Source organism: Pseudomonas petrae (genome assembly GCF_021728295.1).
GTDB classification, from domain to species: Bacteria; Pseudomonadota; Gammaproteobacteria; order Pseudomonadales; family Pseudomonadaceae; genus Aquipseudomonas; species Aquipseudomonas petrae.
Map to the genome: position 1 here is coordinate 57672 of NZ_JAKJXE010000013.1, position 56751 is coordinate 114422.

Sequence of the window (56751 nt, forward strand, 5' to 3'; positions counted from 1 at the left end):
TGGTGTCGGTCAGGATATCGAGGGGCATGCCTGCCAAGCGCTTGCCGGCGTTGAGGGTGGCGCCGGTGTAGCTCGCGTCCTTAATGCCCTGGTATGCCGCCAGCCAGTCGGTTTCTTCATCGAGCGGTTTCGTGTCAGTGTCTTTGCGCCCGAAGACGAACGCACCGCCGCGCTGGTGATCGCGGTTTTCGGTAGTGTGCATGCGGTTGCCGAACACGCCATTGGCGACCAGCCCCCCCGCTGAGGAAATGATGGTGTCGGTCAGGGCCTGGGCTTTGGGGCTGCCGGCCAGCGTGGTGGCGACCCCGGCGCGCAGCAGATTACGCGCGCTGTAACCCTGAATGCCGATCCCCATGTCAACGCTTTGCTTGGTCAGGCCGGGCGCATTGCGCTTGGCGGACTCGGCGAGGGCGTCGTGCAACTTTGACGCAGGTGCCTTGAGGTAATGGGCGTCACCGGTGACGCGGTTCATGACCCCGGTGCCGACCTGATCCATAACCCCCGACACGGCGCCGGCGATGAACGGCGTGAGGGGCTTGAGTGGCGCCGGCAGCCAGGCGCCCTGGGTGATTTCCGGCTTGGCGTACTGCAGCACGGTGGCACTGGCAAAGGGAATCGCGCGAAATGCGCTAGAGCTGCGTGTTGCAAGGCGATCAAGTTTCTCCGCCTTGGCCAGCGTGTCGGCAATGGTGGCGGGTGTTTCGTTGAGTCCGTGGAGGACCCGCGCGCGGCTGTCGGCAATGGCGTCGAGCTGCGCATTGCTCCGCGCGACGCCGGCATTGTGCTCGTTGATCTCCGCCAGCTTGGCGACGCTGACGTTACGAGGTGCCTGCATAGGCGTCTGTCGATGGCCGGCGAACACCTGAGTCTTGAGGTATTCCGAGATCGCCCGGATTTCCGTCTCGGCGGTGGCCGCGCTGACCTGATTGACCGCGCCCGTGCCCTGCGCGCCGTCAGCGCCTTCGGCACCGTGCGTGGCGGTGGCCGACGCGGTGTGCAGTGGCAGATGGGTCGATAATGATCTGTTGATTCCGTCCACGTTGTTACCCCCTATGGGTCAGTGCCCTCGAGGGGCACTTCACGCTTTGAGAGGAGAGCGACACCTGCTCGCCCCGCCCTCCCAATGGATTGACGACGAAGGTCAGGCCGGCAATTGCCCCTGACCGCTTTCGATGATTTTTGCGAAGTTCATGACGTTGTCGACGTACTTCGGATCGCCCACACCGCCGACATCCCCGAGGTTGCCCTTGTTGACCTTGTCCGGGCCCGAGTTGTAGGCGCGCAGTGCTGAGCCCCAATCACCAAAGGTCTTCTGCTGATCGCGCATGTAAAGCGCGCCGGCCATAATGTTGTCGTGGGCGTTGTTCACGTCAGCGTTGCCGAGCTCTTTGGGGTTGTCTTGCTTGAGGGCCGCGAACGTGTCGGCGTTGACCTGCATCACGCCCGCATCAGTCTTGCCGTTGACGTTGGTGGTGTCCTGGCCCAACTGACCGCGCGACTCGGCCCAGATCTGCCCGGCCAGAATGCTCGGCGGCACGCCGGTGGCCTTGGACGCGTCCATGATGTCGTTGCGGTATGGCTCAAGCTGTTGCGGCAGATGCAAGTCGCCCGAGCCACTGAGGGAGGTATCGCTAGACACCGCACCAGCATTGGCCGCAGGTGCAGCAGCCGCTTGTGTACCTCCAGCACCTTCCGCAGCGCCACCGCCACCGCCCGCACCTTCGGCACCTTCCGCAGCGCCGCCACCGCCCGCACCCTCGGCACCTTCCGCAGCGCCGCCACCACCGCCCCCGCCGCCGGTTACCGCATTGTTCTGTGCAGCAGGATTGCCGGTTTGATTGGGATTGTTCTGCATCAGCATTTGCATCAACTGCATGATCAACGCCATGAGCTGCTGCGCGATGCCGTTCTGGTCGGCGCCACCGGCGAGGGGGTTGGCGGCGTTGGTTTTCGAGTCCTGGTTTTCAGGCGATCCGAAGTTGACCTGGGACTGCCCGGCATGGGCAAACAGAATCGAGCTCGCGTCGAGCGCCTGACCGGCGCCGCCGCCACCGCCCAGTGAGTTGCTCTGGCCGGGCTTGCCGCTCAGGGATGAAAAATCCGGATGGGCGGCGGGATCGCTCAACGGCCGAATCTGGGAAATACCGATACTCATGATCACTTACCTCTTTAGGGTTAGGAAACATCAATGGGCTTTGGGGATGCCGAACTGATCGAGGACCGGATCGACGTTGTGATCGAAGGCCTTCTGGGCCTTGTGCTTCTTGACGGCTTCGATGATGGCGGAGATGCCGAAACCCAGGCTCATGGCCGCGTCGGCGATCCAGCCAATCACGGGAATCGAGGCACCAATGGCAGCGCCGGCGGCCAGCCCCGCTGCTTCTCCCACGACCATGCCGGCGACACGGCCGCCGACTTTCGCCGCCACCTCGCCCAGCCCCGCGCGCCCGGCGGATTTCGCCACGGCGTCATAACCGTGCTTGGCCGCGGAGAGTCCGGATTTGGTGCTGTCGTAAATCGTCCTGGCGGCATCGGTTTTGTCGCCGCGGGCGAGCATGTCTGACACCGAGGCAAAGCCTGCCACCGAGCGCAGCGCTGAAGGGCCCATATTCGAGGCGACTTGGGCGGCCATCGACGGCGCGTGGTCTTTGTCGCCCTGGGCATTTTCCAGCACCTTGCGACCGCTCTTGGTGTTTTCCAGGTGGTTGAAGGTGGACTCGACGTAGCGCGACTGCTGGCTCTGCACGAAGGTGTCGGGCAGCACGCTGTCATACGCTGCCTTTTGCGCATCGGCTGTTTGCAACGCCTCTTCGCCATCGGCTTTCTTCTGATCGAGCAACTGCCTGACGGCGCCGCCTTCACTGAAGTTGCGCACGTACGAATCCTGAATCTTGCCCTGCAGATCAGGCCGCTGACCGAGTACCTGTTGCGCGGTCGGCACATTGGCGTTGTCGCCGAGCAGGTCTTTCTGCATCTGCAACTGCGCCGACAACCCACCAAGGGCGCTGCTGTAATCGGCGTTCGGCTTGTCTTTTTTGGTGGCCTTGTCGGCAGTGTTCAGGTCCGCTTGCAGGGCCTCGCCGCTGTTGACCTTCTGCATCTGCTCGTTGACGGCCTTCTGCAGCGACGGCGTACTGCCGACCAGCGCCCGCGACTGCTGCGGTATCTGTTTGTCGAGGAATGCCTGGACGTCAGGATCGGCCTGCAACTGGCCGATCTTTTCATTCAGCGCATCTTCGGTCTTGCCGGTTTTGCGCAGGTCCTGGCCGGCGACGACGCTCTGTTGGGTCTGCTGCAACTTGATCATGACGGCGGCTTTCTGCTCGCCGCTGTAGGCCGAAGGGTTGTCGAAGACGTCTTTGCCCAGCTTGGAGATATCGACGTTCGCGACTGAATTGAGGGTGGCCGCATCGCTGAGCACGCTGGCAAATTCACCGCCGTTGGTGGGCGCCTGCTTGCTGATCCAGTCGCTGATGTTCTTGGCGTTGAACAGCTTGTCCGGGCTGTGGGCCGCCAGCGAACGACCGCTCAGGCCACCCTGATCGATCTGGGTGAGAAACCCGGGCTGCGACCAGGTTTTCGCCGCCTGCTTCAACGGCCCGGCCAGTCCCGGATTGTCGTTCTGAATCGCCTTGAGGCCGTCGGCGCTGGTCAGGCCATCGACCTTGGTTTTGCCGTCGGCGCCCAACGCATGCTTGGGGTCGGCGGCCTTGGTCAGCGGATCGTTGGCGCGCATCAATGCAGCGCTGCGGACCATTTCCAGAGATTGAGGGTCGGCATCGGGATGGTCTTTCTGGTAGTTGGAAATGTCCTTGTCCGCGCTGTCGGCGGCTTTTTGCATATTCTTGGCGAAGGCCTTGAGGTCGCCGTCGGTGATCTTGCCGTCCGCTTTACCGCCGTGCTTGCCAGTGTCCACAGCGGTTTTCAGCGATGGGTTGGCGTTGATGAAGTCCATGGCCTTGGCCGCATCCGGACCTTTTTCAGCGGCCATGCGCGCAGCGGCGATGGGGCGATTCAGCTCTTTGGCCGCCTGCTCGCGTTGATCCGCTGGCAGGTTGGCGACCATTGGCGCCCAGCGCTCAAGCTCCTTGGGCGATGAATATTTCGAGTCGTCGAGAAACGCTGCTTCGGTGGCTTTGGGTTCCTCGGCCGGTTTTGCAGCCTCGACCGGCGCTGCGGGGGCTGCGGGGGCTGCGGCGTCGGCTTGGGCGACAGGCTGCGGATTGCCCGTGGGGACGGCACCGGACGTGGGCGTGTTTTGCGTAGCGGTGTCGGGAGATGATGTGGCGGTCCCGGGCGCCGACTGAGCTTGCCCCTTGAACAGCTGCATGAGCTGAGTCAGCAATGAAAGCAACTGCTGTTCAGTGCTTTGGGTTTTACCGGAAAGAGGGCCAGCAGTGCCTGTGCTGCCAGGCGCATTGCCGGCAAATGCACTGTTCGCCGGTAACTGCTGGGTCGAGGCGCCGAAGCGGATATTCGGGTCTACCCCACCCTTCTGCAACGGCGCCGATTTAGGGTCAGTCAGCGGCGATCCCTGGGCGGCATCGGCGCCGGCAGATTGGGGGGCAACGCCGTTGTACGGAGTGCTTGAGATACGCATGAGTCGTCATCCGGGTATGGGGAATGGCAACTGTGTGGCTGCTGCGCCGCGTCGGTTCCGATAAATGTTGCAATTTGTTTCCCAACTACCGAGCGGGCCGTCCGCACACTTCGGAGGGGGTATGAGGATGGAGGCTTCCTGGCTAAAGCCGGTCCCACAACGTTCGCGTTCAGCCAGTCCCACTGGATGCACGCGATGCTTTTTAGTGGGACCTGCTTCAGCCGGAAAGAGGCCTGTGTGAACACGATCAATCTTGCGGTGTGACGCCCGACACCTTCCCGGCTAAAGCCGGTCCCACAAAGATCGCCCTCAGCCAGTGCCACTGGATGCACGCCATGCTTTTTAGTGGGACCGGCTTCAGCCGGGAAGAGGCCTGTGCGAACACGATCAATCTTGCGGTGTGACGCCCGACACCTTCCCGGCTAAAGCCGGTCCCACAAAGATCGCCTTCAGCCAGTGCCACTGGATGCACGCCATGCTTTTTAGTGGGACCTGCTTCAGCCGGGAAGAGGCCTGTGTGAACACCACCAATCCTGCGGCGTGACGCCCGACGCCTTCCCGGCTAAAGCCGGTCCCACAAAGATCGCGTTCAGCCAGTGCCACTGGATGCACGCCATGCTTTTTAGTGGGACCGGCTTCAGCCGGGAAGAGGCCTGTGTGAACACCACCAATCCTGCGGCGTGACGCCCGACGCCTTCCCGGCTAAAGCCGGTCCTACAAGGGCATTGTCCAGTTCCATCATGTGTGCACGCCGCGTTCCCGTAGGACCGGCTTCAGCCGGGAAGAGGCCTGTGTGAACACTATCAATCCTGCGGCGTGACACTCGACGTCTTCCCGGCTAAAGCCGGTCCCACACAGTTCGCGTTCCGTCAGTCCCACCAGGGTCAACCGCCAATAACCAAGATGTCGGCGCAGGCGCAGGCTGATCAACACACTCGCGCTCGGCGGGCACTCAGGCAAACGGGTCCATCTGCCGCTTGAGTTGCTCCCGGGCCCGGGACAGGCGTGAGCGCACGGTGCCGATCGGCACGCCAAGGGACGACGCGGTTTCCTGATAATTGCCGTCCATTTCCAGCGATACCTCGATGACTCGCTGCATGTTCGACGGCAGCGTGCCAATCGCCCTGACGACTCGCACCAACTGACGATGGCCGTCAACCTGATGGCCGATGTCGCCATGGCTGTCGGGTTCGGAATGGGTGTGGTCTTCCCAGCTTTCCTGGTACGGCTGGCGGTACATCTTGCGAAAGTGGTTGCGGATCAGGTTGAGCGCGATGCCACACAGCCAGGTCTGGGGTTTGCTCGCGTGTTGAAACTTGTGCTCGCTGCGCAGCGCTTCCAGAAAGGTGCTTTGCAGAATGTCGTCGACATCTTCCGGGTTCATGACCCGCTTCTGAATGAAGCCGCGAATCATCTTGATCTGATCACTGGTCAGGTGACGTATCCCTTGAGCGGGACGGCGCACTGGGGAGTCAATGTCGAGAATCGCAAGGTTGGAAAACATCAGGGCTCTTCCTTGTTTTGAGTGTATTAGCCCTATAGCGATATGCGTGCCATCCATTAATATCATTTAAATCATTGATTTTTATCATTTAAAACAATCTGAAAGTACAATGCTGTGCAAATCTTTGCGCGAACACGCTGTTTCTCCGACGAGATTTGGCACAGATGCCCCTGCGCGCAAATAGATGGAACCGCTTTGCCGCCGCGCTCCACTCAGAGCCCATGACCAGGCCCCGAACCGAGCTATCCAGAGCCGACTTATGAAGATCGCCGCCCCCTCTGCCCCACAGGCATTGCAAACCCCTGCGATCGCGCCGGCAAAAATGCAGGCGCCTGCGCCCGCGCCGCTGCATGCCAATCCGCCGAACGTCAACGGCACCTCGCCGCAACAGGTCGCGCGGTTCGCTTCGGCATTGGTGCAGCAGAGCCGCAGCCTCAGCCAGCGGGAGCTGCTCGCCAGCGGCAACGCCCTGCAATCGCGGGCGGTGAAACTGGGCGAGCTGTATCAGCTGTTGATGGGCAGCCAGGACAAAGGCCTCGACGATGCCGCGCGTAACTTGCGCAAACAGTTGCAAAACCAGAACGCTTCGAGCCTGGCGCAGATTCTGAGCTACACCGACGGCGACCCGGCCAAGGCCCATGTGATGCTGCAAGCAGCAAGAAAGCAGGCCCAGGCCGACGGTGAAATGGGCGAGCACGTGGTCCTGAGCCAGCAGCTCAAGCAATTGCGTCGCCAATACGGCAAACGCACCCGCGCCGGTATCAATAGCGCCAAGGCGTTTTCCCGGCCGAAGTTGGACACCAAGCGGCGCAGCGCCCTGCGCAATCTTTACAGCGTGGCGGTGGCCGGGCAGCAGAACATCACCGGGCTGATCGACGCGCTGATCAACGAGCAGGACGAACCCGGCGAGTTCGAACTGAACCTGCGGGACATGCGCAGCGCCCTCGCCGACGACCTCTCATCGCTCACCCCATCCACCTCGCCGCAGCAACTGCGCACGTTGATGCACGGCCTGAACACCGCGCGGCACGTCACCACCCTGCTGCGCAGTTGCGAGCATCTGCTGGGTCGCATGCGCAACAAGAACCCCGGGCTGCAAGTGGATTCGTCGGCCTTCCTCAAACACCTGCTGGCGCTGTCGGGTAAGGGCATGAGCCTGGGCGAAACCCTGCAACTGACCCAACACATCGGCGGCACTCAGCTCAAGCATCAACTGGCGTTTCTCAACGGGCTGCGGCCCATGCTGCAACAGCTGCCGATTCTGCTCTGGCGCGACATGAAAAGCCGCCAGAACGCCTTGGGCAACCTGCTCATTCTCATGGCCGAACTGACTCGGCAGGAACAGAACCAGCTCCAGGGGGGCCTCGCCTGATGGATCGTGTCATTAACCTGCTCAACTCGATCGCGCACGCCGCCATGCGCCGCTCGGAAATCGTCGGTGCGTTCGTGGTCATCGCCATCGTGTTCATGATGATCACCCCGCTGCCCACCGGGCTGGTGGACGTGCTGATCGCCATTAACATCTGCATCTCGTGCCTGTTGATCATGCTGGCGATGCACCTGCCCCGCCCGTTGGCGTTCTCGACCTTCCCGGCGGTGCTGCTGCTGACGACGATGTTTCGTCTGGCGCTGTCGATTTCCACCACCCGCCTGATCCTGCTCAATCAGGACGCCGGGCACATCGTCGAAGCGTTCGGCCAGTTTGTCGTTGGCGGCAACCTGGCGGTGGGCCTGGTGATCTTCCTGATCCTCACCGTGGTCAACTTCCTGGTCATCACCAAGGGCTCGGAGCGGGTGGCGGAAGTCGGCGCGCGTTTCACCCTCGACGCGATGCCGGGCAAGCAGATGTCCATCGACAGCGACCTGCGCGCCAACCTGATCAGCGTCCACGAAGCGCGCAAACGGCGTGCCGAGCTGGGCAAGGAAAGTCAGCTGTTCGGCGCCATGGACGGGGCCATGAAGTTCGTCAACGGTGACGCCATCGCCAGCTTGATCATCGTTGCCATCAACATGATCGGCGGCATCGCCATCGGCGTGGTGCAGCACAACATGACCGCTGGCGATGCCTTGCAGGTGTACACCGTGCTGACCATCGGCGACGGCCTGATCGCACAGATCCCGGCGCTGCTGATTTCGGTCACCTGCGGCATGATCATCACCCGCGTGCCCAGCGGCGAAAACGGCGTCGAAGCCAACATCGGCCGGGAGATCGCCGAGCAGATCACCAGCCAGCCCAAGGCGTGGATCATCGCGGCGGTGGCGATGCTTGGATTCGCCGCGTTGCCGGGCATGCCGACGGCGGTGTTCGTGGTCATCTCGATCATCTGCGGCGTCGGCGGCCTGCTCCAGCTGCACCGCGCCAAGCCCAAGGCCGAGCAAGCCCAGGCCGTGGCCGTCGCGCCGGAAATGAACGGCCGCGAAGACCTGCGCACCTTCTCCCCCAGCCGCCAGTTCGTGCTGCATTTTCACCCCAGCCAGAACCCGGCGCAGATCGACGCACTGGTCAGCGAAATCCGTCAGCGGCGCAATCGGCTGGTCGTGCAATACGGCCTGACCCTGCCCTCGTTCATCATCGAAACCAGCGAGCTGTTGCCACCGGACGAGTTTCGTTTTTCGGTCTACGAAGTGCCGCTGCTCCGGGCTACGCTCAGCCAGACCCACGTCGCGGTGGACGCGCGTTCGGTGGAAGGCTCGCCTGATTCGGGGGTGTACGGCAGCCTCGAGCGCGAGGAAGGTCAGTGGTTGTGGCTGCCGACCGACGCGCCGCAACTGCAGGAAGCCCACCTGGAACGCATCGACGCGACGACGCTGATCATCGAGCGCATGGAGCGCGCGCTGCAGTCGTGCGGGCCGCAGTTCATCGGCCTGCAGGAAACCAAGGCGATCCTCGGCTGGCTCGAATCGGAGCAGCCGGAGCTCGCCCAGGAAATGCAGCGCGTGCTGCCGCTGGCGCGCTTCTCGGCGGTGCTGCAACGCCTGGCCTCGGAGTGCGTGCCGCTGCGGGCGATTCGGGTGATTGCCGAAACCCTCATCGAGCACGGCCAGCATGAGCGCGAAGTCACGGTGCTCGCCGACTACGTGCGCATCGCCCTGAAATCTCAGATCTACCACCAGTATTGCGGCCCCGAAGGCCTGTTGGTCTGGGTGCTGACGCCGGAGAGCGAAGGCATTCTGCGCGACGGCTTGCGCCAGACCCAGACCGAAACCTTCTTTGCGCTGGACAACGAAACCAGCCAGTTGCTGGTGCAGCAGCTGCACATCGCCTTCCCGCTGCGCAGCGCCCAGCGCGCCGTGTTGCTGGTCGCGCAGGATTTGCGCAGCCCGCTGCGCACCCTGTTGCAGGAAGAGTTCTATCACGTGCCGGTGCTGTCGTTTGCCGAAATCAGCAACGCGGCGCAGGTCAAGGTGCTGGGGCGCTTCGATCTGGAAGATGACTTCGAGAGCGATCACGAAGACGATCCGCACGCGCTGGATAACGAGTACGCCGCTTGAGTGCCTGGAGAGCGTCACATGTTTGAATTACGCGTATTGACCGGCCTGCACCAGGGCGCCGCGCTGCCGCTGGTGGGTGAGCAATGGGGCATTGGCGCCGATGCCGACCAGGATCTGGCGCTGCATGATCCCGGTGTCGAACAGCTGCACTGCCGTCTGCAACGTCAGGGCGACGGTTGGCTGCTCAACGCCGCCGACGGCCCTATTGCCGATGAAGAGGGACACCTTCACGCCAGCACCTTGCTCACCCCTAACACCGCGTTTGTGCTGGGTTCGGTGTGGCTGTGCGTGTCACCGGCGCAAGACCCCTGGCCATCGCTGCCTGCCGTGATTCCTCAAGCGCGGTCCGAGCAGACGGCGCAGACCGAGGCACCGGCCAGCGCGCCGCTGGAGAAGGTCGAGTCGCGCTCGCGCTTCTTCAATCGCACCACCGGCGTGGTCATCGGCGTGTTGCTCGGCATTGCCGGCAGCGCCTGGAGCCTGAGCCGCAGCGCGACGCCCGCTTCAGAGCAACTGGCGATCAGTTCGCCGGCGCAGCAGCTCGCTAAACAAGAGGAGCGGCCCGTCAGGCCTTCAACGGCAAAGAGCAAAACAGCCGAGCAGCCCGCCAGCAAGCGCATCCGGCTGACCAGCGTCGATGACGTCAAGCGCCAGCTCAACACCATGCTCAGCGAGCGTCTGCTCAGCGATGTCAGCGTGGAGCAAACGCCCGACGGTCTGGCGTTGAGCGGCAATCTCAAGCCTGAATCGCAGCTGGTGTATCAGCGCATGCTTCAGCGCTTCAAAGACCGCTATGACACGCCGGTCGCGTTAATCGACAACGTCGCCGCCGGGACCAGTGGCCTGCCGTTCACCATCGTGCAGATCATGTCCGGGCCCAATGCGCATCTGGTCACAGCGGACGGTCGCCGGCTGTACGTCGGCGACGAACTGGCCGGGCTGCGCCTGACGCGCATCGATGACAACCGCATTCAATTCGACGGCGATCGCCACTACGAGGTCAGCTGGTGAACGCGGCGCTGGATCAATGGAAATCTGCTCACCGTCAGCGCCTGAAGGGCTTTTCTGCGGTGAAGGTTAGCGGCCGAGTCAGTGCCGTCAGCGGCATCTTGCTGGAGTGCCAGATCCCCGCAGCCAAGGTCGGTGACCTGTGTGAAGTCAGCAAGTCCGACGGCAGCACCATGCTCGCTGAAATCGTCGGTTTCACCCGCGACTGCACGTTGCTCAGTGCCCTCGGCACCCCGGACGGCATTCAGGTCGGCGCGCACATTCGGCCGCTGGGCATGGCCCATCGGATCGGCGTCGACGACAGCTTGCTGGGCAGCGTGCTCGACGGTTTCGGCCGTCCGCTGCTGGGCGATTCAGAAGGCGCCTTCGCCGGGCCCGGTGATCGGCGGGTGACCCTGCCGGTGATCGCCGACGCCCTGCCGCCGACCCAGCGGCCACGCATCAGCAGAGCATTGCCCACAGGCGTGCGCGCCATCGACAGCGCGATTCTGCTCGGCGAAGGCCAGCGCGTTGGCTTGTTCGCCGGCGCCGGTTGCGGCAAGACCACGTTGATGGCAGAGCTGGCGCGCAACATGGACTGCGACGTGATCGTCTTCGGCCTGATCGGCGAACGGGGGCGCGAGCTGCGCGAATTTCTCGACCACGAACTGGACGCCACATTGCGCGCGCGATCGGTGCTGGTCTGCGCGACCTCGGACCGTTCCAGCATGGAACGCGCCCGCGCAGCCTTCACCGCCACGGCCATCGCCGAAGCCTTTCGCGAGCGCGGCCTGAAGGTGTTGTTGCTGCTGGATTCCCTGACCCGTTTCGCCCGGGCCCAGCGCGAGATCGGCATTGCCGCCGGCGAACCCCTCGGGCGCGGCGGCCTGCCGCCTTCGGTCTACACCCTGCTGCCCCGCCTGGTCGAACGGGCCGGCATGAGCGAAAACGGCTCGATCACCGCGCTCTACACCGTGCTGATCGAACAGGATTCGATGAACGACCCGGTCGCCGACGAGGTGCGTTCGCTGCTCGACGGCCACATTGTGCTGTCACGTAAATTGGCCGAGCGCGGGCATTACCCGGCCATCGACCTGCAGGCCAGCATCAGCCGGATCATCAGCAACGTCACCGGCCGCGAGCACCAGCAGGCGAACAATCGGTTGCGTCGCTTGATGGCGGCGTACAAGCAAGTGGAAATGCTCCTGCGCCTGGGCGAATACCAGCCCGGCAGCGACCCGGTGACCGACTGCGCCGTGCGGCTGAACGAGCCAATCAATGCGTTTCTGCGCCAAGACCTGCGCGAGCCGGTCCCGCTGCAAGAGACCTTGGCGGCGCTGATGCAACTCACCTCGCAACTGCCGGAGTAGTGGCGTGGAAGAAGAGCTTGAAGTCGATCCGCAAACCCTCGCCATGGAACAGGTCATCAGCGTGCTCACGCCGCTGCGTCAGCATCGCCAGGCCAGTGCCGAACGGGCGCAACGGCATGCGCAAAAGACCCTGGAGCACATGCACGACCACCTGCAGCAGACTCGCGATTCCTACACGCAGGAACGCCATAACCAGCGCGAACGCCGGCAGGTGTTGAGCAGCGCCCACGTCAACAAGGCGATGTCGCTGGACGACCTCGAACGCTGGCACGAGAAGGAAAACCGCATGCTCGACCGGCTCGCCTATATCCGCCAGGACATGGCCCGCCAGGAGTTGGGCATCGAGGAACAACAGCAGCGACTCGCTCAGGCCAGGGACGCTGCGAAAGCGTCTCAGCGCGCCGTGGAAAAACTCGCCTGCCTGGCCGAGGCCCTCAACGAACAAGGTGAATCGACATGAACAGCCCGGTGCAACACCCACCTCGCCCGCAACCGCAGCCCCGTGCCGAGACGCCGCGCGCGCCCACGCCTTCGCCATCCCCTGCCGCGCCGGGCGACACGCGCCAGCCGCTGGCCAATATGCGTCGCGCCGATGCCGAACGCCTGCGGCGGTTGTGCGATGAATCCGCTGCGCCTGCGTCGTTGAGTGCCGACGGGATGTTTTTCTCCCAGCTGTTGGTGCCGCCGGTGAAGGAAGAGCAGAGCGAATCGGGGTTCGCCGGCAGCAGCTTCAGCACGTTGTTCCCTGCGGAAGGCGTGCCAACGCAGCTGATCGACGAACTTGCGCAACGCCTGCCCCAGCAACCGGACGGCCCGTTGAGCCTGACCTTGCTGATGCCCAATCTGGGCAAGGTGCAGGTCAACGCCAACAAGCGTGACAACCAGTGGAGCATCGAACTGGGCTTCGCCCGGCGTGGCGTGCTGAAACGCTTGCAGCCCCATCAACGCAACTGCGAAAGCGCGCTGGAACAGGCGCTGGGCTGTGATGTTGATCTGTCGTTGCATGAGGAGGCATAGGCAATGAACTCGGACATGAATTCGGACGTGAGCAACGTGGGCATGGGTGGATTGGACGTGAACCACCTGAACATCAGCCGCCCGAACCCTGTAGGACTGGCTTTAGCCGGGAACCCGTCGTTCAGTCCGCTGCAACTGCGGGAAGTCAGCAGCGCCGTCGCCGAAGCCTCACGTTTACTGGGCGCCGGCGTGAGCTTCGGCTACACCGCCCAGGGCCAGCGCGGCGAACTGACCCTGAGATTGATGCCCGGCGATGACCGCTCGCCCTTCGTAGGACCGGCTTTAGCCGGGAATGCCTCATCGCTCACGTGGTTCGAAAGCGCCCTCGGCCCCTTTGCCCTGAGCGACGCCGAAGCGGTGCTCAGCCTGTTGGGCGAACTGCCGGTCACCCTCGGCGGCGAACATCAGCCGTGGTACTGGCAGTTGGTGAATCAGCGCATGAGTACACAACTGGCGGAACTGCTTTGCCCTCTGCGGCCACTCAGCGATATCACTGCGCTGTCCGCCGAGGGCGAAAGCCCGAATACCGCGCCGATGACCTGCAGGCTGCAACTGCGGCTGGGTTCGCAGGTGTTGCACGCACAGCTCTGCGCAGACGCGCGGGTCATGCTGCAACTGCTGGGCCGCCATGAATGGCAGCCGCACCGGCAGAACGTCGCGCCAGACTGGCCCATCCGCCAGCCGCTGGTATTGGGCGAGCTGTCGTTGAGCCTCGACCAGTTGGCGTCGCTGCAACCGGGGGACGTGCTGCTGCCGTCGCTGTGTCATTTCGATGATGAAGGTGGCGGGCGCCTGCAACTGGCGGGTCGGCAATGGGCAGTGCAGACGGACAGCCGCGCAGAGCAGCTGTATGTACGGTTCAGCCACGAGGAAGACTTGGGACATGGTCAATGAAGAATTGTACGAAGACGAGATCGAGGATCTTGCCGACGATGAGTCGACCGATCCCGCACTGAACCATGGGACCGGCTTTAGCCGGGAAGCTTTTGAAGCACCGGACCCTCACGCCACCGAGAGCGAGTGGCAGGATGAAACTTCCTCCGATGGCTACGGGGATGAACATGACCAGCCTCAATCAACAGAAACCCACACCTCCCTCGATTCCCTCGATCAACTGCCGCTGGCCCTGACCCTGCGCTGCGGCAGCCTCGAACTGACCCTCGGCGACCTGCGCCGCATCGCTGCCGGCACCGTGTTACCCGTCAACGGCGTCACGCCCGGTTTCGCCACCTTGTGCCACGGCGAACGCGTCGTCGCGGAAGGCGAACTGGTCAGCGTCGAGGGCCGGCTCGGCCTGCAAATCACACGCATGGCGTCCCACCCATGATCATGGACGGGATGAACCCGGTGATGCTGGCGCTGTTTCTCGGCGCCCTGTCGTTGATTCCGTTTCTGTTGATCGTCTGCACGGCTTTTCTCAAGATCTCCATGACCCTGCTGATTACCCGCAACGCCATCGGCGTGCAGCAGGTGCCGCCGAACATGGCGCTGTACGGCATCGCCCTGGCCGCGACGATGTTCGTCATGGCCCCCGTCGCCCACGAAATCCAGCAGCGGGTTCACGATCACCCGCTGGAGATGGGCAGCACCGACAAATTGCAGGCCAGCGCCAACACCGTCATCGAGCCGCTTCAGCGCTTCATGAGCCGCAACACTGACCCGGAAGTCGTCGCCCACCTGCTCGACAATACCCAGCGCATGTGGCCCAAGGACATGGCCGATCAGGCCAGCAAAAGCGACCTGCTGCTGGCCGTGCCCGCCTTCGTCTTGTCCGAGTTGCAGGCCGGTTTTCAGATCGGCTTTCTGATCTACATCCCGTTCATCGTCATCGACCTGATCGTCTCCAATCTGCTGCTGGCGCTGGGCATGCAGATGGTCTCGCCGATGACCATTTCGCTGCCCCTCAAACTGCTGCTGTTCGTGCTGGTGCAAGGCTGGACGCGCCTGCTCGACAGCCTTTTCTACTCGTACATGTGAGGCAGTGATGGAAGCGCTGGCGTTGTTCAAGCAGGGTATGTTTCTGGTGGTGATTCTCACGGCGCCGCCGTTGGGGGTCGCCGTACTGGTCGGCGTCATCACTTCGCTGTTGCAGGCGCTGATGCAGATTCAGGACCAGACCCTGCCCTTCGGCATCAAGCTCGCCGCCGTCGGCCTGACCCTGGCCATGACCGGGCGCTGGATCGGTGTCGAACTGATCCAGTTCATCAATCTGGCCTTCGACCTGATCGCCCGGTCCGGCGGCGCGCACTAGATGCCCTTCGACGCCCAGGGCCTGTTCGAACTGATGCTGGGCATGGGGCTGGCGGCGGCGCGCATCCTGCCGTGCATGATTCTGGTACCGGCGTTCTGCTTCAAATACCTCAAGGGCCCGCTGCGTTACGCGGTGGTGCTGGTGGTGTCGATGGTGCCGGCGCCGAGCATCAGCCGCGCGCTGTCGGGGATGAACGACGACTGGTTTTCCATCGGCGCGCTGCTGCTCAAAGAGGCCGTGCTCGGCACCCTGCTCGGCCTGTTGCTGTACGCGCCGTTCTGGATGTTCGCCTCGGTGGGCGCGCTGCTCGACAGCCAGCGCGGCGCCTTGAGCGGCGGCCAGCTCAACCCCGCGCTGGGGCCCGACGCGACGCCGCTCGGCGAGCTGTTTCAGGAAACGTTGATCATGCTGGTGATTCTGTCTGGCGGCTTGTCGCTGATCACTCAAGTGATCTGGGACAGTTATCTGGTCTGGCCGCCCACCGCCTGGCTGCCCGGCATGACCGTCGACGGGCTCGACCTGTTTCTCGAACAACTCAACCAGACCCTCCAGCACATGATGCTCTACGCAGCGCCGTTCATTGGTTTGCTGCTGTTGATCGAGGCCGCGCTGGCGATCATCGGCCTGTACGCGCAGCAACTGAACGTGTCGATTCTGGCCATGCCGGCCAAGAGCATGGCGGGCATCGCCTTCCTGCTCATCTACCTGCCGACGCTGCTGGAACTGGGCAACGGACAGATCATGCAGCTCGCCGAGCTGAAGCATTTGCTCGGCCAACTGGTGCATGTGCCGTGAGCGAAAAAACCGAAAAAGCCACCCCCAAACAACTGCGCGACGCCCGCGAAAAGGGCCAGGTCGGGCAGAGCCAGGACCTGAGCAAACTGCTGGTGCTGCTGGTCGTCAGCGAAGTGACTTTCGGCCTGGCGGATGAAAGCGTCGCGCGGTTGCTGCACTTGATGACGCTGTCGTTCCTGGGCGTTGGCCAGCCCTTCATGCATACGCTGGAGCAGGTCGCCAGCGAAGGCGCGAGTGTGCTGATCGGCTTCATTCTGAGCAGCGTCGGCGTCGCCATGTTGATGCGGCTGGTGGGCAGCTGGATACAGATCGGGTTTCTGTTTGCGCCCAAGGCGCTGAAGCTGGACTTCAACAAGCTCAACCCGTTCGCTCACGCCAAGCAGATGTTCTCGGCGCAGAGCCTGACGACCTTGCTGCTCAGCATTCTGAAAGCCACGGCCATCGCGGCGACGCTGTATGTGGTGGTGAAGCCGTCGCTGGGCACGCTGATTTTGCTGTCAAGCACGGACCTGACGACGTACTGGCATGCGCTGTTGCAGGTGTTCCGGCATATCTTGCGGGCGACGCTGGGGTTGCTGTTGGTGATCGGCGCAGTCGATTTTGCGCTGCAGAAGTACTTCCACGCGAAGAAGCTGCGGATGAGCCATGAGGACATCAAGAAGGAATACAAACAGTCGGAGGGTGACCCGCATGTGAAGGGGCATCGTCGGCAGTTGGCCCATGAGTTGTTGAACCAGGCACCGACTGCGCCACCGAAGCCGGTGGAGGATGCGGACATGCTGGTGGTGAATCCGACCCATTATGCGGTGGCGCTGTATTACCGTCCGGGCACGACGCCGCTGCCGCAGATTCACTGTAAGGGTGAGGATGATGAGGCGCTGGCGTTGATCGCGCGGGCGAAGAAGGCGGGGATTCCGGTGGTGCAGAGTATCTGGCTGGCGCGGACGCTTTATAAGGTCAAGGCGGGCAAGTACATCCCGCGGACGACGCTGCTGGCGGTGGCGAATATTTATCAGATCGTGCGGCAGCTGGAAGAAGTGACGGACGAGGTCATTCGGATTGATGATGTTTGATTAGGATCAAGAGCAAGAGCGTCTGCCTGGGGGCAGACTGTTTCGCCTTCGGCGAGTTACTTGGAAAAGCACCCCAAGTAACCAAAGGTGCTTGCTCCTGGTTGGGCCCCTCGTTCCTCGGGGTCCCTTCACTCCGGTCCCGCTCCGTGGGCCCGCTGCCATCCGCCATCCATGGCGGGGGGCAGCTCTCGCCGCATCCATGCGGCTCGACCCACTGCGCGAGACCTGCGTTCAGCCTGCACCCAAGTCGCGATAGGTGTCGCTTGGACTTCCTGCGTAGAAGATCAAAAGCAAAGGCAAGAGCAAAAGCTTCCCGGCTAAAGCCGGTCCTACAGTCGAGGTCGCAGCCACTTCTGATCGTTCCCACGCTCCGCGTGGGAATGCATCCTGTGACGCTCCGCGTCACCTGCCCAGGCCTTGATGCGCGTCGTCTGCGGGACGCGGAGCGTCCGGGGCTGCGTTACCACGCGGAGCGTGGGAACGATCATCACAACGCGCACGTCGTAGGACCGGCTTCAGCCGGGAAGCCTTTGATCTGCTTTTGATCTTCGTACACAAAAAGCCCAGACACCGCCAATCGCGACTTTGGTGCAGGCTGAACGGAGGTCTCGCGGAGTGGGCCGAGCGGCATGGATGCCGCGAGAGCCGCCCCCCGCCATGGATGGCGGATGGCGGCGGGCCCACGGAGCGAGACCGGAGTGAAGGAACCCCGACGCAGGAGGGGCCAAACCAGGAGCAAGCACCCTTGGTTACTTGGGGTGCTTTTCCAAGTAACTCGCCGAAGGCGAAACGTCTGCCCCCAGGCAGACGCTCTTGATCTTGAAAGCGAGCCCCGCGAGCGCGCTACTGCAAAGCATCACTCAGATGCCCCAACCCCGCCAGCTCCAGCTCCTGCCGACGAATACTGTCCAGACTCACCGCCGCCCCCTGCGCATCGGGCACCGCATGCCAGACCACAAAATCCCGCTGCACATCCAAAAACAAAAAGAAGTCGTTGAACAACTCCGCCTGCGAAAACCGCCGCTCCAGTGCATCGCGCAACTGCTCGGGGCGCAACGCCCGGCCCTCAATATGCAGCGCGATGCCCCAGTCCCGGTGCTCACGTCGACTGACAAACGCCACACCCGTCGCCACCGGCCAGATCGCCGCACGCTCAGCGGCGACGTGGGCGTAAAACGCTGATTTTTCCGATACCCGAATCATGCTCAGTCCTTCAATGGCACCACAGTAAAATCCTGCTCATGGTCACGCTCATCGATCCCCTGACGCATGTCCGGCGGCCACCAGATCACCAGCTCCCGGTCATTGGAATCCGGCCGCTTGCACGAATAACCCGAGCAACCGTGGGTGGCACACCCGGCCAACGTGGCGGTGACCAGAAACAGCAAAAGCAAACCGCGCAGGTTCATCGTGTAGCCCCCTTGAGCAGCGAAGGTCGGTTCTGTTTGGCCTTGCTCGACACCTGCGGCTGGCGCAGGGCAATGTAGATTTCACTCTCGGCCCCCGGCTGCAGCCACGCATGGGGCCAGGCGCTGACACCCATCACCCAGCGACCGCCACAGCGGCTTTCGTCGATGCGCACCGGCTTGCTGGTGGTGTTACGCGCCACGACCACCGCGATGCCCCAGTCCTTGCGGGTGAACCACTGCGAACGCTGGCGATCCATGGTCAGCCCGACGCCCGGATCACACAGGCTGTCGGCTTCGAACGGCAGGGTCTCGCCACTGGTAAAGCCCAGTGGGGTCACGCCGTCGAGCAGCTGGGTGAACGCGTTCTGCACGTCGCTGCGGGTCGGTTGTTCACCGCCGTCGCGACGTTCCTTGATGCGCTTCATCTGGTCATCGACGTCGTGGGGGTTGCCGTTCTGCACGTAGCGCGCCGGGTTGATCTGATCGCCGATCAGCCGCGGCGTGAGGATGAACAGCCGCTCACGCTGGTTCAGCTCGCGACTGCGGGACTGGAACAGCAGTTTGCCGATGACCGGAATGTCGCCCAGCAGCGGGATCTTGTTGACCTTGTCGGTGGTTTCCAGCCCGTGGAATCCGCCGATCACCAGCGACCCATGCTCGGCGATCACCGCTTGGGTGCTCACGTTGCCCTTGCGCACCGCCGGCTGGTCTTCGTTGATTTGCGAGGTGTCGATCTGGCCGTCTTCGATGTCGACAATCAGCTGCACCTGGGATTTGCCGTTCTGGTCCAGGGAGCGCGGAATCACCTGCAAGCTGGTGCCAGCCGTGATGGGCACAATGTCCGCTACCCGCTCGGAGGTGGCGGTGAGGTATTCGGTGCGGCTGAAGTCGATCACCGCCGGCTGGTTTTCCAGGGTCAGGATCGACGGATTGCCGATCACCGACGCCGCGCCGTTGCCTTCGAGGGCATGCAGGTCTGCCGAAAACTTGCCGGCATCCTGGATAAACAGCGTGGTGCTGGTGCCCTGCTCGAACAGATTGGCGCCGCCGCTCACGCTGCCACCCTTGAAATTCCAGCGACTGGACAGCTGCGCCAGCTCGTTGCGATCGATGTCGAGAATCACCGCGTCGATCTCGATCAGGTTACGCGGCGTGTCCAGTTCCTTGACCAGCTTCTCGTACATCGCCCGGCGCTTGGGCAGGTCGTAGATCAGCACCGAGTTGTTGCGCACGTCGGCGCTGACGCGGATCTTCGAGCGGCCGGCTGCTTCACTGAAGGAACCGCCGCGTTTGCCACGGGAACCCAGCACCTTATCCAGCCCTTGTTCGATGGCGCCGGTGTCGAAACCCTGGCCCTCCATGCCGCCGTAATTGAGGCCCGAGGAATTATTGCCGCCATTTATTGAACTGCCAGCTGCGCCCTGCCCTTGCAGCAGGTTGACGCCGTTGATGGACTCGCCCCGGGAGCGGCTTTCCAGCAGCTCCTGGAGAATGCTGGCGACGCCGGCCACAGTCAGTTGCTGATCGCGATAACGAATGGTGCGGTCGGCGGCGTTGGCGTACTTCAGCGGCAGGACCACGATGTCCTGCTTCTCGGCTTTTTCCGGCGCCTCGACCTTCTTGCTGTAATTGCGCACGAAGTCGACGTACTTGGCCGGACCGCGCACCAGCACCACGCCTTCGTCGGGCAATGCGCCCCAGCCGAAGCGCTTGTCCAGCAGGCCGACATCGGACAGCGCCTGCTGCAGGTCATCGACCGCTTCCGGCGACACTTCGATGCGCGCCGAGGTCTGCTCGCTGGTCGGGCTGATGTACAGGGTTTCGTTGTAGACGAACCACTGGAAGTGATGTTCCTGACCCAGCCGGTCGAGGAATTCCTGGGGGTTCTGCGCGCGAATGCGCCCGTCCAGCGTGCCCTGGATCGCCGGCATGTCCAGGCCGATGCCGAACTCCTTGGCGAAGTCTGCCAGCGCGGTGGCCAGATCGGTCTGCCGCGCATCGTAGGCGTAGGCGGTGTGTTTCCAGGCGTCAGGCACCGCTGCCAGCGCCGGCGCGCCGATGCCGATCATCAGCAAAGGCAACCACATTAAGGCCTTGCGCATTTCACACTCCCGGTTGCCAGGTTTTGAGGGTCGAGCGCGACGACGAGGCGGTCGCGCTGCGAATCGAGGTTTGCATGAGGCTGAGCATCGCGGCGCGCTGATTGGCCAGGCGCTCCAGACGTTCGAGCAGTTGCGTGGGATTGCAGGGGTCGGCGACCCAACTGACCAACACCACGCAGCGGGTGTCGGGGTCGATGGCCAGTCCGCCCTCGCAGGCACAGGCCACGCCGGCACCGCCTTGGGTCAGCACTGCGTCAAGGCGCTGCGGGTCGCTGCCGTCGTAGGGATCAAGCACATCGAGGCTCAGGCGAATGCCGCTGCCCGACACCGCCAGTCGCGCGTTGGCATCGTCGATCCAGCAGTCCAGCGGCGCGAGCGGACGGCGCTCGCACCACTGATCGAGGATCGCGCTGAATTCACTGAATTCCATCGATGATCGCTTTGGTGATGCCGTGTTTGGCGCGCAACCCTTCGTTGAGAATCATGTTGGCGACGTTGGTCTGCTGCGAGGCATCGCTGAACGCCTGGAAGTCTTCCATGGTCCCGCTTTCCGAGGCGGTTTCGGCGGCGTCCTGCATGTCGTCCTGGGCGCGGGAATAGGAGTGATCGAGGTGGTTTTGCAGGGATTTGAAACTGATCATGCCAGTGGCTCCAACTGAGGGATTCACCCCCTGAGTGGAACCTGCGGCCGCTCCGGTTCCATGAACCGTCACAACCGGGTCAAGAAAAACTCATGTGTGCGCCGATTGCCCCACGAGCCCACGACGCAGACTGTCCCAGTCGATGTCGAACGCGCCGTTGGCATCGCTCAGGCGCAGGGTCTGCGGCGCCAGCGTCGGGTCACCCTTGAGCTGCCAGTGATCGGTGAATCGACTGGCCGACAACCACTCGCCGAGGCTGTCGAGCATGGCCGGATGAGCGCTGAGCACGGCCCTGGTTTCGACGGTCTGGCCGGCGGCGAGATTCCTCATCAGCGCGCGGCTGCGCTCGGCGAGGCTGGTCTGGTCGAGCAACTCGGCCAGCGCCTCATTGAGCAAGGCTTCCACGGCCTCCATGGATTCCTCGGCCAACGCCAGTCGTTGCTGCTCCAGTTGCTGCAGAAAACCGTTGGCGCTGTCCCAGAATTGCGCCAGCGCCTGATCCTTTTCGTGCTGCGCCTGGGCGTGGGCAGCGGCCAGAATTTGCTCAGCTTCTATGCGGGCGTTGTCCAGCACCTCAGCGGCGAGCACGGTACCGGCCAAGTCTTCGCGACGCAGGATGTCGGTGACCAGCACGGCGGATGAAGACAACACGAGACGACGCTTGGCGAGCATGTTCAGCTCCTGAAGGACAATGAGGTAACCGCAATCATCAAGGCGTCGTCACCCGCCATAACACCGAGTGCCACAGGGTTTGCAGCTTGTTTTCGGGCAGCTCGGCACACTGCGGCGGAAAGGCAGCCGGCGCCCAGGACAGGCGCAGCCGCGACCAGCAAGGCTCGCCCGCCCACGCCGCAAGCAGTACGCGCGAATCGTTCACCGAAGCGTCCAGCCATAAGCCGGGCCGCAGCGCCTTGGCCACCGCGCGGCACCAGGGCTCATGCACATGCCCGGCGTCGTCAGCGGTCGCCTGCCCGCCCTGGCCAAAGCAGATTCGGCCGGCCAACGACAGCGCCCGTTGCTGCTGGGCATCATCCAGTTGCAGCCATTGCATCAGCGAATCAACGGGCGGTGGCGGTTGGCTCGGGACCACGCCGACGCTCTGCAGAAAGACAGTGTGGCGGGTGCCCAGCAGCTCGGCGCAATCCTCGCGGGTCACGCCGCAATGGTCGGCAAACACGTCGATCCAGTCGGCATGCGCCCATTCCCATGGCGCACACCACCAGCGAATCCAGTGCTCCTCGGCGCTGAGCATTACGCCCGCACCGGCATGCTCGTCCGTGCACCGCGGCGCAGGCCGATGCGTTGCAACAGCGCACTGCGCCAGTCACCGCGCAGGATCAACACAATCAAGGCAATCAGCAGCAGCGCGGCAAACGGCGCGAGCCACAGCATGCGATTCCAGAAGTCGAGGTTGGCGCTGTCGACCAGAAACGGCCCGAAATTCACCAGCCGTTCGGTGTCCTGAAATTCCGCCGCCGGCACGAACACGATGGCGAATTTCTTCGAATCCAGGGGCTCGCCGGACATGCCGGGAATGCTGCTGGCGACCATTTGCTGAATGCGCCCGCGCACGCTGTCGGGGTCGAGGGCCGAGGTGTGTTTGATGAACACCGCCGCCGACGCAGGCTGCACCGGCTCGCCCGGCGCGATGCGTTCGGGCAGCACGACATGCACGCGGGCGACGATCACGCCGTCGATCTGCGACAGCGTCGCCTCCAACTCCTGGGACAAGGCGTAGATGTACCGGGCGCGCTCTTCCAGCGGCGTGGAAATCACCCCTTCCTTCTTGAAGATTTCGCCCAGGCTGGTGCGCGAACGACGCGGCAGGCCGGCGGCATCGAGGATCCGCACCGCGCGATTGATCTCGGCGGTCGGCACGCTGATGACCACGCCGGTCTTCTCGCTGCGCTTGCGCGCGTCGATGTGCTGGTCGGCGAGGCTGGCGATCACGTCATTGGAATCCTGCTCGGACATCCCGGTGAACAGGTCCGTGTCATCGCTGCACCCGCTGAGCAGCAGCATCAGGCAGATCAGTCCCGCAGTCAGGTAGTTCACGTCATGCCTCTACTGCAGGTTGGTCAGTTTGTCGAGGGCCTGGGCGCTCTTGCTGACGACTTTGGTGGTCAGCGCCATCTGCAGCGAGTACTGCGACAGCGACCGGCTCATCTGGGAAATTTCCAGCGGGTCGTCGGTGGTGGACGCCCGTTTCATCTTGCGCGCCGCTTGCTGCGACAGCTTGTCGGTGGCGCCAAGACGGTCCGACAGCGCGCTGGCGATCTGTTCGGACAAATGGCTCTGCTGCATCGACAGCTCGGGGCGCATGGCGGCGTTGAACAGATCGACGTCCGCCTGCGAAGGCCCGCTGACCAATCCCTGATCCAGGCGCGGCTCAAGATCGGTGGACGGCGATTTGAGTTGGTTGACATTGGAAAGGGTCACGGCGGTTCTCCGGCAGACGGTGTCGAGGGGCGCGGCTGGGTTCAGGACAGGCTGTTGCTGTTGCTGCTGCCGCCGCCCACCAATGCCGAGACAAGGGCGGAAGCAGCTTGGACCAGCATGTTTTGCTGATCGTGTTGGGCGAATGGGTTCTGCCCCCCTGCGCCATTGACGCCGGCACCGTTCTGTTCAGCCTCCAGCCCTTTCTTGATCAGGCCGCTGAGCAGTTGCCCCAGGTCCTGGGTCACGCTGTTGCCGGCACCACCCGACTGGGACGCATCGTTCACTGGCGTGCCGAGGCCGCCGCCGACGCTGGCATTGACGCCCTTCTGCAGCAGGTCACCCAGCAGTTGGCCGAGGTCTTGATTCAGGCTGTTCGGGGTTTGCACACCGCCGCCCGATGGATCAGTCGGTGACGGGTTGCTGAGTGGGTTACCCAGTGGCGATCCGCCGCCGGCATCACTGAGGCCGCTCTGTTGCTGATCGAGTTGACCGCCAAGAGAGTCGAGCGCAGAACGGAAGGCAGCGGTCTCTTTGCCGTCGAGGAAGTTGTCGCCCTCGGCCGTGAGTTCGTTCTTCCAGGAGCCCGAGTCCGGCGCCGGGAATTTGCCCGGATCCTGGGCCGTGCGCTGGTCCATGAATTCGGCGATTTTTTCCAGCAGTGGCATGTCGCCCTTGGAGAAGGTGGTGCCGCTGTCCTGCTTGGTCAGCAGGTCATCCAGTGAGGCTTTGGCCAGACCGTTGAGGGTCTGCGACATCAGGTCCGGCGCGCCGGCACCCGCCTGGCCTGCATCGGCGGCGGCACCAAAATTCTCGCCCAGCTTGTCTTTGATCAGGTCGCCCAGCGCAGCCTTGATCATGTCCGGATTGCCGCCGATCAGGGACGCCAACGGGTTGTTCTTCTCCATCTGCTTGCCGACCATCTGGCCCAGCGGCGATTCCTTGTCCAGGTGCCCGCCTTTGGTCAGCGCCTGAGCGAGCTGATCGATCACGTCCTTGAGCGACTGCGGGGTCTTGTCGCCGCCCAGCGCTGGCTGGGACACCACAGTGCCGATGTGCAGGTTTTGCAACGGATTGGTATTGGCATTGAGACTTAGCATGAAACCTCCATCCTCAGGTGGATGCCCCCTTTTTCAGGGGGCGCTCGGACCGATCAGTAGCTGATGCCCTTGGCGTTCTGCGCCTCGGCACTGATCGCCTTGTTGGCGCTGTCTTCCTTGCCGGAGCGGATAGCGCTGAGGACGTCGTTGGTTTGCTTGCGGATGTCGGCGTCGGTCTGCATGGCAATCAGGCGCGCCTGGCTTGCATCGGCTTTTTCGGTGGCGGCGCTTTGTGCAGCTTCTGCCTTGGACGGGCCGGCGGCGTCAGTGATCTGGCCTTCCTGCTTAACATTGGTCACAGCGCTGGCTGCCTGCTGAGCCACTTGCCCACCCGCGTTGATAGCGCTGTTGGCGAAACCACCGACCATTGAGATTGGATTCATGTCGAACACTCCTGAGTCATCACCAGCGAAAGTGCTTGGTGCCAATGGGTGGCCCGGACCTCAGGATCGGTTCCGCGCGTGGCTCAATAAAATTCAGGATGGGCCCGGGAGCTGCGGATCTGGCTGTGTGAACGGAGGGTGTGTCGCCAGAAGCAGCGGGGTAAGAGAAGGTCAGACGTCGAGTTCTTTCATGCGGTGGTAGAGCGTGCGACGGGGGATGTCGAGTTCCTGGCTCACGGCATCGACGCTGTTGTTGTGGCGCTTGAGCGCGGCCTGAATCAGTGCTTTTTCGATCACCCGCAACTGCGATTTGAGGCCCGATGATTCGCCCTCCTCGCCGGCCTCGCCGCCCAGAAGCGGAAAGCCCATGACGTGACGCTTGGCCGCTGATTTCAGTTCGCGAATATTGCCCGGCCAGTCGTGGTTGAGCAGGACATGCCGCAGCACGCCAGTAGTCTCTGGCACCGGAATACCCGATTCCTGCGCCGCCGCCTCAGCGAAACGGGTGAACAGCGGAAGAATGCGGGCGCGCTGCTCGCGCAGCGGCGCCAGGGTAACGGTCAATACGTTCAAGCGGAAATACAGATCCCGGCGAAAGCGCCCCTGCTCGACCATCTCGTCGAGGGAGCGCTGGGCCGAGGCGATAACGCAGATATCCAGGGCAATGGGTGATGTCGAGCCGAGCCGTTCGACGGAGCGCGTTTCCAGCACCCGCAGCAGTTTGGCTTGCAGGCTCAGGGGCATGCTGTCGATCTCGTCGAGGTACAACGTGCCGCCCTGTGCCGCTTCGATGTAGCCGACCCGCGCCCGGTCGGCGCCGGTGTAAGCGCCGCTGACCACGCCGAACAATTCGCTCTCGGCCAGGGATTCCGGAATGGCGGCGCAGTTCATGGCGACCAGCGGTCCCTTGCGCCCGGACAACGCGTGGATCCGGGTGGCGACTGTGTCCTTGCCGGTCCCGGTTTCACCCGACAAAAGCAGATCGATCCCCAACTGGCCGAGACTCCGCGCAACCACGCGCAGGTTCGGCACCTGATTGTCGTCCTCCAACTGTTCATCGCCTAACTCGTACACACTCATCCACGACCTCTGGCATTTCAGGGTTACGCGACATTGGCTGCGCGAGATTGGCTGCGAGGCGTCCATTGCGAGACAGCACGCTTGATGGAACAGGTATTTGTGGAACTGGATGGGTGGGCGGGATTCGCTTTTGTAGGACCGGCTTTAGCCGGGAAGGCGTCAGGCGTCACACCACACATCCGTTGTTGCTCACACTGGCCTCTTCCCGGCCAAAGCCGGTCCTACTGACCGCGAACCTGGTGGGACCGGCTTTCAGCCAGGAAAGCGTCAGGCGCTACACCACAAATCTGATGCCGCTCGCACTGGCCCCTTCCTGGCTAAAGCCGGTCCTACTCAATCAACTGCATGGGCTGACACAGCCGGTCCCGCTAAATCACCGCCGCTTCATCCGCATCCTTCATCCCCAGCTCTTTCATCCGGTGATACAAGGTGCGTCGGGGGATTTCGAGTTCCTGCACCACCGCGTCGAGGCTGTGCTTGTGACGCTTGAGGGCGTCTTCGATGAGCATTCTTTCGATGACCCGCAGCTGAGTCTTCAGGCCGGTTTCCATATCGCGATCCGGAGACGCATCGCCGCCCAGCAGCGGGAAACCGAGCACGAAACGCTTGGCCGCCGACTTCAGCTCGCGAATGTTGCCTGGCCATGAGTGGCTGAGCAGCAGTTGCACCAGGCGATTGTCCAGCGCGGGAACCGGGCAACCGAAATCGGCGGCGACTTCCTGGGTGAACTGGTCGAACAACGGCAGGATCTGTTCGCGACGCTTGCGCAAGGCTGGCATCTGGATGGTCAGCACATTGAGCCGAAAAAACAGGTCGCGACGAAAAAGCCCTTGTTCCACGAGTTCATCCAGAGGGCGCTGTGCCGAGGCGATGACCCGAAGGTCCACCGGAATGAACGCGGTCGAACCCAATCGCTCGATGCCGCGGGTTTCCAGAATACGCAGCAGCTTGGCCTGCAGGTTCAGCGGCATGCTGTCGATCTCGTCCAGGTACAGCGTGCCGCCACAGGCCGCCTCGATGTACCCCTCCCGGGATCGGCTGACACCGGTGTAAGCGCCGTTGACCACACCGAACAGCTGACTTTCCGCCAGGGATTCCGGAATAGCCGCGCAATTCATGCCGATGAAAGAACCTGTCCGACCGGACAAGTCATGAATACGTTTGGCCAGCGTGTCTTTGCCTGTTCCTGTCTCCCCGCACAGCAGCAAATCCATACTCAGGTTTGCGGTATTCAATGCTATCTGCTGGATATCCAGCGCCACAGTTTCAGGCTGACACGGACACTCGCTTACATCGATTTCTTCTTTCATCGATACCTCTCGTAGTGGGAGCAAGCGATTTATTAATACCACGCATTCCAAAGGCAGCAATAATTAAATTTAGTTCCCCGACGGGGCGAGACTTACTGCACACGCTGGACAAGGCCAGCCGTGATAGCACTTTGACTTTATTGACGGCGACAACTAATTATCTGCCAAACATTCAAACAGCTATTTAAATTTAGCCCTTGCCCCCGTCCGGACGATGACTTACGCGGGACGGCAAAGCCTGCGGTGACTAAGGCGTGCATCACAATAGCTTAACAATCATCAGGTTATGCTCTGCCATGGTGCGCCTGGCCTCAGTCGCTCTGGTTGCACACTGTTCTGCCGTAGCCCGAAGCCTGGAACTGAATTAGTAATACTATTATCAACCGTGTGTTGTGGTTAACGCGCCGTCCGTTTTGAATGTATTTATATCGCTCATGTTCAACGATGACAACTAACTAAGTTTTGCGCCCGACTCACCCGCCCAACACTGTAAAAACTTATATAACTCGATTCGCATCGAAAGTGACCGTTCGCGGATCGCGCAACTTGAATATCATCCATTCATTAATAACGCACTTAGTTTAAACTCGTTCGGAAAACCGACTGTTCCAACTCGGTTTTCCGAACAGGATTTACTGTACTCCGGCGTATAGGTCCAGAACCCTTGAATCTAGCGGGTCCGACTCGGCACACGTCCTAATGACGTACGCAAAATCCGAGGCAAAGGTTTGCGCAGTGCGGCTGATTTGATAATGGATCCAACTGTTGGTAGCGACGACCGGCGACTTGTAGCGAGCAGACAGCCCACGCAAAAAGCTATGTAGGTTTCACTGTGAATGTTTCTAATTGTGTCTTCGCCGGAGGCTGGCCACGATGTATCAGCGCTCTTACACAACGCACAAAAGTTCGGTGAGATTCTCGTTAATCGATTTAGCAAATAGGCTTGCCACAACTCATGCGGTCAGACGGAGGCAGAAAGGAGGGCGTATGCCATGTGTCCGCGCCGATACAGAGTGGGGCCACAGAGCGGCTTATTGCTGCCAAAATTAGGCCCGAAGCGGACAATCCTGCGGCTGAAGCGTGGTGTCAGGGACGCACGATCCCCGCTGACGCCGTGGCAGTACTGACTGCCAGTGCCTCGTTACCGTGCATCACGTCGTCGGTCATTTTGCCGAGGGTGGCCGAAAGGTGCTCGAACTGGTCGCGAGGCACCAGCAGGCGGGAAGGTCCGTCGGCGGTTTTTTTGCGCAGAAACGCCGGATTGAGGTTCAACAGCACCGAGCGATCGATGCCGGCACTGGCGGCGAGGCGCTCAAGGTCAACCGGTCGCGCAAGCTCCAGCACCGTGAAATACGGCGCGTTGGCCACCGGGCTGAGCTTCACGCCATAGGTCTCCGGTTCGCGCACCAGCAACGACAGCGCCAGCAGGCGCGGCACGTAATCCTGGGTTTCCTTTGGCAGGCTCAAGTGCCAATAATCGGTGGGCAGGCCTCGCCGCTGATTCGCGTCGATGGCCCGGCTCACCGTGCCCTCCCCCGCGTTATAAGCCGCCATCGCCAACAGCCAGTCACCGCCGAACTGGCCGTGCAGACGCGTCAGGTAATCCATCGCCGCTTTGCTGGACGCCACCACGTCCCGGCGTCCGTCATACCAGGCGGTCTGACGCAGGTCGAAATCGCGCCCGGTGGCGGCCATGAACTGCCACAGCCCAGCCGCGTCACGGATCGAATTGGCTTTGGGGTTGTAGGCGCTTTCGATGATCGGCAACAAGGCCAGCTCCGCCGGCATCGCACGCTGATCGAGGGTTTCTACGATGAAGTGCAGATACGGACTGGCCCGCTGACTGGCATTGCGGATGAAGCCTGCGTTGCCCAGCAGCCAGTCGCGCTGCCGCACAATGCGCTCGTTGACGCCGTTATCGTCGGCCAGACGGAAATCCTGTCCCATCCGCTGCCAGATATCACTGCCGTCGTAGGGTTGCGCCGGCCGCGAAAAGGCCACCGGCTCAACGCTGCGATTGAGACCCGCCACCAGGCGCGGCGTGCGTTCAGTCCTCGCCTCGGGCGGGCCGTAAGACTGGCAGCCGGCACACAACATCGCGACAGTCAGTGAAGCAATGCGCATCGGTCGAGCGACACGCAAAGCGCCCGGGTACGGGCTGAAGGCAGGCGGCATTGGAGGTCATCCTGAGAGGTTTATGCTGTGTGGCACGGGCGCTTGAATGGTTCCAATAAGCCCGTGCAGTCACACCCTCTCCACCCTTCCTTATATAGAAAGCCTCTCCATCACGAATGCATCACCTTGTCGTGATCGCGAACGCTGTATTTCACCACGCCCCAGATCAGCAGCTCGTCACCCTCCATGACGTAGCGCGGCGGGTATTTGGTGTTCTCGGACTTGAGAATGACCTCGTTGCCACGCATGTGCAGGCGCTTGCAGACCGGCTCGGTATTGAGCGCGGCGATGACGATATCGCCATGCTCGGCATACAGGCTGCGGTCGACGATCACCAGGTCGCCGCAATAGATGCCCGCGCCCTGCATGCTGTCGCCCTCTATTTTCACGAGATAGACATGGGGCGCGCGGAGGTCGAACAGCTCGTCCAGCGAAATGTGCCGCTCGATGTGATCGGCCGCCGGCGAGGGAAAACCCGCCGGCACTTGAAAGGCATAAAGGGGAAATCGCTCGCCCGCCGCCGACAATCGGCCAAGGATGGTGACACTCATGAGACTGACCTTGTGTTTGTTAACTGTACGTATATACAGTTAACGTTCTCAACCGCGCGCGGTCAATCTGGTAAGCAGGAAAATTCGACGGGTGACACATGTGCGGACGCTACTCGATCTACGAGCCAATGGATCATTACCTCAAGACGCTGGCGCCAGAGCAGCTGGTGATCAATGGCTACGATCTCTGGCCCATCGAGCGTTACAACGTGGCGCCGACCACCCGTGTCGAAATCATCCGCCCTGTCGCTGACGGCTTGAGCGTCGACAAGGTGCGCTGGGGCTGGTCGCCCTACTGGGCGAAAGGCAAACGGCCCGACCCGATCAATGCGCGCGTCGAAACGGTGATGACGGGCAAGTTCTTCAAGGACCTGTGGCCGAATGGTCGCGCGCTGGCCCCGGCAAACGGCTGGTACGAATGGGTGAAAGACCCGAACGATTCGAAGCGCAAGCAGCCCTGGTTCATTCATCTGAAGGACCAGCAACCGATGTACTTCGCCGCATTGGGCCTGGTCAGCCCCGGCCTTGAGCCGGACGAACGCGACGGCTTCGTCATCATCACGGCTGCGAGCGACGCCGGCATGCTCGACATCCACGACCGCCGCCCGCTGGTGCTGACGCCCGAGCTCGCCCGGGAATGGGTCGACCCGCAGACGCCGGCGTCACGGCTCGCGCAAATCGCGCAGGAAGGCTGCCGGCCGGTCAGCGATTTTCACTGGCATGCCGTGGGCAAGGAGGTCGGGAATGTGCGCAACGAGGGGGCGCAGTTGATCGAGCCCTTGGCTGGGCTCGATTTGCTGGCGGAAGATCAGAACGAGGACGTTTGATCGCCGTGCTTTGCGATCAAACGGTATGCAGGGTGTGGCGAGTGGTCAGAGCGTCCACTTCACCGAGAACATTAGGTTGCGCGGATCGCCGTAAACGCCGGTGCCCGACTCTTTCGGGATGCCCTGCCAGTAACGTGTGTCGAAAAGGTTGTTGACGTTGACCCGACCGTCCCAGTGCTCGTTCAGCTTGTAGCCGGCCATCAGGCCGACGATGCCGTAAGCGTCCTGATCCGCTTGGCCGTCGCCGACGCGGTTGAAGGTCTTGCTCTGGGCAAGCACGTCCGCCCCTACTCGCCATTTGTGCAGCTCGCCCGGCAAGGTGTAGCTGGTCGCGGTTTTGAACAGATGCTTCGGCTGTTCGGGGGCGAACAGTTTGCCTTCGTTGCTTTTGGTGCCGTCTTCGACAAACTGGCTCAGCACGTAGGTGTAGGACGCCGAGAACTGCCAGTCCGGCGTCAGCGCGCCGCTCAGCTCGGTGTCGATTCCGCGGCTGCGCACCTTGCCCGCTGCGCCGTAGCAGCTGGAAGCCGGGAAGCTCGGGCAATTGGTGGAGTTCTGGTCCTGGACGAGATACGCGCGGTTTTCCTGCTCCATTTCAAACAGCGCCACCGACGCATTCAGCGCGCCGTCGAAATATTCGCCCTTAAGGCCGATCTCGTAGTTCTTGCCGGTCATTGGCTTCAGCACCGAGCGCGACGAATCCATCTCGGTCTGCGGCTTGAAGATTTCGGTGTAGCTGGCGTAGGCCGAGTACGTCTCGTTCAGGTCATAGATGACGCCGGCGTACGGCGTGACTTCGCGGACCACCTTGTAATCACCACTGCCGACGCGGTTGTCGAAGTCATACCAGCTGACGCGGCTGCCGAGGATCACGTGCAGCGGGTCGATGGGGTTCAGGCGCGCGGCGGCGTATACGCCTTCTTCGGTGGCGGCGTTACGGGTTTCGTACAGGCTGGTGTCGACGTCAGGTTTGGGCAGTGAATGGGGCGGGTTGTAGATATCGATCGGCGTGCCGTCGGTCCAGCCGCCCCACTGGTGAAACTTCTCCTGCCGGTGGCTCACGCCCACGACCAGCTCATGCTCGCGACCGAACATCTGAAACGGCCCGCTGAGGGACGCATCAAGGTTGGTCTGGTCATCGTCGTCGCGGTACTTGCCGTGGTACTGCTGAAAACCCAGACCGTCGTAGTTGCCGATGTAGCTGGAGAAGGTATCCGCTTCGGCCCAGATCTTCTGCCCGGCGAGCTTGGCCGACCAGCCGTTGTCGAAGCGGTGCGTGACGTCGGTGAAGAACATGATGTTGTCCTTGTTCCAGTACGACCAGTCGTTGCTGAGGAACGTCGAACGCTTGAGGTGCAGGTCTTCGCCGTTTGGACCGCTGGGCAGACCGCCCCAGTCCGAGGTGTTGTCGTCACGCTGTTTGGACGCGCCGACGGTCCAGGTTGTTGAATCATTCAGGTCGGCTTCGAGAATCCCGTAAAAGGTCTGGCGCTGGTTCTTGCGGATGTCGGAGAAGCTCTTGTCGTCTTCGTACGCGGCCACCACGCGGCCGCGAACGGTGCCGGAATCGTTGAGCGTGTTCGACGCATCGACCTCGGTGCGGTAACGGTCCCAACTGCCAGCGCTGGTGGTCACGCTCACTTGCGGCACGGCGGTCAGGCGCTTGCGCACCAGGTTCAACGTCGCTGCCGGGCTGCCCGCGCCAGTCATCAGGCCCGTCGCACCGCGCACCACTTCGACGCGGTCATACATGGCCAGGTCCGCGCCGGAAATCACATCCTGAGTGTAGGTGCTGATGCTGCTCGGCAGCCCGTCGTACATGATGTTGTCGATCTTGAAACCGCGCGCCAGAAATTCCTGACGGTCCGACGCCGTTCGGTGCAGCGTCACGCCGGGTGCGTATTTCACCACGTCGTTCAGGTCGTTCATGCCCTGATCGTCCATGCGCTGGCGGGTGATCACACTCACCGATTGCGGGGTCTCGCGGATGGACAACGGCAGCTGGGTCGCCGTGTTCATGGAACCCGTTGTATACGAACCCGAATTCTCCGTGGTCGCCTGCCCCGCGATGCCGTAATCGGCGTTGATGCTCAAGCCTTCCAACGCCACTGCGCCCGGCGCAGAGTTGCCGCTGGCACTGCCCGGTTGAGTGAGCGATGTCGCCGATGGCTGATCGGGCAAATCCTGCTGCGTCGGTGCTGCGAAGGAATGGCTGGAGAAACCAAGGGCAACAAGTGCCGACAAGGCAGGCAGGGCGGGACGTAGCATCGGGTGCTTCCTGGAGAGGACGAAGGCGTGCTGATCTGCGGCACGGCACCCTGACGAGCGACGTTCCGCATGGCGAAAAGCTATGAGGGCGCCGATCGTAACAATATTTTTATAAAATGTTAATGCAAAGCGTTATCAATTGTTAAGGATTCTGATTCGGCTTCACAGGCTTGGCAATGTAAAGGGATGAGCAGGCAGGCGAGCGTCCCGCAACGACCTGCATGCTTGGTCCTGAACAGCGCGAGTAGAACGCCTACAAAATCTTTTTCTAAAGATTCCTGCCAGGGTGCCGACAAGCACCCACAAGCCTTTCTGATATAGGGAAATGAGATGGCGATGGTATTTTGTCGTGGCTGTGCAAAGGAGCTGCATGAAACGGCAGTCACTTGCCCACAATGTGGCGCGAGTCAAATCACCTCAGCAACACTCCCCCCTGCAAACGTTGGCTCCCCCTGGATGGCAATCATTTCGCTCGTGCTCAGTATCGTGTGCACTCTTGCGCTCTTCGACCAAAATGAATGGGACACAGAGACGATTCAGGGCTTGGGCCTGTTCTCTGTCGCCGCCCTGATTCTCGGGATCATCACTATCAACACCAAAAGACCGGGCTATGGCATGGCCATCGCCGGGACTGTGTTATCGGGTGTCTCACTGCTTATTTTCGTTGGACTGGCTGTTAATTAATCAAAGGAAGATTCAAATGGCATTTTGTAGTGGTTGTGCAAAAGAAATCAGTGATGGTGCTGTCACGTGCCCGCAGTGCGGCGCGCCGCAGTTGGCGTACGCAGGCGGCGGCAATAGCGCTGCCGTTGTCACCCAGCCAGGTTTTTTTCACTGGTATGTAGACGTTCTGAAAAAGTACGCGGTGTTCAGTGGGAGGGCGCGGCGCAAGGAATACTGGATGTTTTTCCTGATCAACTTCCTGATCGCTATCGCGATTGCCGTTGTCGACGCCATCATCGGCAGCCATTCAATGATCTCGAATGTTTATAGCCTTGCGTTATTGATACCCGGCCTCGCCGTTGGCGTTCGCCGACTGCACGACACTGATCGCAGCGGCTGGTGGCTCATTGTGCCGTTCGCCAACATCGTGTTCCTGGCTACGGAAGGTCAAAAAGGCGATAACCGCTTCGGCCCGGCTCCCCAGTAAGCTGATTGGAAGGGGCGGACTCGACGCCCCTTCCATTGGCAAGCCATTTCTGGCGAGGCGAATTCACGTCAGCGCCAGCCCCCCATCAAGCCATTGCTCGTCGCCCGCGGCTGACCAGCTTGGGCCCAAGCAAGTTTACCGTCAGACCCAACATCACAAGCACACCCCCCGCGCATTGCAGCACGCTCAGTCGCTCGCCCAGCACTAACGCTGAGGAACTGAGGCCGACCACAGGCACCAGCAGCGAAAATGGCGCGACCTTGCCCGCTGGATAGCGCGACAGCAACTTGCTCCAGCTGATGTAGCCGAAAAGCGTGGCAACGAAGGCCAGATAAGCCAGCGACAGCACCGAACTCCATCCCAAATTGAGCAGTGAATGCTCAATCAGCACTGGACCCTCCAGCCACAGCGACATGGCGAGAAACGGCAGCGGCGGAACGATCGCACCCCAGACCACCAGGGCGACGAGATCGACGTTCCCAAACCGGCGCGTGATGATGTTGCCCAACGCCCACATCGAAGCCGCGCACAAAACCAGCACCACCGCCAGCAGCGGTGTCGCAGCCCCCGTGCCCATGCCGATAAGGGTCAGTCCGCCAGCGGCGATGAGTAAGCCCGCCACGCTATAAACGCGTAATTTCTCACCGATGAATATCGCGGCGAACAGCAGCGTGAAAAATGCCTGCGCTTGCAGCAGCAAGGAGGCCAACCCCGGTGGCATGCCATGGGCCATGCTCTCGAACAGGAAGGCGAACTGACCGAAGGAAATGGTCGCGCCATACGCAAGCAGCCAGAACCAGGGCAGCTGCGGACGGCGGATGAAAAACACCGCTGGAATCGCGACCAGCGTGAACCGCAGCGCGCCCAGCAACATCGGCGGCAAGCCGTCCAGCCCGTATTTGATGACGATGAAATTCAAACCCCACGCAATGATGACAAGCAATGCCAGGCAAAGGTCTTTAAACGGCATGGTGTTCCTCAATAGTTGGCAGGTATTTCGGGGCGAGCCCGAGAAGCAATAATCGCCTCCCGCTCGCTGCGTTTGCAAACGCCTTGGCAGCGTTAAATGAAGAATTAGTTAATTGATTATTCAGCACTGCGCAAACGCGCGGGCATGATGGCCATAGGCCTGTTGATCCGCTGGGCGTACCTTAAGTAATCGAAAATCCGGCAGACACGCTGATAGCTGGAACGGACCTCAGCGCCTTCCTTTGGAGCTCCGGAGAAACCCCCATGCGACTACAAAACTTTAAGATTTCGACCAGGGCGCTGCTTTGCTTTGGTCTGATTACGCTGATCCTCCTAGGCCTAGGCGTATTCGCGTACCTTCAAATTGATGAAATGCGTGCCACTGAACAAAGCCTGGAAACTGACGTGGTTCCCAGCATTCAGGTGATTGACGATATCCAGATTGCACTGCTGCATACCCGGCTGGAAAGCATACGATTATTGGCGGTGTCGGGCCCAGATGCAGAACGCAAGGTCACCGACAATATTTTTCAATACATCGCCACTCTCGAAGACAAGACGGGTTACTACCGAGCCCACCTGGTCACTGGCGAAGAAGATAAAAGGCAGTTTCAGACAGCAAATGGCCTGATGGAAAAATACATATCAGGCGTCAAAAACATCATCGCGCTGAATAAATCCGACCATCAAACCGCACTGGATTTCGCCAACACCGAGCAAGCGCAGACCGCGACGCAGTACCAAGCAGAGCTCACGAAGCTGCGTGACATCAATTCACAGAACGCAGTCAGCGCAGGGCATCGCGCTGCAGAAGTTTACAGCCACAGCATCATGGTTCTGATCTCTGTTGTTTTGGCTGCTTCGGTTCTCACCATAGGCCTGGCTTATGCTCTGACCCGAAGCATCGTAAAGCCGGTCGCCAGCTCATTGACCTTCGCGCAGCGAATCGCAACGGGCGACCTCTCCGGCGTCCTCGCCGTGACGGGCCGGGATGAGATATCCAGTTTGATGATTGCGCTCAATCTCATGGCGGGCAGTTTAAAGACCACGCTCACTGAAATATCGGGAGCGGCCGACCAGCTGAGCACCGCGTCCGTCGAAATGACATCGATCACCGAAAGCGCAGATCGCACACTTCAAAAACAGAACAGCGAGATCGAACAGGCGGCCACTGCGGTCACCGAGATGAGTGCGGCAGTAGAAGAAGTTGCCAGAAATGCGAACTCAACGTCCGAGGCCGCAAAGTCATCCAGCACATCCGCCGAAGAGGGCAACCGAAGGGTCGTAAACACGGTGACGGCCATGACGAGCCTCGCCGACCTCGTCGACAACTCTGTGGTACAGGTCAAGGCCCTGGCCAGTCAGGCTGACGATATTACAAAAGTGCTGAGCGTCATCAGGGCCATTGCCGAGCAGACGAACCTTCTCGCGTTGAACGCGGCGATTGAGGCGGCGCGCGCCGGGGAGCAAGGAAGGGGTTTTGCTGTGGTGGCAGACGAGGTACGAGCACTGGCGCACCGGACCCAGCTGTCCACTCAGGAAATCGAGCAGATGATCACCAAGGTCCAGTCAGGGTCTGCCGCTGCGGTGGAGTCCATGGACAAAAGTAGACAGGAGGTTTACAGCACGCTGACCTCTGCGAAAGACGCAGGCTCGTCCCTGCGCCTGATCACCGACGCGGTCCTGGAGATCAATGAACGAAATATGCAGATTGCAACGGCTTCGGAGCAACAAGCGCACGTTGCCCGCGATGTGGACAGAAACCTGGTGAGCATTCGAGATTTGGCAATGCAGAGCACCGAGGGTGCGAGACAGACGCTGGAAGCAAGCAACGAGCTGTCGAAGCTAGCGGTCCGGCTCAACGACATGGTCGGCAAGTTCCGGCTTTAGCCCATCGCTGCCCCGACACCCGGACTTCAGGGCCCATCGCAAAAACCAAACCCCGGAAACGAAAAAGCCCCGCAGATGCGGGGCTTTTTACTGTGTTTGGCGGGGAACTAGGGATTCGAACCCTAGAAACGCTATTAACGTTCGCCGGTTTTCAAGACCGGTGCATTCAACCACTCTGCCAATTCCCCGAAGCATCTTGCGTCGGAAGGTTTTGCCACCCCTCCCTCGCTTTGCGGGCGCCATAATACCGTAATGAAACAAGCTGTCAAACTCTCCGGCTAGCGCGCTGCGTCGCCTCTGTTATGATCTTTGCAACTTGAGGTTTCAAACCCTTCATTTTCACCATCAGGAGTAGCGCCATGCGCGAACAGGATTACGCAGTCAACAACCGCGTGCAGGTCGAGCAGCTAGAGGTTAGCCGCGTCCTGCGCAACACTTACGGCCTTCTGGCCCTCACCCTCGCCTTCAGCGGCGTCATGGCGTTTGTTGCACAACAGATGAACGTGCGTTACCCGAACGTCTTCGTCGTGCTGATCGGCTTCTACGGTCTGTTCTTCCTCACCAACAAATTGCGCGATTCGGCGTGGGGTCTGGTCTCGGCGTTCGCGCTGACGGGCTTCATGGGGTTCATCCTCGGCCCGATCCTCAACCGTTACATCGGCATGCAGGGCGGCGCTGAAGTCGTTGCTTCCGCGTTCGCAATGACAGCGCTGGTCTTCGGCGGTCTGTCGGCCTATGTGCTGATCACGCGCAAGGACATGAGCTTCCTCGGCGGCTTCATCACCGCAGGCTTCTTCGTGTTGCTCGGGGCCGTGGTGGCCAGCATGTTCTTCCAGATCAGCGGCCTGCAACTGGCGATCAGCGCCGGCTTCGTACTGTTCTCGTCGGTCTGCATTCTGTTCCAGACCAGCGCGATCATTCAGGGCGGTGAGCGCAACTACATCATGGCGACCATCAGCCTGTATGTATCGATCTACAACCTGTTCATCAGCCTGTTGCAGATCTTCGGCATCATGGGCAGCAAAGACTGATCAGTTTGCCCGCTTCAACAAAAAGCCCGCTTCGGCGGGCTTTTTGCTGTCCGGCGTTCGTGAATTCTTTATCATTGCGCCCATGTTCCCTGTCAGCGCCCCACCGAGCCGCCCATGAAGTTCGCCATCGCCCTGCATTCGCCCGCCCACGCACCCTCCTCCCGACGCGCGTTGCTGTTCGCCAAAGCCGCGTTGGCGCAGGGCCATGAAATCGTCCGGCTGTTCTTCTATCAGGACGGCGTGCACAGCGCGTCCGGCAATGTCGTATCGCCCCAGGATGAGTCGGATACCGCTGTGCAGTGGCGTGATTTCGTCATCACCCACCAGTTGGATGGCGTGGTCTGCATTGCAGCAGCCCTGCGCCGGGGCGTGTTGAATGCTGAGGAAGCAGAGCGCTATTCGCGACCTGCGGCGAACCTCCCCGCACCCTGGGAATTGTCGGGGCTGGGTCAGCTGCACGACGCAGTGCAGACGGCCGATCGCTTGATCTGCTTTGGAGGGCCGTAAAGTGGCGAAGTCATTATTGATCATAAGCCGTCAGGCCCCCTGGTCCGGCCCCGACGCCCGGGAGGCGCTGGACATTGCCCTGGCCGGCGGCGCGTTCGATCTGCCGGTCGCCATGCTGTTCATGGACGACGGTGTCCTTCAGTTGGCGACGGCGCAGAACGCCAGCCAGGTGCAGCAGAAAGACCTGACCGCCAACCTTCAGGCGTTGTCGATGTTCGGCGTGGAAGACCTGTTCGCCTGCAGCACCAGCCTGAATGAGCGAGGGATGCAGCCGGCCGGGTTGAGCGTCGAACCGCTTCAGGTACTGGATGACCCGCAAATCGCCGCGCTCATTGACCGTTACGACCAGGTGATCACAATCTGATGGCTACCCTGCACGTACTCTCTCACTCCCCGTTCACCGACTCGCGCCTGAGCAGTTGCCTGCGTGTGCTCGGCAGCGACGACGCGATCTTTTTGTGCGGCGACGCAAGCTATGCATTGCGCGCAGACACCGCTACCGCCCAGCTATTGAGCGCGAAAACCGGCAGACTGAAGCTATTCGTGCTTGATGAAGACGCCACCGCTCGAAACATCGCGCTGCCTGACTGGGCCCAAGGCGTCGATTACGCCGGCTTCGTCGCGCTCTCGGTGCAATACGACAAGGTCAACACGTGGTTATGAAACAGCTCATCGTCGACGGGCGCAGCATCGCGCTGGACAAAGACGGCTATCTCGAGGACCTGCACGACTGGTCCAACGAAGTCGCTGAAGCCTTGGCCCTTGAGGAAGATATCGCCCTTACTCCCGATCACTGGGAAATTCTCAAACTGCTGCGTGCGTTCTACGCAGAGTTTCAGCTGTCCCCGGCCACACGGCCGCTGGTCAAGTACACCGCGCTGAAACTGGGCGCCGACAAGGGCAACAGTTTGCACCTGAACCGTCTGTTCAACGGCACTCCCGCCAAACTTGCCGCCAAGCTGGCGGGCCTGCCAAAGCCGACCAATTGCCTATGACCGACTTCGCCCCCCTCGTCACCGAAACCCCTGCCGAGCATCCGTTCGCGCCTTTCGTTCGTATTCTCGGCAAGGGCAAGCGTGGTGCGCGCAACATGACCCGCGCTGAAGCCCGGGAAGCCATGGGCATGGTGCTCGATGAAAAAGTCGAAGACACCCAGCTCGGCGCTTTCCTGATGTTGCTTCGACACAAGGAAGAAAGCCCGGATGAGCTCGCAGGCTTCACCGAAGCGGTGCGCGAACGTCTGCATGCGCCGGAACTGACGGTCGATATCGACTGGCCGACGTACGCCGGCAAGAAGCGCCATCTGCCGTGGTACCTGCTGGCGGCCAAGTGCCTGGCGCAGAATGGCGTGCGCGTATTGATGCACGGCGGCGGCGCCCATACCGCCGGCCGGTTGTACAGCGAGCAGTTGCTGGAGCTGTTGGGCATTCCGCTGTGCCGAAACTGGCAAGCGGTCGGTGAAGCGCTGGAGCAGCAGAACATTGCGTTCTTCCCCCTCGGCGACTGGGCGCCGCAGCTGCAGCGCATGATCGATCTGCGCAACACGCTGGGGCTGCGCTCGCCGATCCACTCGCTGGCGCGCATCCTCAATCCGCTGGGCGCGCGGTGCGGGCTGCAGAGTATTTTCCATCCTGGCTATCAGGGCGTGCATCGCGACGCCAGCAGCCTGCTCGGCGACCACGCCATTGTGATCAAGGGCGACGGCGGTGAAGTCGAGATCAATCCCGACACCATCAGCCACTTGTATGGCACGACTGACGGCCAGCCGTGGGACGAGGAATGGCCGGCATTGTCGGACCGTCGCCACGTGAAGCCGGCCACACTCGACCCGCAGCATCTGCTCGCGATCTGGAAAGGCGATATCGAGGACAGCTACCCGCAACTGGCGCTGGTTGCGACCATGGCGCTCGCATTGAGGGGCCTCGGAATGCCCCGGGCTGAAGCCTTCGCGCAGGCGCAGCAGTATTGGGCAAACCGGAACAGATCGATTTAGCCGATAGCTACCCCCCAGTCTTTGCGCTATTCGTTCGAACGATTGCCCTTAGACTGATCTCCAACGTACTTCGGTACAGCTCACTTTGGAGTCAGACATGGGCCTTCTCGTTGAAGGACGCTGGCAAGACCAGTGGTACGAAAGCAGCAAAGACGGCGCTTTTCAGCGCGAACAGGCCAAGCGCCGGAACTGGGTCACCAGCGATGGTCGGCCCGGTCCGTCCGGTGAAGGCGGCTTCAAGGCGGAGGCCGGTCGCTACCATTTATACGTTTCGCTGGCCTGCCCGTGGGCCCATCGCACGTTGATCGTGCGCAAGCTCAAGGGTCTGGAAAGTCTGATCGACGTTTCCGTGGTCAGCTGGCTGATGCGCGAAAACGGCTGGACATTCGACAAGCAGACCGGCTCCACCGGCGATGCGCTGGATGGCCACACCTTCATGTACCAGCGCTACCTCGCCGACACCGCCGATTATACCGGTCGGGTCACCGTGCCGGTGCTGTGGGACAAGCAGCTGAATCGCATCGTCAGCAATGAGTCGTCGGAAATCATCCGGATGTTCAATTCGGCATTCGACGATCTGACGGGCAATCACCTGGATCTGTACCCGGAGCCGCTGCGCAGCGAGATCGACCGGCTGAACGACCGTATTTACCCGGCCGTGAACAACGGTGTCTATCGCGCCGGGTTCGCGACGTCGCAAGGGGCATACGAAGAGGCCTTCGATGAAGTGTTCGCAGAGCTCGATGCGCTGGAAAGCCTGCTGGGCGAAAAGCGTTACCTGGCGGGTGAATACCTGACGGAAGCCGACGTGCGCCTGTTCACCACGCTGATTCGCTTTGACGCCGTTTACCACGGGCACTTCAAGTGCAACCTGCGGCGCATCGCCGATTACCCGAACCTGAGCAACTGGGTGCGCGAGGTGTATCAGCTGCAGGGTGTGGCTGAGACGGTGGATTTCGCGCACATCAAGCATCACTACTACGCGAGCCACGCCACCATCAACCCGACCGGCGTCGTGCCAAAAGGCCCGCAGCAGGACTTTAGCGGCGAGCATGATCGTGGGCGTTTGAGCGGGAAAGGGATTTTGCAGAACGGCTGAAGGCGTGGAAGCCACTCGGTCATTCACCACGAGATCATTATAGGAGCGCGCTTGCCTGCAATTGCGGAGGATCAGCTACAGATGTGGCGCTGATCCACCGCGTTCGCCAGCAAGCCGGCTCCTGCGGTTTTGCGTCCGATCGCGATTGATCACATACCCCAAACGCACTGGGGCGAAATCAGACGCTCGCCTGAGCCCCTTCGAACCACGCCAGCTTCTCCCTTAGCGTTACCACTTCCCCAACGATCACCAGGGTCGGCGCATGGACTTCGTGCTCCGCGACCAGCTGCGGCAGGTTGGCTAGCGTGCCGGTGAAGACGCGCTGGTTGACGGTGGTGCCCTGCTGGATCAGCGCTGCAGGCGTATCGGCCGAGCGACCGTGCTTGATCAACTGTTCGCAAATGACCGGCAGCCCGATCAGGCCCATGTAGAGCACCAATGTCTGGGATGGCGACACCAGATCCTTCCATGGAAGGTCAGTAGTACCGTTCTTCAGGTGACCGGTCACGAAACGCACGGACTGCGCGTGATCGCGGTGGGTCAGCGGAATGCCGGCGTAGGCCGCGCAGCCACTGGCCGCCGTGATACCGGGCACGACCTGGAAGGGGATGCCATGGGCCGCGAGCTCTTCGATTTCCTCGCCGCCACGGCCGAAGATGAACGGGTCGCCGCCCTTGAGCCGCACCACGCGTTTGCCCTGCTTGGCCAGATCCACCAACTGCTGGTTAATCTGGTCCTGGGGCAAGGCGTGATCGGCGCGTTGCTTGCCGACGTAGACCCGGTCGGCATCGCGACGGCACAAATCCAGAATCGCCGGCGCGACCAGGCGGTCGTACAGAACGACATCCGCCTGCTGCATCAAACGCAGCGCGCGGAAGGTCAGCAGATCAGGATCACCCGGCCCCGCGCCCACGAGGTAGACCTCACCGGTCGTGGCCGGCGCATCGCCGTCGATCTTCGCTTGCAACAGGCGCTCGGCTTCGGCGCCCTGCCCGGCCAGCTGCCGATCGGCGATGGGCCCCTGGAATACATCCTCCCAGAACGCCCGACGTTGCTGGACGTTGGGAAACAGCCCTTTTACCTGATGCCGAAAGCGCGCGGCCAAACCGGCCAGATGCCCGTACGTGGGCGGAATCCAGGTTTCCAGCTTGGCGCGGATCAGCCGTGCCAGCACCGGCGCATCGCCACCGCTGGACACCGCGATCACCAGCGGCGAACGGTCGACGATGGCGGGGAAGATCACACTGCACAAGGCAGGCGCGTCCACGACGTTGACCGGCACGCCGCGCTGACGGGCATCGGCTGACACCTGCGCATTGAGCGGCTCGTCGTCGGTGGCAGCGATGATCAGCACGCAGCCGTTGAGGTCAGACTCGGTGTAGCCGCGCAGAATCTGCTCGCCACCGCTTCGCTCGATCAGCGCGCGCACCTCCGCTCCGATTTCGGGAGCGACCACGCGCAGCACCGCCCCGGAATCAGCCAGCAGGCGAGACTTGCGCAAGGCAATCTCGCCGCCGCCCACCACCAGCACCCGAGCGCCCCGAAGGTTATGGAACAGCGGCAGAAATTCCATTTAGCCGATGACCTCGATGCCGCCCATCCATGGCTTGAGGACTTCCGGCACGCGAATCGAGCCGTCAGCCTGCTGGTAGTTTTCCAGCACCGCCACGAGCGTGCGACCCACTGCGAGACCCGAACCGTTCAGCGTGTGAACCAGTTCCGGCTTGCCGGTTTCAGGGTTGCGCCAGCGGGCCTGCATGCGACGCGCCTGGAAATCGCCACAGTTGGAGCACGACGAGATTTCACGGTATTTGTCCTGGCTCGGAATCCACACTTCCAGGTCGTAGGTCTTGACCGCACTGAAACCCATGTCACCGGTGCACAGCGCCAATACGCGGTACGGCAATTCGAGCAATTGCAGCACACGCTCGGCGTTACCGGTCAGGCTCTCCAGCGCTTCCATGGATTTTTCCGGCTCGACGATCTGCACCATCTCGACCTTGTCGAACTGGTGCTGACGGATCATGCCGCGCGTATCACGGCCCGACGCACCGGCTTCGCTACGGAAGCACGGCGTGTGGGCGACGAATTTCAACGGCAACTGCTTGGCGTCGAGAATTTCGCCGGAGACGATGTTGGTCAGCGACACTTCGGCGGTCGGGATCAGGTACAGATCGGCCTCGCCTTCGCGGGAGATCTTGAACAGGTCTTCTTCGAATTTCGGCAGCTGACCGGTGCCCTGCAACGCAGGCGCCTGGACCAGATACGGCGTGTAGGCCTCTTCGTAACCGTGCTCGTTGATGTGCAGCGTGATCATGAACTGCGCGAGCGCACGGTGCAGACGCGCAATCGGGCCACGCAACAGGGCGAAACGGGCGCCGGACAGCTTGGCAGCGGTTTCGAAATCCAGCCAGCCGAACTTCTCGCCCAGCGCAACGTGGTCCTGAACCGCGAAATCGAACGACGCCGGCGTGCCCCATGTGCGCACTTCGACGTTTTCTTCTTCGTCAGCGCCCACCGGCACCGACGCGTGGGGCAGGTTCGGCATGCTCAGGGCCATGGCATCGAGTTCGGACTGAATGGCGTCCAGCTCTTTCTTGCCGGTGCTCAGCTCTTCGGCCATGCGATCGATGTCAGCCATCAGCGGCGCGATGTCTTCACCGCGCTGCTTGGCCTGGCCGATGGATTTGGAACGGGCGTTACGCTCGGCCTGAAGCTGTTCGGTGCGGGTCTGCACCGTCTTGCGCTGGGCTTCCAGCGCTTCGATGCGGGCCACGTCCAGTGTGTAGCCACGGGAAGCCAGGCGATCCGCTACGTCCTGAAGTTGAGTACGCAGCAGTTTGGAGTCGAGCATATCGGTCTCTCGTATATTAAATTCGGGTCAAAGACAGGCCGGCCCACGTCGCGAGCAGCCCGCCCAGTACGCTGATGAGGGCGTAGCCAATGGCCAGAGGAGCCTGGCCGCTTTCAAGCAGGCGAATCGTGTCCAGTGAGAAAGACGAAAACGTCGTCAGACCACCGAGGAATCCCACCATCAATCCGGCGCGCAGTTCAATCGGGACTTCCGGGCGGATCAGAAACAGCCCGTAGAGCAGACCGATCAGCAGGCAGCCCACCAGATTCACCGCCAGCGTTGCGGTGTAGAAATAGCGCGGCCAGTTCGCAGCGACCACGTTAGCCGTCGCGAAACGCAGTAATGTACCAGCCACGCCACCGGCGGACACGGCAAGAATCAATTGAATCACTATTTTCTCCTCTGACGTGGGCTGGCGCGGTCGAGCGCCGACAGGTGTTTGAGCTTTTCGCCGATCTTCAGCTCAAGGCCGCGGGGGACCGGCTGGTAATACTGGCGCGGTTCGAGTTCGTCGGGGAAGTAATCCTCACCCGCCGCGTAAGCATCCGGCTCATCATGGGCGTAGCGGTATTCTTCGCCGTAGCCGAGCTGTTTCATAAGCTTCGTCGGCGCGTTGCGCAGGTGCAAGGGCACTTCCAGCGAACCATGCTCGGTGGCTTCGCGCATGGCCATCTTGAAACCCATGTACACGGCGTTGCTCTTCGGCGCGCAGGCCAGATAAACGATGGCCTGCGCCACGGCCAGTTCGCCTTCCGGACTGCCGAGGCGTTCCTGCACATCCCACGCCGACATGCACAACGGCAAGGCGCGCGGATCAGCATTGCCGATGTCTTCGCTGGCCATGCGCACCACGCGTCGCGCCAGATACAGCGGGTCGCAGCCGCCGTCGATCATCCGCGCGAACCAGTACAGCGCGGCGTCGGGGTTGGAGCCGCGAATGGATTTGTGCAGCGCAGAAATCTGGTCGTAGAACGCTTCGCCGCCCTTGTCGAAACGACGGCGGCTGTCACCGAGCAGGCTTTGCAGCAATTCGGGATCGATTTCGCTGCCGTCTTCCGCCAGGTCCGATGCGTTCTCCAGCAGATTGAGCATCCGCCGGCCATCGCCGTCCGCTGCGGCCAGAAGCGTCTTGAACGCCTCGTCGCCCAAGGTCAGATGCCGATTACCCAGCCCGCGCTCTTCGGTCAGCGCGCGGTTGACCAACTGACGCAGCGCCCCTTCGTCCAGGCTCTTGAGCACATAGACCCGCGCGCGGGAGAGCAGCGCGTTGTTGAGCTCGAATGAAGGGTTTTCGGTGGTGGCGCCGATGAAGATCAGCGTGCCGTCTTCGACGTAGGGCAGAAACGCATCCTGCTGCGACTTGTTGAAACGGTGCACTTCGTCGACGAACAGGATGGTGCGGCGACCGTATTGACCCGCCTGTTGCTTGGCGATCTCCACCGCCTGACGGATCTCTTTGACCCCGGCCAGCACCGCCGACACCGTTTCAAAATGCGCGTCGGAGACTTTGGCCAGCAACCGCGCCAGCGTGGTTTTACCTACGCCGGGCGGTCCCCAGAAAATCATCGAATGCAGGGCGCCCTGCTCCAGCGCTTCACGCAGTGGCTTGCCGTGGGCGAGCAGGTGCTGCTGGCCGACGTACTCGTCCAGATTGGTCGCCCGCAGGCGGGCGGCCAACGGTTGCGCGATCGGTTCAGTGCTGAACAGGTCCATGAAACAGGCGAACCCCTTTTATTCCTGAATGACGTCAGCGCCTTTCGGGATCTGGAACTGGAATTTGCTCGCCGGGACAGGCTCGTTGGCCTTGACGCCGGTGAACAGGATATTGGTGCGCTGGCCGACGCTGTCGATCAGCTGCATGTCGTTGATCATGCCGTTGCGGAACGACAAGCGCAGGCTATCGAACAGGGTGTCTTTGGACTTGGGCTTGAGCACGAAGTCGATCACGCCACCGGCTTCCTTGGCGCTGATGTCGAAGCTCTCGCTGATTTTCGACACGTCGCCGGACAGCAACAGCGCAGGGGTCTGGGTCAGACGCTGGTCGAGGGTCTTGATGGTGACCTGCTCCAGATCAGGGTCCCACAGGGAAACCTTCTTGCCGTCGGAAACCATCGTTTGCTCTTGCGGCGCGTCGGTGTGCCAGTAGAACAGGCCCGGGCGCTGCAAGGTCATCTCGCCGGCAGTTTCCTGCAGCTGGGTGCCGCCACCGTCGAGGGTGAGCTGGGAGAAACGCCCGCTCAGGGTTTTCGAGTTTTCCAGCAGTTGGGTCAGACGTGCCACGTCCTTGCTGTCGGCGTGGGCCGAGAGAGCAGAAAAAGCCAGTGCAGGTACCAACAGCATGCGGATAAGACGCATGGGATTCCTCTTTGAGTGTGGTTGAAGCCGGGCGCCGCCTCAGTGACGCCGCCCGGTTAAGCATGACGTTGAAGTGTCAGTCACGCATCGGGGCTGGCGCAATCACTTCACGCGAGCCGTTGGTGTTCATGGGCGTCACGACGCCGGCGTTTTCCATGGTTTCGATCATGCGCGCGGCGCGGTTGTAGCCAATCTTCAGCTTGCGCTGTACCGCAGAAATCGAAGCGCGGCGGCTTTCCAGCACAAACTTCACGGCTTCGTCGTACAGCGCATCACTTTCGCTGTCTTCGCCATCACCGCCGCCGCCGCCACCGTCGAAGCCGCTGCCCGGTTCTTCGACGCCGGCCAGGATGTCTTCGTTATAGTTCGGCGTGCCGCGCAGCTTCCACGCCTCAACGACGCGGTGAACCTCTTCGTCCGAGACAAACGCGCCGTGCACACGAATCGGCAGACTGGTGCCAGGCGGCATGTAAAGCATGTCGCCGTGACCCAGCAGTTGTTCAGCGCCGCCCTGATCGATGATGGTCCGGGAGTCGATCTTGCTCGACACCTGAAACGCCATGCGCGTCGGGATGTTCGCCTTGATCAGGCCGGTGATCACGTCCACCGAAGGTCGCTGGGTCGCGAGGATCAAGTGGATACCCGCCGCACGGGCTTTCTGGGCGATACGGGCGATGAGTTCTTCGACCTTCTTGCCGACGATCATCATCATGTCGGCGAACTCGTCGACCACCACAACGATGGTCGGCAGCTTGGTCAGCAGCGGCGCTTCGTCGTGAATGCTTTCGCGGTGGTACAGCGGATCGGACAGCGGCGTGCCGGCTTCCTCGGCTTCGCGCACCTTCTGGTTGAAACCCGACAGGTTACGCACGCCCATCTTGGCCATCAGTTTGTAGCGGCGTTCCATTTCAGCCACCGACCAGCGCAGGGCGTTGGCGGCGTCCTTCATGTCAGTGACCACCGGGCACAGCAAATGCGGGATGCCCTCGTAGATCGACAGCTCGAGCATCTTTGGGTCGATCATGATCAGCTTGGCGTCTTCCGGCCCGGACTTGAACAGGATCGACAGGATCATGGCGTTCACGCCCACCGATTTACCGGAACCGGTGGTACCGGCGACCAGCAGGTGCGGCATCTTGGCGAGGTCGGTGATGACCGGCTTGCCGCCGATGTCATGACCCAGCGCCAGGGTGACCGGCGATTTCGCGTCGTCGTATTCCGGCGTGGACAGGACCTCGGAGAAACGCACGATCTGGCGATCCTCGTTGGGAATTTCGATACCGACGGTGGTCTTGCCGGGAATGACCTCGACCACACGAACGCTGGTCACTGCCAGGGAGCGCGCCAGGTCTTTCGCCAGGTTTGAAATACGGCTGACTTTCACGCCGGCTGCCGGCTGGATTTCGTAACGGGTGATCACCGGGCCCGGATGAATCGAGTCCACCGTGACCTCGACACCGAATTCCTTGAGCTTGATCTCCAGCAGATGGCCCACCGCCGCCAGCGATTCAGGCGAATAGTTGAGCTGCTTTTTCTCGGCCGGGTCGAGGATCGAGATGGGCGGCAAGGTGCCTTCCACGGCGCTGTCGACGAACAACGGCGCCTGTTTCTCTTTTTGTACGCGCTTGCTCGGCTCAGATGCGCGTGGAGGTGCAGGGGCAATGACGGCTGGCACGTGTTTCTCACGGGCCGCCATATGTTCGGTCAACGCCTGCTCGCGCTCGATGAGGCGTTCCTTGGCTTTGGCCTGCTCGCGTCGATCCGGGGCAACCGGAGCGACCACTTCGTCGACACGCATGTCGACTTCGCGCAGCTGAGCGACCATTTGCTTGCGTTCAGTGCGGGCAATCCACCAGCGGTTGAGCGAGCCCGTGAACAGTTCAACCAGATCCAGGGTGATCTTGCCGGTGGTGTCCATGACCTTGAACCACGACAAATCGGTGAACACGGTCAGGCCGAACAGAAACAGCGCGATGAACAGCAATGTGCTGCCCTGAACATTCAGCGCGCGCTTGGCCAGATCGCCCAGCACCTCGCCCAGCACGCCGCCGGCCGAACCCGGCAGGCCCGAGGCCGAATGAAAGTGCAAGTGCGCCAGCGAAGCGCCGGCCAGCACGAGAAACACCAGACCGATCATGCGCCAGGAAAACAGCCAGCCGCTCCACTGCCATGGCTCATGGCGATGGCGGAAGACCTGATAGGCCTTGACGCCCAGCAGCAACGGGAAGATGTACGCGAAGTACCCGAGGATCATGAACAGGATGTCGGCGGAATAAGCACCGGCAAGGCCGGCGGCGTTCTGTACCTGGGCCGAGCTGCTCGTGTGGCTCCAGCCCGGATCGCCCTGATCGTAGGTCAACAGCGCCATGATCAGATACAGACACAGCGCGCCGAACGCGATCAGTGCACCTTCCTTGAGCCGGTAGTGCAGGTGCTGCCGCCAGAGCGGAACGGGGGTGGGTGCTATGGTGGATTTCTTCAAAACGCTTCAATTCCTGCGCGCAAGCGCGAACATCTGATGATTGACTGTGTACGACTGCCTTGACGAAATGGCAGCGGCTTTCCGGACATCGGCTGAAGAACGGCCTGACGACCGAAAAATCACGCCTGCGATAACGCACGCTCGACAGGTGACTTGAAATGAGGTTAAACAGCATCGGCATTGTACGGATTTGCGCGCCGCGCGCCACGTTAGTCTGGCGCGGTGCTTGCAGATGTTCAAGCTTCGCCGGCCGCTGACAATTTGAGCACGCATTTTCTTTGCCGACAAAGGCTTATGACGTGTTTTTCCTGCCCCCTTGAACTGTCAAAAGGCCATGCCGGGATGAAGAAACCAAGTGGTCCAACATCCGGGTGCAATCAAGCGGCTTGTGACCCTGTTTGCAACAGAGAGTTGCAGCATGGAGTTGCAGCCGGAGTTGCAAGCCTGCGTTGACGCCCCTCCCCTCTCGTAAAGTCTGGATGCCATGCTGACCTGGTTACAACGCGACACCCTTGATTTCCCTCCGCTGGAAAAAGCCATGCGCGAGCCCAATGGACTGTTGGCCGGCGGCGGCGATTTGTCTGCGGATCGTTTGATTGCAGCGTACCGCCACGGCTGCTTCCCCTGGTATCAGCAGGGCCAGCCGATTCTCTGGTGGTCGCCGGACCCGCGCACCGTGCTCTTCCCGGATGAGCTTCATGTATCACGCAGTCTGGGCAAGCTGCTGCGACAGCGGCATTATCGGGTCACCTTCGACCAGGATTTCGCGGCGGTCATTCAAGCGTGCGCCGAACCCCGGGCGTACACCGACGGCACGTGGATCACCGGCTCCATGCAGGCGGCCTATATCGAACTGCATGCGCGTGGCTTCGCCCACAGCGTCGAAGTCTGGGACGGCGACGCGTTGGTGGGCGGCCTGTATGGATTGGCCATGGGCCAGCTGTTTTTCGGCGAATCGATGTTCAGCCGCGCCGACAACGCCTCCAAGGTCGGCTTCGCAACGTTGGTCGAATACTTGAAAGAATCGGGTTTTGTTCTGATTGATTGCCAAATGCCTACCGAGCACCTGCTAAGCCTTGGCGCGCGCTCGATTGCGCGCCAGACGTTCGCCGACTATCTGCATAAACACCTCAATGCGAGCAATTACGCCGATTGGTCGCCTAGGCGAGTTTGATTGGCCTGGCATACACTCATGACTACAGTTTTTCTCGAGGGTTGATCATGACCGAGCTGGCGCGGCTGAAGTTCTATGCCACTCAACCCCACTCCTGTAGCTACCTGCCCGAGGAACAAGCCACCACGCTGTTTCTCGACCCCAGCCAGCCGATGGACGTCCAGGTCTATGCCGATCTCTCGGACATGGGGTTTCGCCGCAGTGGCGATCATCTTTACCGTCCGCACTGCCAGAACTGCAGCGCCTGTGTACCTGCGCGCATTCCGGTCGGACTCTTTGTGCCCGATCGTCAGCAAAAACGTATTTTCAAGAGGAACGCCGACCTCGAAGTGACGAGCACCAAGCCGCATTTCAGTGAGGAATACTTCGATCAGTATCAGCGTTACATCGAGCAGCGCCATGCCGATGGCGATATGTTTCCACCGAGCCGCGACCAGTTTTCCACCTTCCTGGTCCGCGACCTGCCGTTTTCGCGTTTTTACGAGTTCCGTCTGGAGGGCCGGCTGCTCGCCGTTGCAGTCACTGACCTGCTGCCCAACGGGCTCTCTGCCGTTTACACGTTCTACGAACCTTCGGAAGAGCGCCGCAGCCTGGGGCGTTACGCGATTCTCTGGCAGATCGCCGAAGCCGCACGCATGCAACTGCATGCGGTGTACCTCGGCTACTGGATAAAGAACTGCAAAAAGATGAATTACAAGACCCAATATCGCCCTATCGAACTGCTTACCAATCAAAGATGGGTCACTCTTTACTGAAGCCCTTGGCTTAAACCTCAATTTTCGGGCACAATGCAGCCCGCTTTTGCCTGGCTGCCGTTTGCACCGGGCCATTCATTGGATACCGAGGGCTTTACTGCATGTCGAAAGAAGACAGCTTCGAAATGGAAGGCACTGTCGTCGACACCCTGCCCAACACCATGTTCCGTGTGGAGTTGGAAAATGGGCACGTCGTAACCGCGCACATCTCCGGCAAGATGCGCAAGAACTACATCCGCATTCTTACCGGCGACAAGGTCCGCGTTGAGCTGACGCCCTACGACTTGAGCAAAGGGCGCATCACTTACCGCGCCCGCTAACAGGTCTTAACAAAAACGCCCGGCATATGCCGGGCGTTTTTGTGTTCGCTACTTAAGCACAGCACCCTGTGTAGGAGTGAGCTTGCTCGCGATGGCGTCGTGTCAGTCACCTGACGTGTCTCAGACAAATCGACATCGCGAGCAAGCTCACGCCTACAAGGGTTCGGCAAATTCGCAGCCAACAAAAAAGGCGCCATTCGGCGCCTTTCAGGTTTGTTGCATTAACCGAAACGTCAGGCCATTTCAGCCGTGGTTTCGTAATCGAACGTGATCTCGCCGTCCTTGAAGTCGATGTGTACCACACCGCCATGCTCGGACAACTCGCCAAAGAGGATTTCTTCGGCCAGCGGACGCTTGATCTTGTCCTGGATCAGACGTGCCATCGGACGTGCGCCCATCGCCGCGTCGTAACCACCTTCGGCCAGATAACCCCTCGCCGCTTCGGTCACTTCCAGCAGCACGCGCTTGTCTTCCAGCTGCGCCTGAAGTTCGGTAAGGAACTTGTCCACCACGCTCTTGATCACCTCATGGCTGAGGCGACCGAATTGAATGATGGTGTCCAGACGGTTGCGAAATTCCGGCGTGAAGCTCTTCTTGATCACTTCCATCGCATCAGAAGAGTGATCCTGATGGGTGAAACCGATCGAAGCCCGCGCTGCCGTTTCAGCACCGGCGTTGGTGGTCATGATCACGATCACATTGCGGAAGTCCGCCTTGCGCCCGTTGTTGTCGGTCAGCGTCCCGTGGTCCATGACCTGCAGCAGCAGGTTGAAGACTTCCGGGTGCGCCTTCTCGATTTCATCGAGCAGCAGCACGCAATGCGGTTGTTTGGTGACCGCTTCAGTCAGCAGGCCGCCCTGATCAAAACCGACATAGCCCGGCGGCGCACCGATCAGACGCGATACGGTGTGACGCTCCATGTACTCGGACATGTCGAAACGCACCAGCTCGATACCCAGCGCCTTGGCCAGCTGACGTGCCGCCTCGGTCTTGCCGACACCGGTCGGACCTGCAAACAGGAAGGAACCGACAGGCTTGTCCGGCGACTTGAGGCCTGCACGCGACAACTTGATCGCGGTGGACAGCGAGTCGATGGCGGCATCCTGACCGAACACCGTCAGCTTCAGGTCGCGCTCCAGATTACGCAGCAACTCCTTGTCAGAGCTGTTGACGTGTTTTGGCGGAATCCGCGCGATCTTCGCCACGATGTCTTCAACCTGCGGCACTTCAATACGCTTGACGCGCATTTCCACCGGTTGCAGCCGCTGATAGGCGCCCGCCTCGTCAATGACGTCAATGGCCTTGTCGGGCATGTGACGGTCATTGATGTAGCGCGACGCCAGTTCAGCAGCGGCACGCAGGGCTTCGTCGCTGTATTCGATATTGTGATGCTGTTCGAAACGGCCTTTCAGGCCGCGCAGAATGCCGATGGTGTCTTCGACTGACGGCTCCGAGACGTCAACCTTCTGGAAGCGACGTGCCAGCGCACGGTCTTTCTCGAAGATGCCGCGGAATTCCTGGAACGTGGTCGAACCGATGCAACGGATATCACCCGACGAGAGTAGCGGCTTGAGCAGGTTGGAGGCATCCATCACGCCACCGGACGCAGCACCCGCACCGATGATGGTGTGGATTTCGTCAATGAACAGGATTGCGTGCGGGCGTTTCTTCAACTCGCCGAGCAGCGCCTTGAAACGCTTCTCGAAATCGCCACGGTACTTGGTACCGGCCAGCAGTGCGCCCAGGTCGAGGGAGTACACGACGCTGTTGGCCAGCAAATCCGGCACCTGGTTGTCGACGATGCGTTTGGCCAGGCCTTCGGCAATGGCGGTTTTACCCACCCCGGCCTCGCCCACCAGCAGCGGGTTGTTCTTGCGACGCCGCGCGAGAATCTGAGCGACGCGCTCGACTTCCATCTCGCGCCCTACCAGCGGATCGATGCGGCCTTGACGGGCCAGCTCATTCAGGTTGCTCGCATAGGCATCCAGAGGATTGCCTGAGGAAGAAGACTCACCGCCCTCGTCATCCTGCATATCTTGCTCACCTTCAGATTGATCGCCATGCCCCGGCACTTTCGAAATACCGTGGGCGATGTAGTTGACGACATCGATACGGGCAACGCTCTGCTGCTTGAGCAGGAACACTGCCTGGCTTTCCTGCTCGCTGAAAATCGCTACCAGCACGTTTGCGCCAGTGACTTCCCGCTTGCCGGAACTCTGCACATGAAAAACCGCACGCTGTAGAACGCGCTGGAAGCCGAGTGTAGGTTGGGTCTCGCGATCCTCGTCATGCACAGGGATCAGCGGCGTGGTGGAGTCGATGAACTCCTGGAGGTCGTGTTTGAGTTTGTCGAGGTTTGCGCCGCAGGCACGCAGTACGGTGGCGGCAGCCTCATTGTCCAATAGGGCCAGCAGGAGGTGCTCGACGGTCATGAACTCATGACGTTTCGAGCGGGCCTCTTTGAAAGCCAAATTGAGGGTGACTTCGAGCTCACGGTTTAACATAGCTTCACCTCATACCCAAGTGTCCGGCGTTAACCGTCCTTCTCGATTTCACAGAGTAGCGGATGCTGGCTTTCCCTGGCGTACTGGTTGACCTGCATAGCCTTGGTCTCGGCGATGTCGCGGGTAAACAATCCGCAAACGGCCCGTCCCTCAGTATGGACGGCCAGCATGACCTTGGTCGCCAGCTCACGATTCAGGTTGAAAAACACCTCGAGCACTTCGACAACGAAATCCATCGGGGTGTAGTCATCGTTGAACAAAACCACCTTGTACATAGGCGGCACCTGCAATGTCGGCTTGGCTTCCTGTACAGCGGTGCCCGACGCATCGTCCTCATGGGGATGCGAGTCATCCTGATTGAATGTTAGTCGAATCTTGCTGATTGCATGCATGGTAAAGAAGGTTCACAGAGGACGTGATTGAAATAAATGGTGGCGGTGATACCGGTTTTCAACTGGACCGCCGCTTGACCTTGACTATCGGCCAATCGGTGTTACAAACAATAGAACCCACATTGGGTAAAAAGGGTCCGCGCAGTCAACCAAAATTTTTTAGGTCCGGCGGATGAGAGGTGATGATACTCCCATCGGAGTCCTTTGCAGAGGGATGTGACTATGCACAGCGGTAAGGTCAAGTGGTTCAACAACGCCAAGGGGTATGGCTTCATCGTTGAAGACGGCAAGTCTGAAGACCTGTTCGCGCACTACTCGGCGATCACGATGGAAGGCTATAAAACGCTGAAGGCCGGCCAGCCGGTTCAGTTCGAGATCACTCAGGGCCCCAAGGGTCTTCATGCCGTAGGCATCAGTGCGAAAGCAGTTGCTGATATCCCTGAGGCAGCCCCGCAGCACGAGAGACATTTCGAGAAGCAACAGGCATAGCGCAACAATCACGCCTGAGCCGGACCGTTCAAGCGCGAGATTCGAGAAGCCGGTCAATCCGTTCAGGGTTGGCCGGCTTTTTTTGTGCCGTTCATCTCACGCTCCATGCATCTATATTGCGTGCATCTATCGTGCATCTATTTAGGAGCGAGCAAACGCCATCGCGACACAGATGCTCCTTTAGTCGAAATCCGGTGATCGACTTGCCGGGGCGCATCGGCTTCAAACCACTGCGACAGGTTGCCGCAGGCCCCGTGGTACAAGGGCTGAACGGTTTCCCCGAGAAATCATGACACCTCCCGAGACCAGCGCGATCGTCCCGGGCACCGCAAAGCCGTCACACGAGTAGCGTAGTAATGGCCGGGTGCGGTGATATACTCGCGCCGGTGACCGTTGGGTCATTGGGGGCCGAACCACCTGAAACCAGGCTTTCAGCCCTCGACAGGCCAGACCGCTACCCGGGTCCGACCGTTTGACGCTCGACTGATGCACCCCCTATCACGCGACGAAATTCTCGACTTTCGGCTCATCGATACCTTGGGCGAAAGTGCCTACCCTGCGCATCTCGAAATTTTGTGTACGCTCAGCAAAGAAGAGAGTTATCCCGAAAATGTCCAACCGCTCGAAGATCACCTATACCTTCACTGACGAAGCGCCAGCCCTCGCCACCTACTCACTGCTGCCTATCATCGAAGCGTTCACCGCCTCCGCTGACATCGCCGTTGAAACCCGCGACATCTCGCTTGCAGCCCGCATCCTCGCCAGCTTTCCCGAGCGCCTGGGTGACAAGAAGGTTTCCGACGATCTGGCAGAGCTGGGCCAACTGGCGACCACACCGGAAGCCAACATCATCAAGCTGCCGAACATCAGCGCCTCGGTTCCACAACTGAAGGCCGCGATCAAGGAACTGCAAGCCAAGGGCTACGACATCCCGAACTATCCGGATGAAGTCGTGACCGAAGCCGACAAGGTTGCTCAGGCTGGCTACGACAAAGTGAAAGGCAGCGCCGTGAACCCGGTTCTGCGTGAAGGTAACTCTGATCGCCGAGCGCCGCTCTCCGTCAAGAACTATGCGCGCAAGCACCCGCACAAAATGGGCGCCTGGTCTGCGGACTCCAAGTCCCACGTGGCGCACATGGACAACGGCGACTTCTACGGCAGCGAAAAATCCTCGCTGATCGAAGCCGCTGGTGCCGTGAAGATCGAGCTGATCGGCAAAGACGGCAGCACCACCGTGCTGAAGGACAAGACCTCGGTACTGGCGGGCGAGATCATCGACTGCGCCGTCATGAGCAAGAAAGCCCTGCGCGCGTTCGTGGCCCGTGAAATCGAAGACGCCAAGAAGCTCGGCGTGCTGTTCTCCGTGCACTTGAAAGCCACCATGATGAAAGTCTCGGACCCGATCATGTTTGGTGA

General features: G+C 61.1%; 55 protein-coding genes, 1 tRNA gene and 3 pseudogenes (2 of these 59 running past the window's edge). 29 read left to right on the forward strand and 30 right to left on the reverse strand.

Annotated elements, in window-relative coordinates:
* The 4 genes from L4G42_RS20725 to L4G42_RS20740 form a co-directional block, all read right to left on the reverse strand.
* Window positions 1–862: the 5' portion of a type III effector gene (locus L4G42_RS20725; protein ID WP_419789393.1), read on the reverse strand. It extends 437 nt beyond the left edge of the window; only the first 862 of its 1299 coding nucleotides appear in the window; the start codon lies at window positions 860–862; the stop codon falls past the left edge of the window.
* Between the two features lie 279 nt (window positions 863–1141).
* On the reverse strand, window positions 1142–2155 hold the full coding sequence (locus L4G42_RS20730; protein ID WP_237252362.1) for a transglycosylase SLT domain-containing protein: 1014 nt from the start codon (window positions 2153–2155) through the stop codon (window positions 1142–1144).
* A gap of 30 nt (window positions 2156–2185) precedes the next feature.
* Window positions 2186–4600 (reverse strand): type III effector HrpK domain-containing protein, encoded by a 2415-nt coding sequence (locus tag L4G42_RS20735; protein WP_272904035.1) that lies wholly within the window; start codon window positions 4598–4600, stop codon window positions 2186–2188.
* 952 nt (window positions 4601–5552) lie between these two features.
* The gene (locus L4G42_RS20740) at window positions 5553–6104 is read right to left on the reverse strand and encodes an RNA polymerase sigma factor (RefSeq protein WP_237252361.1); all 552 of its coding nucleotides are present in this window, start codon (window positions 6102–6104) and stop codon (window positions 5553–5555) included.
* A 259-nt stretch (window positions 6105–6363) separates the two neighbouring features.
* Between L4G42_RS20740 and sctW the strand changes: the two genes are divergently transcribed.
* The 12 genes from sctW to sctU are packed head-to-tail and all read left to right on the forward strand — an operon-like array spanning window position 6364 to window position 17089.
* Entirely contained in the window at window positions 6364–7476 is a 1113-nt protein-coding gene (gene sctW / locus L4G42_RS20745) for a type III secretion system gatekeeper subunit SctW (RefSeq protein ID WP_237252359.1), read from the forward strand.
* Window positions 7476–9596: a type III secretion system export apparatus subunit SctV gene (gene sctV, locus L4G42_RS20750; RefSeq protein WP_237252357.1), complete on the forward strand. Its 2121-nt coding sequence runs from the start codon at window positions 7476–7478 to the stop codon at window positions 9594–9596. The genes sctW and sctV overlap by 1 nt, the downstream gene beginning before the upstream one ends.
* Before the next feature lie 18 nt (window positions 9597–9614).
* The gene (sctD, locus tag L4G42_RS20755; RefSeq protein ID WP_237252355.1) at window positions 9615–10607 is read left to right on the forward strand and encodes a type III secretion system inner membrane ring subunit SctD; all 993 of its coding nucleotides are present in this window, start codon (window positions 9615–9617) and stop codon (window positions 10605–10607) included.
* The gene (locus tag L4G42_RS20760) at window positions 10604–11953 is read left to right on the forward strand and encodes a FliI/YscN family ATPase (RefSeq protein ID WP_237252354.1); all 1350 of its coding nucleotides are present in this window, start codon (window positions 10604–10606) and stop codon (window positions 11951–11953) included. The genes sctD and L4G42_RS20760 overlap by 4 nt, the downstream gene beginning before the upstream one ends.
* 4 nt (window positions 11954–11957) lie before the next feature.
* Window positions 11958–12413, forward strand: a complete 456-nt coding sequence (locus L4G42_RS20765) for a type III secretion protein (RefSeq protein ID WP_237252353.1) — start codon at window positions 11958–11960, stop codon at window positions 12411–12413.
* A complete protein-coding gene (locus L4G42_RS20770) occupies window positions 12410–12970 on the forward strand; it encodes a type III secretion system HrpP C-terminal domain-containing protein (protein ID WP_237252351.1) in 561 nt (186 codons plus the stop codon). The genes L4G42_RS20765 and L4G42_RS20770 overlap by 4 nt, the downstream gene beginning before the upstream one ends.
* Before the next feature lie 3 nt (window positions 12971–12973).
* Window positions 12974–13864 (forward strand): type III secretion system protein, encoded by an 891-nt coding sequence (locus L4G42_RS20775; protein ID WP_237252349.1) that lies wholly within the window; start codon window positions 12974–12976, stop codon window positions 13862–13864.
* The gene (locus tag L4G42_RS20780; RefSeq protein ID WP_237261174.1) at window positions 13854–14297 is read left to right on the forward strand and encodes a FliM/FliN family flagellar motor switch protein; all 444 of its coding nucleotides are present in this window, start codon (window positions 13854–13856) and stop codon (window positions 14295–14297) included. Before L4G42_RS20775 ends, L4G42_RS20780 begins: the two co-directional genes overlap by 11 nt.
* Window positions 14294–14947, forward strand: coding sequence for a type III secretion system export apparatus subunit SctR (gene sctR / locus L4G42_RS20785; protein WP_237252347.1), 654 nt, complete (start codon window positions 14294–14296; stop codon window positions 14945–14947). Before L4G42_RS20780 ends, sctR begins: the two co-directional genes overlap by 4 nt.
* A gap of 7 nt (window positions 14948–14954) precedes the next feature.
* Window positions 14955–15221 carry a type III secretion system export apparatus subunit SctS gene (gene sctS / locus L4G42_RS20790; protein ID WP_065989232.1) on the forward strand — a complete coding sequence of 89 codons (267 nt, stop codon included), beginning with the start codon at window positions 14955–14957 and terminating at the stop codon, window positions 15219–15221.
* On the forward strand, window positions 15222–16016 hold the full coding sequence (gene sctT / locus L4G42_RS20795) for a type III secretion system export apparatus subunit SctT (protein ID WP_237259772.1): 795 nt from the start codon (window positions 15222–15224) through the stop codon (window positions 16014–16016).
* Window positions 16013–17089, forward strand: a complete 1077-nt coding sequence (gene sctU, locus L4G42_RS20800; RefSeq protein ID WP_237259771.1) for a type III secretion system export apparatus subunit SctU — start codon at window positions 16013–16015, stop codon at window positions 17087–17089. The genes sctT and sctU overlap by 4 nt, the downstream gene beginning before the upstream one ends.
* An 843-nt stretch (window positions 17090–17932) precedes the next feature.
* Here the strand turns inward: sctU and L4G42_RS20805 are convergent.
* From L4G42_RS20805 to L4G42_RS20875, 15 genes and pseudogenes are all read right to left on the reverse strand, one after another.
* Window positions 17933–18292 (reverse strand): type III secretion protein HrpV, encoded by a 360-nt coding sequence (locus tag L4G42_RS20805; RefSeq protein ID WP_192174800.1) that lies wholly within the window; start codon window positions 18290–18292, stop codon window positions 17933–17935.
* A 2-nt stretch (window positions 18293–18294) separates the two neighbouring features.
* Window positions 18295–18498 (reverse strand): HrpT family type III secretion system protein, encoded by a 204-nt coding sequence (gene hrpT, locus L4G42_RS20810; RefSeq protein ID WP_074891941.1) that lies wholly within the window; start codon window positions 18496–18498, stop codon window positions 18295–18297.
* On the reverse strand, window positions 18495–20600 hold the full coding sequence (sctC, locus tag L4G42_RS20815) for a type III secretion system outer membrane ring subunit SctC (protein ID WP_237252342.1): 2106 nt from the start codon (window positions 20598–20600) through the stop codon (window positions 18495–18497). The genes hrpT and sctC overlap by 4 nt, the downstream gene beginning before the upstream one ends.
* Window position 20601: 1 nt before the next feature.
* Window positions 20602–21030: a type III secretion protein gene (locus L4G42_RS20820; protein ID WP_237261176.1), complete on the reverse strand. Its 429-nt coding sequence runs from the start codon at window positions 21028–21030 to the stop codon at window positions 20602–20604.
* Entirely contained in the window at window positions 21017–21241 is a 225-nt protein-coding gene (locus tag L4G42_RS20825; protein ID WP_065989219.1) for a type III secretion protein, read from the reverse strand. Before L4G42_RS20825 ends, L4G42_RS20820 begins: the two co-directional genes overlap by 14 nt.
* A gap of 90 nt (window positions 21242–21331) precedes the next feature.
* Complete coding sequence (gene sctL, locus L4G42_RS20830; protein WP_237252338.1) at window positions 21332–21913, reverse strand: type III secretion system stator protein SctL; 582 nt, start codon at window positions 21911–21913, stop codon at window positions 21332–21334.
* A 37-nt stretch (window positions 21914–21950) separates the two neighbouring features.
* A complete protein-coding gene (locus L4G42_RS20835) occupies window positions 21951–22493 on the reverse strand; it encodes a type III secretion protein (protein ID WP_237252337.1) in 543 nt (180 codons plus the stop codon).
* Window positions 22493–23296, reverse strand: coding sequence for a type III secretion system inner membrane ring lipoprotein SctJ (sctJ, locus tag L4G42_RS20840; protein ID WP_237252335.1), 804 nt, complete (start codon window positions 23294–23296; stop codon window positions 22493–22495). The genes L4G42_RS20835 and sctJ overlap by 1 nt, the downstream gene beginning before the upstream one ends.
* 9 nt (window positions 23297–23305) lie before the next feature.
* Entirely contained in the window at window positions 23306–23680 is a 375-nt protein-coding gene (gene sctI, locus L4G42_RS20845; RefSeq protein WP_192134532.1) for a type III secretion system inner rod subunit SctI, read from the reverse strand.
* A 41-nt stretch (window positions 23681–23721) separates the two neighbouring features.
* The gene (locus tag L4G42_RS20850) at window positions 23722–24777 is read right to left on the reverse strand and encodes a harpin HrpZ family protein (RefSeq protein ID WP_237259770.1); all 1056 of its coding nucleotides are present in this window, start codon (window positions 24775–24777) and stop codon (window positions 23722–23724) included.
* A gap of 53 nt (window positions 24778–24830) precedes the next feature.
* The gene (locus tag L4G42_RS20855) at window positions 24831–25160 is read right to left on the reverse strand and encodes a type III secretion system major pilin HrpA (protein ID WP_272904034.1); all 330 of its coding nucleotides are present in this window, start codon (window positions 25158–25160) and stop codon (window positions 24831–24833) included.
* Window positions 25161–25331: 171 nt separating this feature from the next.
* Entirely contained in the window at window positions 25332–26240 is a 909-nt protein-coding gene (locus tag L4G42_RS20860) for a sigma 54-interacting transcriptional regulator (RefSeq protein WP_237252330.1), read from the reverse strand.
* A 368-nt stretch (window positions 26241–26608) separates the two neighbouring features.
* On the reverse strand, window positions 26609–27550 hold the full coding sequence (locus L4G42_RS20865) for a sigma 54-interacting transcriptional regulator (RefSeq protein WP_237252329.1): 942 nt from the start codon (window positions 27548–27550) through the stop codon (window positions 26609–26611).
* 1202 nt (window positions 27551–28752) lie between these two features.
* Window positions 28753–29725 (reverse strand): annotated as a pseudogene (locus L4G42_RS20870) (transglycosylase SLT domain-containing protein); the annotation flags it as partial.
* Between the two features lie 110 nt (window positions 29726–29835).
* Window positions 29836–30276 carry a LexA family protein gene (locus L4G42_RS20875; protein ID WP_237252328.1) on the reverse strand — a complete coding sequence of 147 codons (441 nt, stop codon included), beginning with the start codon at window positions 30274–30276 and terminating at the stop codon, window positions 29836–29838.
* Window positions 30277–30374: 98 nt separating this feature from the next.
* On the opposite strand from L4G42_RS20875, the gene L4G42_RS20880 reads away from it, so the two are divergent.
* Window positions 30375–31103, forward strand: coding sequence for an SOS response-associated peptidase family protein (locus L4G42_RS20880; RefSeq protein WP_237252327.1), 729 nt, complete (start codon window positions 30375–30377; stop codon window positions 31101–31103).
* A gap of 45 nt (window positions 31104–31148) precedes the next feature.
* On the opposite strand, the gene L4G42_RS20885 is transcribed toward L4G42_RS20880, so the two are convergent.
* Window positions 31149–33371, reverse strand: a complete 2223-nt coding sequence (locus L4G42_RS20885) for a TonB-dependent siderophore receptor (RefSeq protein ID WP_237259769.1) — start codon at window positions 33369–33371, stop codon at window positions 31149–31151.
* Between the two features lie 330 nt (window positions 33372–33701).
* On the opposite strand from L4G42_RS20885, the gene L4G42_RS20890 reads away from it, so the two are divergent.
* Window positions 33702–34055: a DUF4190 domain-containing protein gene (locus L4G42_RS20890; protein ID WP_237252325.1), complete on the forward strand. Its 354-nt coding sequence runs from the start codon at window positions 33702–33704 to the stop codon at window positions 34053–34055.
* 16 nt (window positions 34056–34071) lie between these two features.
* The gene (locus L4G42_RS20895) at window positions 34072–34521 is read left to right on the forward strand and encodes a DUF805 domain-containing protein (protein ID WP_237252468.1); all 450 of its coding nucleotides are present in this window, start codon (window positions 34072–34074) and stop codon (window positions 34519–34521) included.
* Window positions 34522–34606: 85 nt separating this feature from the next.
* On the opposite strand, the gene L4G42_RS20900 is transcribed toward L4G42_RS20895, so the two are convergent.
* Window positions 34607–35491, reverse strand: coding sequence for an EamA family transporter (locus L4G42_RS20900; RefSeq protein ID WP_237252324.1), 885 nt, complete (start codon window positions 35489–35491; stop codon window positions 34607–34609).
* A 263-nt stretch (window positions 35492–35754) separates the two neighbouring features.
* Here L4G42_RS20900 and L4G42_RS26440 point away from each other — a divergent pair.
* Window positions 35755–36522 (forward strand): annotated as a pseudogene (locus L4G42_RS26440) (MCP four helix bundle domain-containing protein); the annotation flags it as partial.
* 258 nt (window positions 36523–36780) lie between these two features.
* Window positions 36781–37380, forward strand: a pseudogene (locus L4G42_RS26445) (methyl-accepting chemotaxis protein); the annotation flags it as partial.
* Between the two features lie 97 nt (window positions 37381–37477).
* Here L4G42_RS26445 and L4G42_RS20910 read toward each other — a convergent pair.
* Window positions 37478–37568 (reverse strand) — tRNA-Ser (locus L4G42_RS20910).
* 171 nt (window positions 37569–37739) lie between these two features.
* Between L4G42_RS20910 and L4G42_RS20915 the strand changes: the two genes are divergently transcribed.
* The 7 genes from L4G42_RS20915 to L4G42_RS20945 all read left to right on the forward strand — a co-directional run bounded on the left by L4G42_RS20915 (window position 37740) and on the right by L4G42_RS20945 (window position 42010).
* Complete coding sequence (locus tag L4G42_RS20915) at window positions 37740–38411, forward strand: Bax inhibitor-1/YccA family protein (RefSeq protein ID WP_237252322.1); 672 nt, start codon at window positions 37740–37742, stop codon at window positions 38409–38411.
* A 114-nt stretch (window positions 38412–38525) separates the two neighbouring features.
* Complete coding sequence (gene tusD / locus L4G42_RS20920; protein ID WP_237252321.1) at window positions 38526–38918, forward strand: sulfurtransferase complex subunit TusD; 393 nt, start codon at window positions 38526–38528, stop codon at window positions 38916–38918.
* Between the two features lies 1 nt (window position 38919).
* Window positions 38920–39282, forward strand: a complete 363-nt coding sequence (tusC, locus tag L4G42_RS20925) for a sulfurtransferase complex subunit TusC (RefSeq protein WP_237252320.1) — start codon at window positions 38920–38922, stop codon at window positions 39280–39282.
* Window positions 39282–39581, forward strand: a complete 300-nt coding sequence (gene tusB / locus L4G42_RS20930) for a sulfurtransferase complex subunit TusB (protein WP_237252319.1) — start codon at window positions 39282–39284, stop codon at window positions 39579–39581. The genes tusC and tusB overlap by 1 nt, the downstream gene beginning before the upstream one ends.
* Window positions 39578–39913: a TusE/DsrC/DsvC family sulfur relay protein gene (locus tag L4G42_RS20935; RefSeq protein WP_237252318.1), complete on the forward strand. Its 336-nt coding sequence runs from the start codon at window positions 39578–39580 to the stop codon at window positions 39911–39913. Before tusB ends, L4G42_RS20935 begins: the two co-directional genes overlap by 4 nt.
* Window positions 39910–40911, forward strand: a complete 1002-nt coding sequence (locus L4G42_RS20940; RefSeq protein WP_237252317.1) for a glycosyl transferase family protein — start codon at window positions 39910–39912, stop codon at window positions 40909–40911. Before L4G42_RS20935 ends, L4G42_RS20940 begins: the two co-directional genes overlap by 4 nt.
* A gap of 97 nt (window positions 40912–41008) precedes the next feature.
* Complete coding sequence (locus L4G42_RS20945; RefSeq protein WP_237252316.1) at window positions 41009–42010, forward strand: glutathione S-transferase family protein; 1002 nt, start codon at window positions 41009–41011, stop codon at window positions 42008–42010.
* Window positions 42011–42188: 178 nt separating this feature from the next.
* Here L4G42_RS20945 and cysG read toward each other — a convergent pair whose 3' ends face one another.
* The 6 genes from cysG to L4G42_RS20975 all read right to left on the reverse strand — a co-directional run bounded on the left by cysG (window position 42189) and on the right by L4G42_RS20975 (window position 49701).
* Entirely contained in the window at window positions 42189–43583 is a 1395-nt protein-coding gene (gene cysG / locus L4G42_RS20950) for a siroheme synthase CysG (protein ID WP_237252315.1), read from the reverse strand.
* Window positions 43584–44864, reverse strand: coding sequence for a serine--tRNA ligase (gene serS, locus L4G42_RS20955; protein WP_237252314.1), 1281 nt, complete (start codon window positions 44862–44864; stop codon window positions 43584–43586).
* A gap of 16 nt (window positions 44865–44880) precedes the next feature.
* Window positions 44881–45255 (reverse strand): fluoride efflux transporter CrcB, encoded by a 375-nt coding sequence (gene crcB / locus L4G42_RS20960; RefSeq protein ID WP_065989163.1) that lies wholly within the window; start codon window positions 45253–45255, stop codon window positions 44881–44883.
* Window positions 45255–46577, reverse strand: a complete 1323-nt coding sequence (locus L4G42_RS20965; RefSeq protein WP_237252313.1) for a replication-associated recombination protein A — start codon at window positions 46575–46577, stop codon at window positions 45255–45257. Before L4G42_RS20965 ends, crcB begins: the two co-directional genes overlap by 1 nt.
* Before the next feature lie 18 nt (window positions 46578–46595).
* Window positions 46596–47219, reverse strand: a complete 624-nt coding sequence (gene lolA / locus L4G42_RS20970) for an outer membrane lipoprotein periplasmic chaperone LolA (RefSeq protein WP_237252312.1) — start codon at window positions 47217–47219, stop codon at window positions 46596–46598.
* A 76-nt stretch (window positions 47220–47295) separates the two neighbouring features.
* Window positions 47296–49701 (reverse strand): DNA translocase FtsK, encoded by a 2406-nt coding sequence (locus L4G42_RS20975; RefSeq protein WP_237252311.1) that lies wholly within the window; start codon window positions 49699–49701, stop codon window positions 47296–47298.
* Between the two features lie 484 nt (window positions 49702–50185).
* Here L4G42_RS20975 and aat point away from each other — a divergent pair, with 484 nt between their 5' ends.
* The 3 genes from aat (at window position 50186) to infA (ending at window position 51950) form a co-directional block, all read left to right on the forward strand.
* Complete coding sequence (gene aat, locus L4G42_RS20980) at window positions 50186–50875, forward strand: leucyl/phenylalanyl-tRNA--protein transferase (RefSeq protein ID WP_237252310.1); 690 nt, start codon at window positions 50186–50188, stop codon at window positions 50873–50875.
* A 47-nt stretch (window positions 50876–50922) separates the two neighbouring features.
* Window positions 50923–51630: an arginyltransferase gene (locus L4G42_RS20985; RefSeq protein WP_237261178.1), complete on the forward strand. Its 708-nt coding sequence runs from the start codon at window positions 50923–50925 to the stop codon at window positions 51628–51630.
* A 101-nt stretch (window positions 51631–51731) separates the two neighbouring features.
* Window positions 51732–51950, forward strand: coding sequence for a translation initiation factor IF-1 (gene infA, locus L4G42_RS20990; RefSeq protein WP_002553999.1), 219 nt, complete (start codon window positions 51732–51734; stop codon window positions 51948–51950).
* 233 nt (window positions 51951–52183) lie between these two features.
* Here the strand turns inward: infA and clpA are convergent, their stop codons facing one another.
* Window positions 52184–54454, reverse strand: coding sequence for an ATP-dependent Clp protease ATP-binding subunit ClpA (gene clpA, locus L4G42_RS20995; protein ID WP_065989148.1), 2271 nt, complete (start codon window positions 54452–54454; stop codon window positions 52184–52186).
* Between the two features lie 29 nt (window positions 54455–54483).
* Entirely contained in the window at window positions 54484–54846 is a 363-nt protein-coding gene (clpS, locus tag L4G42_RS21000) for an ATP-dependent Clp protease adapter ClpS (protein ID WP_237252308.1), read from the reverse strand.
* Window positions 54847–55068: 222 nt separating this feature from the next.
* Here clpS and cspD point away from each other — a divergent pair, with 222 nt between their 5' ends.
* Complete coding sequence (cspD, locus tag L4G42_RS21005; protein WP_272904033.1) at window positions 55069–55335, forward strand: cold shock domain-containing protein CspD; 267 nt, start codon at window positions 55069–55071, stop codon at window positions 55333–55335.
* 610 nt (window positions 55336–55945) lie between these two features.
* Window positions 55946–56751, forward strand: partial view of an NADP-dependent isocitrate dehydrogenase gene (locus L4G42_RS21010; RefSeq protein WP_237252307.1) — the start only. Its footprint extends 1420 nt past the window's final position; 806 of the gene's 2226 nt are visible here — the first part of the coding sequence; it begins with the start codon at window positions 55946–55948; its stop codon lies beyond the right edge, outside the window.

Excerpts from the sequence above, each read along its gene's own strand:
- L4G42_RS20730 (WP_237252362.1), bottom strand. The coding sequence starts at position 2,155 with ATGAGTATCGGTATTTCCCAGATTCGGCCGTTGAGCGATCCCGCCGCC.
- L4G42_RS20735 (WP_272904035.1), bottom strand. The coding sequence starts at position 4,600 with ATGCGTATCTCAAGCACTCCGTACAACGGCGTTGCCCCCCAATCTGCC.
- L4G42_RS20740 (WP_237252361.1), bottom strand. The coding sequence starts at position 6,104 with ATGTTTTCCAACCTTGCGATTCTCGACATTGACTCCCCAGTGCGCCGT.
- sctW (WP_237252359.1), top strand. The coding sequence starts at position 6,364 with ATGAAGATCGCCGCCCCCTCTGCCCCACAGGCATTGCAAACCCCTGCG.
- sctV (WP_237252357.1), top strand. The coding sequence starts at position 7,476 with ATGGATCGTGTCATTAACCTGCTCAACTCGATCGCGCACGCCGCCATG.
- sctD (WP_237252355.1), top strand. The coding sequence starts at position 9,615 with ATGTTTGAATTACGCGTATTGACCGGCCTGCACCAGGGCGCCGCGCTG.
- L4G42_RS20770 (WP_237252351.1), top strand. The coding sequence starts at position 12,410 with ATGAACAGCCCGGTGCAACACCCACCTCGCCCGCAACCGCAGCCCCGT.
- L4G42_RS20775 (WP_237252349.1), top strand. The coding sequence starts at position 12,974 with ATGAACTCGGACATGAATTCGGACGTGAGCAACGTGGGCATGGGTGGA.
- L4G42_RS20780 (WP_237261174.1), top strand. The coding sequence starts at position 13,854 with ATGGTCAATGAAGAATTGTACGAAGACGAGATCGAGGATCTTGCCGAC.
- sctR (WP_237252347.1), top strand. The coding sequence starts at position 14,294 with ATGATCATGGACGGGATGAACCCGGTGATGCTGGCGCTGTTTCTCGGC.
- sctS (WP_065989232.1), top strand. The coding sequence starts at position 14,955 with ATGGAAGCGCTGGCGTTGTTCAAGCAGGGTATGTTTCTGGTGGTGATT.
- sctT (WP_237259772.1), top strand. The coding sequence starts at position 15,222 with ATGCCCTTCGACGCCCAGGGCCTGTTCGAACTGATGCTGGGCATGGGG.
- L4G42_RS20805 (WP_192174800.1), bottom strand. The coding sequence starts at position 18,292 with ATGATTCGGGTATCGGAAAAATCAGCGTTTTACGCCCACGTCGCCGCT.
- hrpT (WP_074891941.1), bottom strand. The coding sequence starts at position 18,498 with ATGAACCTGCGCGGTTTGCTTTTGCTGTTTCTGGTCACCGCCACGTTG.
- sctC (WP_237252342.1), bottom strand. The coding sequence starts at position 20,600 with ATGCGCAAGGCCTTAATGTGGTTGCCTTTGCTGATGATCGGCATCGGC.
- L4G42_RS20820 (WP_237261176.1), bottom strand. The coding sequence starts at position 21,030 with ATGGAATTCAGTGAATTCAGCGCGATCCTCGATCAGTGGTGCGAGCGC.
- L4G42_RS20825 (WP_065989219.1), bottom strand. The coding sequence starts at position 21,241 with ATGATCAGTTTCAAATCCCTGCAAAACCACCTCGATCACTCCTATTCC.
- sctL (WP_237252338.1), bottom strand. The coding sequence starts at position 21,913 with ATGCTCGCCAAGCGTCGTCTCGTGTTGTCTTCATCCGCCGTGCTGGTC.
- L4G42_RS20835 (WP_237252337.1), bottom strand. The coding sequence starts at position 22,493 with ATGCTCAGCGCCGAGGAGCACTGGATTCGCTGGTGGTGTGCGCCATGG.
- L4G42_RS20850 (WP_237259770.1), bottom strand. The coding sequence starts at position 24,777 with ATGCTAAGTCTCAATGCCAATACCAATCCGTTGCAAAACCTGCACATC.
- L4G42_RS20855 (WP_272904034.1), bottom strand. The coding sequence starts at position 25,160 with ATGAATCCAATCTCAATGGTCGGTGGTTTCGCCAACAGCGCTATCAAC.
- L4G42_RS20860 (WP_237252330.1), bottom strand. The coding sequence starts at position 26,240 with ATGAGTGTGTACGAGTTAGGCGATGAACAGTTGGAGGACGACAATCAG.
- L4G42_RS20865 (WP_237252329.1), bottom strand. The coding sequence starts at position 27,550 with ATGAAAGAAGAAATCGATGTAAGCGAGTGTCCGTGTCAGCCTGAAACT.
- L4G42_RS20875 (WP_237252328.1), bottom strand. The coding sequence starts at position 30,276 with ATGAGTGTCACCATCCTTGGCCGATTGTCGGCGGCGGGCGAGCGATTT.
- L4G42_RS20880 (WP_237252327.1), top strand. The coding sequence starts at position 30,375 with ATGTGCGGACGCTACTCGATCTACGAGCCAATGGATCATTACCTCAAG.
- L4G42_RS20885 (WP_237259769.1), bottom strand. The coding sequence starts at position 33,371 with ATGCTACGTCCCGCCCTGCCTGCCTTGTCGGCACTTGTTGCCCTTGGT.
- L4G42_RS20890 (WP_237252325.1), top strand. The coding sequence starts at position 33,702 with ATGGCGATGGTATTTTGTCGTGGCTGTGCAAAGGAGCTGCATGAAACG.
- L4G42_RS20895 (WP_237252468.1), top strand. The coding sequence starts at position 34,072 with ATGGCATTTTGTAGTGGTTGTGCAAAAGAAATCAGTGATGGTGCTGTC.
- L4G42_RS20900 (WP_237252324.1), bottom strand. The coding sequence starts at position 35,491 with ATGCCGTTTAAAGACCTTTGCCTGGCATTGCTTGTCATCATTGCGTGG.
- L4G42_RS20915 (WP_237252322.1), top strand. The coding sequence starts at position 37,740 with ATGCGCGAACAGGATTACGCAGTCAACAACCGCGTGCAGGTCGAGCAG.
- tusD (WP_237252321.1), top strand. The coding sequence starts at position 38,526 with ATGAAGTTCGCCATCGCCCTGCATTCGCCCGCCCACGCACCCTCCTCC.
- tusB (WP_237252319.1), top strand. The coding sequence starts at position 39,282 with ATGGCTACCCTGCACGTACTCTCTCACTCCCCGTTCACCGACTCGCGC.
- L4G42_RS20935 (WP_237252318.1), top strand. The coding sequence starts at position 39,578 with ATGAAACAGCTCATCGTCGACGGGCGCAGCATCGCGCTGGACAAAGAC.
- L4G42_RS20940 (WP_237252317.1), top strand. The coding sequence starts at position 39,910 with ATGACCGACTTCGCCCCCCTCGTCACCGAAACCCCTGCCGAGCATCCG.
- L4G42_RS20945 (WP_237252316.1), top strand. The coding sequence starts at position 41,009 with ATGGGCCTTCTCGTTGAAGGACGCTGGCAAGACCAGTGGTACGAAAGC.
- cysG (WP_237252315.1), bottom strand. The coding sequence starts at position 43,583 with ATGGAATTTCTGCCGCTGTTCCATAACCTTCGGGGCGCTCGGGTGCTG.
- serS (WP_237252314.1), bottom strand. The coding sequence starts at position 44,864 with ATGCTCGACTCCAAACTGCTGCGTACTCAACTTCAGGACGTAGCGGAT.
- L4G42_RS20965 (WP_237252313.1), bottom strand. The coding sequence starts at position 46,577 with ATGGACCTGTTCAGCACTGAACCGATCGCGCAACCGTTGGCCGCCCGC.
- lolA (WP_237252312.1), bottom strand. The coding sequence starts at position 47,219 with ATGCGTCTTATCCGCATGCTGTTGGTACCTGCACTGGCTTTTTCTGCT.
- aat (WP_237252310.1), top strand. The coding sequence starts at position 50,186 with ATGCTGACCTGGTTACAACGCGACACCCTTGATTTCCCTCCGCTGGAA.
- L4G42_RS20985 (WP_237261178.1), top strand. The coding sequence starts at position 50,923 with ATGACCGAGCTGGCGCGGCTGAAGTTCTATGCCACTCAACCCCACTCC.
- infA (WP_002553999.1), top strand. The coding sequence starts at position 51,732 with ATGTCGAAAGAAGACAGCTTCGAAATGGAAGGCACTGTCGTCGACACC.
- clpA (WP_065989148.1), bottom strand. The coding sequence starts at position 54,454 with ATGTTAAACCGTGAGCTCGAAGTCACCCTCAATTTGGCTTTCAAAGAG.
- clpS (WP_237252308.1), bottom strand. The coding sequence starts at position 54,846 with ATGCATGCAATCAGCAAGATTCGACTAACATTCAATCAGGATGACTCG.
- cspD (WP_272904033.1), top strand. The coding sequence starts at position 55,069 with ATGCACAGCGGTAAGGTCAAGTGGTTCAACAACGCCAAGGGGTATGGC.